At 71.9% G+C, this 57671-nt stretch carries 45 protein-coding genes (1 of these 45 cut by a window edge); 19 read left to right on the top strand and 26 right to left on the bottom strand.

What is annotated here, in order from left to right; all coding sequences use genetic code 11:
* The 4 genes from ACFO6V_RS24120 to ACFO6V_RS24105 form a co-directional block, all read right to left on the bottom strand.
* Nucleotides 1-176: part of a polysaccharide pyruvyl transferase family protein coding region (locus tag ACFO6V_RS24120; protein WP_377140496.1), annotated on the bottom strand (this coding region is incomplete at its 3' end). The annotated region extends 402 nt beyond the left edge of the window; the window shows 176 of its 578 annotated nt.
* Nucleotides 173-1066: a hypothetical protein gene (locus ACFO6V_RS24115; protein WP_377140494.1), complete on the bottom strand. Its 894-nt coding sequence runs from the start codon at nucleotides 1064-1066 to the stop codon at nucleotides 173-175. The genes ACFO6V_RS24115 and ACFO6V_RS24120, both read right to left, overlap by 4 nt.
* On the bottom strand, nucleotides 1066-2118 hold the full coding sequence (locus ACFO6V_RS24110; RefSeq protein WP_377140492.1) for a polysaccharide pyruvyl transferase family protein: 1053 nt from the start codon (nucleotides 2116-2118) through the stop codon (nucleotides 1066-1068). The genes ACFO6V_RS24115 and ACFO6V_RS24110 overlap by 1 nt, the downstream gene beginning before the upstream one ends.
* A 70-nt stretch (nucleotides 2119-2188) precedes the next feature.
* On the bottom strand, nucleotides 2189-4273 hold the full coding sequence (locus tag ACFO6V_RS24105; RefSeq protein WP_377140490.1) for an acyltransferase family protein: 2085 nt from the start codon (nucleotides 4271-4273) through the stop codon (nucleotides 2189-2191).
* A gap of 188 nt (nucleotides 4274-4461) precedes the next feature.
* Between ACFO6V_RS24105 and ACFO6V_RS24100 the strand changes: the two genes are divergently transcribed.
* Together ACFO6V_RS24100 and ACFO6V_RS24095 are read left to right on the top strand one after the other, a co-directional pair.
* On the top strand, nucleotides 4462-5418 hold the full coding sequence (locus ACFO6V_RS24100) for a sulfotransferase family protein (RefSeq protein WP_377140488.1): 957 nt from the start codon (nucleotides 4462-4464) through the stop codon (nucleotides 5416-5418).
* Nucleotides 5415-6383: a sulfotransferase family protein gene (locus tag ACFO6V_RS24095; RefSeq protein WP_377140486.1), complete on the top strand. Its 969-nt coding sequence runs from the start codon at nucleotides 5415-5417 to the stop codon at nucleotides 6381-6383. Before ACFO6V_RS24100 ends, ACFO6V_RS24095 begins: the two co-directional genes overlap by 4 nt.
* 38 nt (nucleotides 6384-6421) lie before the next feature.
* Here ACFO6V_RS24095 and ACFO6V_RS24090 read toward each other — a convergent pair whose 3' ends face one another.
* The 4 genes from ACFO6V_RS24090 to ACFO6V_RS24075 form a co-directional block, all read right to left on the bottom strand.
* Nucleotides 6422-9520: an AfsR/SARP family transcriptional regulator gene (locus ACFO6V_RS24090; protein ID WP_377140484.1), complete on the bottom strand. Its 3099-nt coding sequence runs from the start codon at nucleotides 9518-9520 to the stop codon at nucleotides 6422-6424.
* A 136-nt stretch (nucleotides 9521-9656) separates the two neighbouring features.
* Nucleotides 9657-12770 (bottom strand): AfsR/SARP family transcriptional regulator, encoded by a 3114-nt coding sequence (locus tag ACFO6V_RS24085; protein ID WP_377140482.1) that lies wholly within the window; start codon nucleotides 12768-12770, stop codon nucleotides 9657-9659.
* Nucleotides 12771-13069: 299 nt separating this feature from the next.
* On the bottom strand, nucleotides 13070-14209 hold the full coding sequence (locus tag ACFO6V_RS24080) for a hypothetical protein (RefSeq protein WP_377140479.1): 1140 nt from the start codon (nucleotides 14207-14209) through the stop codon (nucleotides 13070-13072).
* Nucleotides 14206-15150, bottom strand: coding sequence for a glycosyltransferase (locus ACFO6V_RS24075; RefSeq protein ID WP_377140476.1), 945 nt, complete (start codon nucleotides 15148-15150; stop codon nucleotides 14206-14208). The genes ACFO6V_RS24080 and ACFO6V_RS24075 overlap by 4 nt, the downstream gene beginning before the upstream one ends.
* 326 nt (nucleotides 15151-15476) lie before the next feature.
* On the opposite strand from ACFO6V_RS24075, the gene ACFO6V_RS24070 reads away from it, so the two are divergent.
* On the top strand, nucleotides 15477-17285 hold the full coding sequence (locus tag ACFO6V_RS24070) for a tyrosine-protein kinase domain-containing protein (protein WP_377140473.1): 1809 nt from the start codon (nucleotides 15477-15479) through the stop codon (nucleotides 17283-17285).
* Between the two features lie 185 nt (nucleotides 17286-17470).
* Here ACFO6V_RS24070 and ACFO6V_RS24065 read toward each other — a convergent pair whose 3' ends face one another.
* The 7 genes from ACFO6V_RS24065 to ACFO6V_RS24035 form a co-directional block, all read right to left on the bottom strand.
* Nucleotides 17471-18061 (bottom strand): serine O-acetyltransferase, encoded by a 591-nt coding sequence (locus ACFO6V_RS24065; protein ID WP_377140470.1) that lies wholly within the window; start codon nucleotides 18059-18061, stop codon nucleotides 17471-17473.
* Nucleotides 18058-19194, bottom strand: coding sequence for a glycosyltransferase family 4 protein (locus ACFO6V_RS24060; RefSeq protein ID WP_377140467.1), 1137 nt, complete (start codon nucleotides 19192-19194; stop codon nucleotides 18058-18060). The genes ACFO6V_RS24065 and ACFO6V_RS24060 overlap by 4 nt, the downstream gene beginning before the upstream one ends.
* 19 nt (nucleotides 19195-19213) lie before the next feature.
* The gene (locus ACFO6V_RS24055; RefSeq protein ID WP_377140464.1) at nucleotides 19214-20719 is read right to left on the bottom strand and encodes a lipopolysaccharide biosynthesis protein; all 1506 of its coding nucleotides are present in this window, start codon (nucleotides 20717-20719) and stop codon (nucleotides 19214-19216) included.
* Complete coding sequence (locus ACFO6V_RS24050; RefSeq protein ID WP_377140462.1) at nucleotides 20716-21786, bottom strand: glycosyltransferase; 1071 nt, start codon at nucleotides 21784-21786, stop codon at nucleotides 20716-20718. Before ACFO6V_RS24050 ends, ACFO6V_RS24055 begins: the two co-directional genes overlap by 4 nt.
* A 118-nt stretch (nucleotides 21787-21904) precedes the next feature.
* Nucleotides 21905-23440 carry a sugar transferase gene (locus ACFO6V_RS24045; RefSeq protein WP_377140460.1) on the bottom strand — a complete coding sequence of 512 codons (1536 nt, stop codon included), beginning with the start codon at nucleotides 23438-23440 and terminating at the stop codon, nucleotides 21905-21907.
* Nucleotides 23441-23568: 128 nt separating this feature from the next.
* Nucleotides 23569-23859 carry a hypothetical protein gene (locus ACFO6V_RS24040; protein ID WP_377140457.1) on the bottom strand — a complete coding sequence of 97 codons (291 nt, stop codon included), beginning with the start codon at nucleotides 23857-23859 and terminating at the stop codon, nucleotides 23569-23571.
* A 43-nt stretch (nucleotides 23860-23902) separates the two neighbouring features.
* Nucleotides 23903-25717, bottom strand: a complete 1815-nt coding sequence (locus ACFO6V_RS24035; RefSeq protein WP_377140455.1) for a DUF4012 domain-containing protein — start codon at nucleotides 25715-25717, stop codon at nucleotides 23903-23905.
* A gap of 392 nt (nucleotides 25718-26109) precedes the next feature.
* Here ACFO6V_RS24035 and ACFO6V_RS24030 point away from each other — a divergent pair, with 392 nt between their 5' ends.
* Both ACFO6V_RS24030 and ACFO6V_RS24025 read left to right on the top strand, forming a co-directional pair.
* Complete coding sequence (locus tag ACFO6V_RS24030) at nucleotides 26110-26661, top strand: arsenate reductase/protein-tyrosine-phosphatase family protein (RefSeq protein WP_377140453.1); 552 nt, start codon at nucleotides 26110-26112, stop codon at nucleotides 26659-26661.
* 73 nt (nucleotides 26662-26734) lie between these two features.
* Complete coding sequence (locus ACFO6V_RS24025) at nucleotides 26735-26971, top strand: DUF2530 domain-containing protein (protein WP_377140451.1); 237 nt, start codon at nucleotides 26735-26737, stop codon at nucleotides 26969-26971.
* 27 nt (nucleotides 26972-26998) lie between these two features.
* On the opposite strand, the gene ACFO6V_RS24020 is transcribed toward ACFO6V_RS24025, so the two are convergent.
* The 4 genes from ACFO6V_RS24020 to ACFO6V_RS24005 form a co-directional block, all read right to left on the bottom strand.
* Complete coding sequence (locus ACFO6V_RS24020) at nucleotides 26999-30397, bottom strand: sacsin N-terminal ATP-binding-like domain-containing protein (RefSeq protein WP_377140448.1); 3399 nt, start codon at nucleotides 30395-30397, stop codon at nucleotides 26999-27001.
* A complete protein-coding gene (locus tag ACFO6V_RS24015; protein ID WP_377140445.1) occupies nucleotides 30394-31251 on the bottom strand; it encodes a DUF3027 domain-containing protein in 858 nt (285 codons plus the stop codon). The genes ACFO6V_RS24020 and ACFO6V_RS24015 overlap by 4 nt, the downstream gene beginning before the upstream one ends.
* A gap of 23 nt (nucleotides 31252-31274) precedes the next feature.
* Entirely contained in the window at nucleotides 31275-31649 is a 375-nt protein-coding gene (locus ACFO6V_RS24010) for a cold-shock protein (RefSeq protein WP_116676985.1), read from the bottom strand.
* A gap of 206 nt (nucleotides 31650-31855) precedes the next feature.
* Nucleotides 31856-32593, bottom strand: a complete 738-nt coding sequence (locus ACFO6V_RS24005; protein ID WP_377140442.1) for a TetR/AcrR family transcriptional regulator — start codon at nucleotides 32591-32593, stop codon at nucleotides 31856-31858.
* A 127-nt stretch (nucleotides 32594-32720) separates the two neighbouring features.
* On the opposite strand from ACFO6V_RS24005, the gene ACFO6V_RS24000 reads away from it, so the two are divergent.
* From ACFO6V_RS24000 to ACFO6V_RS23980, 5 genes are all read left to right on the top strand, one after another.
* Nucleotides 32721-33641 carry an NAD-dependent epimerase/dehydratase family protein gene (locus ACFO6V_RS24000; protein ID WP_377140439.1) on the top strand — a complete coding sequence of 307 codons (921 nt, stop codon included), beginning with the start codon at nucleotides 32721-32723 and terminating at the stop codon, nucleotides 33639-33641.
* A gap of 61 nt (nucleotides 33642-33702) precedes the next feature.
* Entirely contained in the window at nucleotides 33703-36339 is a 2637-nt protein-coding gene (locus ACFO6V_RS23995) for a helicase-associated domain-containing protein (RefSeq protein ID WP_377140436.1), read from the top strand.
* A 17-nt stretch (nucleotides 36340-36356) separates the two neighbouring features.
* Nucleotides 36357-38054 (top strand): DNA repair helicase XPB, encoded by a 1698-nt coding sequence (locus ACFO6V_RS23990; protein WP_377140433.1) that lies wholly within the window; start codon nucleotides 36357-36359, stop codon nucleotides 38052-38054.
* 154 nt (nucleotides 38055-38208) lie between these two features.
* Nucleotides 38209-40434 (top strand): TPM domain-containing protein, encoded by a 2226-nt coding sequence (locus ACFO6V_RS23985; protein WP_377140430.1) that lies wholly within the window; start codon nucleotides 38209-38211, stop codon nucleotides 40432-40434.
* Nucleotides 40435-40547: 113 nt separating this feature from the next.
* Entirely contained in the window at nucleotides 40548-41357 is an 810-nt protein-coding gene (locus tag ACFO6V_RS23980; RefSeq protein ID WP_377140427.1) for a carbonic anhydrase, read from the top strand.
* A 106-nt stretch (nucleotides 41358-41463) separates the two neighbouring features.
* Here the strand turns inward: ACFO6V_RS23980 and ACFO6V_RS23975 are convergent, their stop codons facing one another.
* A complete protein-coding gene (locus ACFO6V_RS23975) occupies nucleotides 41464-42057 on the bottom strand; it encodes an NYN domain-containing protein (RefSeq protein WP_357452441.1) in 594 nt (197 codons plus the stop codon).
* 117 nt (nucleotides 42058-42174) lie between these two features.
* On the opposite strand from ACFO6V_RS23975, the gene ACFO6V_RS23970 reads away from it, so the two are divergent.
* The 4 genes from ACFO6V_RS23970 to ACFO6V_RS23955 all read left to right on the top strand — a co-directional run bounded on the left by ACFO6V_RS23970 (nucleotide 42175) and on the right by ACFO6V_RS23955 (nucleotide 45674).
* Nucleotides 42175-42900, top strand: coding sequence for a response regulator transcription factor (locus ACFO6V_RS23970; RefSeq protein WP_377140423.1), 726 nt, complete (start codon nucleotides 42175-42177; stop codon nucleotides 42898-42900).
* The gene (locus ACFO6V_RS23965) at nucleotides 42893-44410 is read left to right on the top strand and encodes a sensor histidine kinase (protein WP_377140420.1); all 1518 of its coding nucleotides are present in this window, start codon (nucleotides 42893-42895) and stop codon (nucleotides 44408-44410) included. The genes ACFO6V_RS23970 and ACFO6V_RS23965 overlap by 8 nt, the downstream gene beginning before the upstream one ends.
* Before the next feature lie 111 nt (nucleotides 44411-44521).
* Nucleotides 44522-45226, top strand: coding sequence for an HD domain-containing protein (locus ACFO6V_RS23960; RefSeq protein ID WP_377140417.1), 705 nt, complete (start codon nucleotides 44522-44524; stop codon nucleotides 45224-45226).
* Between the two features lie 163 nt (nucleotides 45227-45389).
* Nucleotides 45390-45674: a WXG100 family type VII secretion target gene (locus ACFO6V_RS23955; RefSeq protein ID WP_357452433.1), complete on the top strand. Its 285-nt coding sequence runs from the start codon at nucleotides 45390-45392 to the stop codon at nucleotides 45672-45674.
* Between the two features lie 107 nt (nucleotides 45675-45781).
* On the opposite strand, the gene groL is transcribed toward ACFO6V_RS23955, so the two are convergent.
* From groL to ACFO6V_RS23925, 6 genes are all read right to left on the bottom strand, one after another.
* Nucleotides 45782-47410, bottom strand: a complete 1629-nt coding sequence (groL, locus tag ACFO6V_RS23950; RefSeq protein ID WP_357504722.1) for a chaperonin GroEL — start codon at nucleotides 47408-47410, stop codon at nucleotides 45782-45784.
* Nucleotides 47411-47606: 196 nt separating this feature from the next.
* Entirely contained in the window at nucleotides 47607-49124 is a 1518-nt protein-coding gene (locus ACFO6V_RS23945; protein WP_377140412.1) for a phytoene desaturase family protein, read from the bottom strand.
* A 262-nt stretch (nucleotides 49125-49386) separates the two neighbouring features.
* Nucleotides 49387-49590, bottom strand: coding sequence for a cold-shock protein (locus tag ACFO6V_RS23940; protein ID WP_108493306.1), 204 nt, complete (start codon nucleotides 49588-49590; stop codon nucleotides 49387-49389).
* 289 nt (nucleotides 49591-49879) lie between these two features.
* Entirely contained in the window at nucleotides 49880-50515 is a 636-nt protein-coding gene (locus ACFO6V_RS23935) for a hypothetical protein (protein WP_377140408.1), read from the bottom strand.
* Nucleotides 50516-50557: 42 nt separating this feature from the next.
* Nucleotides 50558-50875, bottom strand: coding sequence for a DUF3263 domain-containing protein (locus ACFO6V_RS23930; protein ID WP_377140405.1), 318 nt, complete (start codon nucleotides 50873-50875; stop codon nucleotides 50558-50560).
* A 109-nt stretch (nucleotides 50876-50984) separates the two neighbouring features.
* A complete protein-coding gene (locus ACFO6V_RS23925; RefSeq protein WP_464720997.1) occupies nucleotides 50985-51701 on the bottom strand; it encodes a uracil-DNA glycosylase in 717 nt (238 codons plus the stop codon).
* A 100-nt stretch (nucleotides 51702-51801) separates the two neighbouring features.
* Here ACFO6V_RS23925 and ACFO6V_RS23920 point away from each other — a divergent pair, with 100 nt between their 5' ends.
* From ACFO6V_RS23920 to ACFO6V_RS23900, 5 genes are all read left to right on the top strand, one after another.
* Nucleotides 51802-52656 carry an SGNH/GDSL hydrolase family protein gene (locus ACFO6V_RS23920; protein ID WP_377140402.1) on the top strand — a complete coding sequence of 285 codons (855 nt, stop codon included), beginning with the start codon at nucleotides 51802-51804 and terminating at the stop codon, nucleotides 52654-52656.
* A 132-nt stretch (nucleotides 52657-52788) separates the two neighbouring features.
* Nucleotides 52789-54321, top strand: a complete 1533-nt coding sequence (locus ACFO6V_RS23915; protein WP_377140399.1) for an MFS transporter — start codon at nucleotides 52789-52791, stop codon at nucleotides 54319-54321.
* A gap of 25 nt (nucleotides 54322-54346) precedes the next feature.
* Complete coding sequence (locus tag ACFO6V_RS23910) at nucleotides 54347-54883, top strand: TetR/AcrR family transcriptional regulator (RefSeq protein ID WP_377140396.1); 537 nt, start codon at nucleotides 54347-54349, stop codon at nucleotides 54881-54883.
* 499 nt (nucleotides 54884-55382) lie between these two features.
* Nucleotides 55383-56384: an HNH endonuclease gene (locus tag ACFO6V_RS23905; RefSeq protein WP_377140393.1), complete on the top strand. Its 1002-nt coding sequence runs from the start codon at nucleotides 55383-55385 to the stop codon at nucleotides 56382-56384.
* A 318-nt stretch (nucleotides 56385-56702) separates the two neighbouring features.
* Nucleotides 56703-57563, top strand: coding sequence for a TRADD-N-associated membrane domain-containing protein (locus ACFO6V_RS23900; RefSeq protein ID WP_377140390.1), 861 nt, complete (start codon nucleotides 56703-56705; stop codon nucleotides 57561-57563).
* The last annotated feature ends 108 nt before the right edge of the window (nucleotides 57564-57671 follow it).

Here is a 57671-nt window from a genome sequence, read left to right as displayed (position 1 = left end):
CTGCGGGCGCTCCCCCGTGCCGGATCGATGCCGCGGGCAGCGAGGATGTGCTCGACGAGCGCCGGGCCGATCAGGTCGCCGAAGTTGTTGACCCGGCGCCGGACGGGAACGAGCCTGCCGAGCCTTCCTGGCACCACCGGCCGCCTGGGGTTCCAGTGGACCACCTCGACGGTCACGCGCGCCCGCTCGCCGTCAGCGCCCGGCGGACCACCGGTCCCAGCACCCGGCGGACCGTCGTCAGCGCCGTCTCGGCCGCCGCCCGGGGTCCGACGGCGGACCACAGCGCCGCGGTCGTCCGGCGGGCCGGCGGGAGGCCGAACCGTACGGCGAACTCCGGGTCGAGCGGCCTGGCGAGCCCGCGCAGCCGCTTGCCGGAGTGGTTCTCCCCCGTGTCCACGTGGTAGACGGCGCCGCGGAACGGCAGGGGTTCGAGCACCCTTCCCTGGTGGCGGGCGTACCACTCGAGCGCGTGCCGGTGCGCGCCCATGACGTTCTCGACCCGGTCGCCGAACCCCGCGAGGACCTCGTCCTGCGTGGCTGTCTCGTCGAGGTCGTCGGGTACCCCGTACGCCTCGAACGGGACGACGAAGCTGCTGCCGCACGTCCGGTGGAAGTCGGGCTGACGCCGGTAGACCGACCGGGCCCGCGAGTACACCCAGCCCCGGTCGACCACCCAGCCGGGGTGGTCCCGGTGCTGCGCGGTGAACTCCGCGAGGTCGCGGTTCACGAAGTCGTCGGCGTCGACGATCATCACGTGGTCGGGCCGGTACGGCCGCGCGGCCAGCAGCCCGACGCCGATCTTGCTGCCCTTGTCCCGGACGAACTGCGACCGGCCGGCGTGCGGTCCGTCCGCCGCCTCCGGTGCCGCGAAGCCGACGGGCACGAACCGCACACGCTCGGCGAGCCCGGGCTCGATCTCCGGCGCGCGGTTGCCGACCACGAACACCAGGTAGTCGTCGCTGGTCTGCGCCGTCAGCGACCTGAGCGTGAGCCGCAGCAGCTCCTCCACCCGGCCGTAGTCCGCGGAGTTGTGCGGGTGGCGCAGCGACGTCACGAACGCGAGCATCAGGTTCCCCAGAGCCGGGCGGCGAGCTCGCGCGCCTCGTCGAGGCCGGACACCTGGTGGGCGGTGCTGAACTTGCCCGTGTAGTCGTCGTAGATCGCGCGCAGCTTGCCGTAGCTGTTGTCCAGCAGGATGTGCTCGATGCCCAGCAGCGTGGCCATGACGTGCGCGTGCAGGCGGTCGACGACGGCGCCGCGGGCGGGCGCGAAGAGCAGCACGCCGCTGTCGATGTTCACCGTGTTGATCGCCGCGAGCGCCGCGGCGACCGGCTTGTTCGCGGCGCCGAGTGCCGGCAGCGGCATCCGGCGGCCGACCCGGGCGCGCTGGTGGCTGAGGGTCGCGACGAGCCGTGCCGCCCTGTGGCGCCAGTCGGCGGCGGCGTCGGGCCGCCAGTCGGTCCGGTCGGCGACCAGCCCGGGCGCCCAGTCCGGCGGGACGTCCTGGAGCCCCGAGGCGTTCTCCTTGTCGGCGCGGGCGAGCACGAGCATGCGCCGGGTGCTGTCGGCGAGCTGGTCGAAGAACGGCGGCTCCCAGCCCAGGGCCATGTCGTGGCAGTACACCGCGCGGACGCTGGGCAGCTGTTCGGCGGCCCGCGCCTGCGACGGGGTGTCCCGGACCAGGAGCGTGAAGTCGCGGTGGGCGCCGATGATGCGGTCGGCCTCGGCCGCTCGGCGCTCGGACCGGAACCAGACCGACTGGGGCAGCTGGACGATCTTGTGGCCGGGGAAGTCCTGCACTATGCGTTCCCGGTGCTCCTGGTGCCCGAGCCACAGGTCGCCGAAGTTGCCGCCGCCGTGGATCAGGATCGTGCCGGTGGGCATGGCCGCGCGGACGTCCGCCGCGAGGTAGCCGCGCAGGTCGCTCACGTGCCGGATCTCGATGCCCAGGCGCCTCAGGTACCCCAGCTCGCCGGCCCAGATGAGCGAGTCGCCGACGTTGCGCTGGTTGGGCGCGTCGAGGAGCGCTACCGGGCCCGGGCCGATGGTGTCGGCCAGCACGGTGGTGGTAGCGGAGCGCAGCCCTGCGAGGTACGCGCCGTCTTCCGGACGCATCATCGGGTGCCCCCCTGGCTCGCGGTCGTGACCATCATGCGGGCAGCGCTCCGATACCGCAGGTCGGGGCAGGTCACCCCCGCAGCGCCGCCTGGATCCGCTCGACCGCGTACGGTCCCAGCGTCCTGGCCCACGTCCCGGTGATGTGCCCGCCGGTGTCGCGGTAGACCACCACGTTGCCGATCACCGACGGGCACTCGCCCGCCGCGCAGTACAGGTCGGTCAGGTCGACCACGTGCGCGCCCGGCACGTCACGGGCCGCCGCGGCCAGCTGGTCGGGTGCGGCGAGCGCCCGGCCGGCCGGCGTCCCGCAGCCGTCGGCCACGGCGAAGGCCACCGCCGTCACGCAGCGCGTGGAGCCGGCGTCGGCGTCGGGGCTGTCCTCCAGCACGACCACCTCGGTGCCGCTCCGGGCGACGGGCGCCATGGCGGCGACGTAGTCCTCGCGCGCCACCTCGCCGTGCGCTCGGGAGGCCGTCGTCACGACGACGTCGTACCCGCCTCGCTCGAGCGCCTCCTGGATCTTCGGCAGCCCGGGGCACAGGGAGTCGCTCTCCACGAGGCGCCACCGGCAGCCGTTGCCGACGTAGGTGTCGACCCGCCAGCCGGCGGCTTCGAGCTGGGGCTGCAGCATCGGCACCAGCTGCGCGGCGTGGCTGTCGCCGACCACCGCGACCCGGGTCGCCGTCGGCCGGTCGCTGCCGAAGGTGCAGGTCTTCATGGGCTCGCCCTGGTACGAGTAGCAGGCGAAGGCCCCGCCGGTGTCGTACGAGGCGCCGGCCGGGTCGGGCGCCACGGCGGTCCCTGCGTTCAGCGTGCAGTCATGGCGCGGGTCGAGCGCGGCCGCGCCCACGCAGTCGGAGGGGTCGGCGGCGGTGCTGCCGGCCAGGACGACGCCGGGCATCGCGAGCCGGGCTGGGGCGGCTGCCCTGACCGCCGCGAAGCCCCCGGCCCCGAGCAGCACGACGACGACGCACGCCGCCGCGTACCGGTACCACCCCGCCCGCGGTACGAGCCGGGCGCGGGGGCCACGGCGCCGGAACCACGCGGCGCGCCGGGCGGGCGCCTCGAGCCAGCGGTACGACGCCGCCGACAACGCGAACGTGAGCCCGAGCGCGAGCACGAGGTAGGCCGCCGAACCCTGCGGCACGAAGGCGAGCAGCAGGATCGCCACCGGAAAGTGCCACAGGTACAGGCTGTAGGAGATCTCGCCGAGGTACTGGCCCGCGCGGTGCGTGAGCGGCCAGAGCGCCACCGGACCGCCCACGCCCGCCGCGATGACGAGCGCCGTGGACAGCACGGGCAGCAGCGCCCAGGGCACGGGGAAGCCCTCCCCCTCGGGCGTCACCAGGATCGCCGCGGCGATACCGGCGAGCCCCAGCCAGGCGAGCGCTGACCGCACGCGCTCCGAGCCGATGCTCAGCCGCGTCGACAGGACGGCGACGAGCGCGCCCGCGCCCAGCTCCCAGGCCCGCGACGAGGTGGTGAAGTACGCCCAGGTGGGCTGCGCTGTCGTCTCGGCCAGACCCCAAGCCAGGGAGGCCAGGCAGAGCACGCCGACCGCGACCCCCGCGACCGCGCGTGCGTGCCCGCGCCGCCAGCCCGGGTGCCGCGCGCCGACGATCAGCAACCCCAGCAGGAGCCATGGCCAGACCAGGTAGAACTGCTCCTCGACCCCCAGCGACCAGTAGTGCTGGAGCGGGGACGGCGGCAACGACTCCTGGAAGTAGTCGACGCCCTCGCGCGCGAAGTGCCAGTTGCCGACGAAGAGGAACGAGTAGAGCGCGTCACCCACGGCGCTCCGGAACCGTTCGGCGCCCAGCAGTGCGAACGACGCGCAGACCGTGACCAGCAGGACGAAGACCGCCGCCGGCAGGATCCGCTTGGCCCGGCGCACGTAGAAGGCGGAGAACGAGATGGTTCCCGTGCGCTCGTACTCCCGCAGCAGCAGTCCGGTGATGAGAAACCCGGAGATCACGAAGAACACGTCGACGCCGACGAACCCGCCCCGCGGCCAGCCGATCACGTGGTCGGCGACGACCGCGAGGACCGCTACCGCCCGGAGCCCCTGGACGTCCGCGCGGAATCCCGTAGGTCTCCGTTTCGGCGCCCCGGCCGATACCGGCTGAGCTGATGGAACAGGCCGAGCCGCACTCACTGCCATTTCCTTTTCCCCCGTGATATGCCCGTGTGGCGGTGCGGCACCATCCTGGGGTGACAGCCGCCGTCCTGCAGTTCGTAAATGGCGCGGCGACCGGACGATTCGGGTCGCACGCGGCACATTCCTCGCATATTTTTGCGGGGCACCAGCGATCCCCATTCCAGCCGACCAGCTTAGGTTTCCCGATGTCCGGTACGCGCACGAGCAGCACGCCCTGGTACGACCGTCGCATCACCTTTGTCGGTGGCCTTCATCGCAGCGGGACCGCCCTTCTCGCCCGGATAATCAGTGCGAGCCCAGACGCTTCCGGGCTGACCGGAACGGGCGCCGTGATGGACGAAGGTCAGCATATCCAGGACACATATGTCGGCGGTCTGGGTAATACGTCCGAATGGTCGTTTCACCCGCACGCGCACCTCACCGAAGAGGACGCGCGCCGCGTGCCCGACGCCGGAGCGCGGCTCTGGGCGAGCTGGTCGCCCTACTGGGACCTCGACGCCGCGGTGCTCGTCGAGAAGTCGCCGCCCAACCTGACGAAGATGCGCTACTTCCAGGAGATCTTCCCGAGGTCCCGCTTCATCGTCGTGACGCGGCACCCGATCGTGCAGGCGCTGGCCGTGCGCAAGTGGGCCACGAGCACCCGTGGGCGGTTCACCTACGGCTTCCCCAGGCTCGTCGAGCACTGGGTGCACGCGCACGACGTGTTCGCGGAGGACGCGCTGCACATCGAGAACCTGCTCGTGCTGCGGTACGAGCACCTGATGCGCGAACCCGAGCGCGAGCTCGGCCGGGTGGCCAAGTTCCTGGGCATCGAGGTCGACACCGCCGCGATCGGCGCCGTCGACGCCGGACGCAGCAACCGCTACGCCGAGCTGTGGCGGACCGGCGGGCGGGGGGAGCTGGCCGGACGTGTCCGGAGCCATGTCGGGAACCTCGGGTCGCGGCGCGGGACGCCCCGCGCCGACCTGCTCCGCGACGTCACCGACGCCGCGCTGCTCCCCCGCTACCGCAACGTCGTCAACGAGCACCTCGGGGACCGGATCCGCGCGCACGGGTACGACCTGAACGCGCTGGACGAGGCGACCGAGTGGGCCCCCGTGGTGCACGGCACGCCGGTGATCCTGGCGGCTGACCGCCGGTGAGCGCCCCTGTCCGTGTCGTCTACGTCACCGGCTCCGGTCGCAGCGGCACGAGCATGCTCACCGGGGTGCTGCGCGAGTTCGGACTGCACGTCCCGGGGCCGGAGGTCGTGTCGGACACCGCGGACCCGCACGGCTTCTCCGAGCCGCAGTGGGTAGTGGACTTCCACAACGGCATCCTGCGGGCGGCGGGTGTCCAGACGTCGGACGCGCGGCCCATCGCGTGGCACCTCGTCGACCGGGCGAGCGTCGAAGGGGACGCGCGCGGTCAGATCCAGGAGTGGCTCACCGCCCAGGTCCGGCAGCACGGGAACCTCGTCATCAAGGATCCGCGGCTGCTCTGGTTCTTCGAGCTCTGGCAGGAGGGCGCCGTGTCGGCGGGCACCGCGGCGTCGTGCATCACGATGCTGCGCCCGCCCGCGGAGGTGGCGGGCAGCAGGGCCGCCTTCTACAAGGGTGGCGGGCTGGTCGACCGGGTGTCGGGGTGGATCAACCTGATGCTCGGGACCGAGCTCACCACCCGGACGATGCCCCGGGCCTTCGTGCGCTACGGCGACCTGGTCCGCCGCTGGGACGAGCCGGTGTTCGCCGCGGCAGCGGCTCTCGGCCTGCCGATGATCGACCCGGACGACGCGGCGGCGGTGGCCCGGGCGGACGCCTTCATCGACCCTGCACTGCACCACGTCCCCGCCACCTGGCAGGACGTGCCCGTCCCCGCTCCGCTGCGCGCGCTGGCCGATGACACGTGGGCCGCGCTCGACGCCCTCCCCGGGCACGACGACGCCGGGACCCGCGCCGAGTTCGACCGGCTCCGCGCCCTCTACCCGTACGTCCACCGCAAGGTCGCCGCGTCGCCGGCGCGGCGGATCGCACGCATGATGCCGGCCGACGTGGTGCCGCCCGGCGTGCGGCAGAGCGTCGCGGGGATGCTCTGGGGTGCGTCGAACACCACTGGCCGACGCCACTGAGGTAGCCCCCTGGCGAGGTGGTCACCCTGCGGACGTGGTCACGCTGCCGGCGCCTCCGCCAGTGCGGTGCGCATCTCCTCGGCCTCGGGCATGCCCAGGTCGGTGTAGATCGCACAGGCTTGCCCGTAGTGGGTCCGGGCCAGGTCCGGGTTCCCCAGGGCACGGTGCGCGTGGCCGATCCCCGCGTGGGCGCGGGCCTGCTGATGCCGAGCGCCGTCCGCACCGGCGAGAGCGAGCGCCTCGGTGTGCCGTGCCACAGCGCCCGCGGCGTCGCCGGTGAACAGAGCGACCTCACCGAGCCCGTTGGTCGACCATGCCTGGGAAGATCGCTCGCCGCTCAGCACGAAGTGCGCCAGCGCCTGCTGGAAGCACTCGCGAGCCCGGTCCGGCTCGCCCAGCCGGAGATGGAGGGAGCCGAGCGTGTCGAGGGAGTTGGCGCGGCTGCGATCGCTGCCCATCTCCTCTGCGATCGAGATCGACCGCTGGAGCAGGTCGGCCGCCTCCGGGAGGCGCTCCCGACGCATCTCGACGCCGGCGATGTTGCCGAGCGTGACGGCCTCGCTGAACCGGGAGCCGAGCTCCTGGAAGATGGCGAGGGCCTGATGCTGCACCCCGACGGACTCGGCGAGATTGCCCAGTCGCGCCTCGCTCACCCCGAGATTGTTCAGCGCCATCGCCTGACCGTGCCGGTCCTTGGTCCGACGGAACACCGCCAGCGACGCACGGTGATAGCCGCGCGCGTCCCTGTAGTGGCCACGGATGTTCTCGGTGGAACCGAGGTTGGTCAGCGTGAGCGCCTCGCCGTCGAGGTCACCTACCTGGCGGAACTTCACCAGTGCTCGCCGCGCGTAATCGATGGACGCCTCGTACGCGCTGAGTCGTGTGTAGCCCGCGGCAAGCTGGCGGAGTGCCTGGGCCTGCCCGGCCAGGTCTCCAGCGCGTTCGGCGGCGCGCAGGGCATGGCCGTTGATCGTCAGCACGTCCGCGAAGTGAGTTTGGCCCGAGTACCCGTTCACTGTCTGGGCGAACCCGTGGATGAAGTCGGACGCCCCCACGTCGGCGGCGTGCTCGGCGATGGCCAGTACGCACAGCCACTCCGTCTCCAGCCAGCCGCGCGCCGCGTCCGGACCCGCCAGCTCCCGGATCTCGACTCCCGCGCTACCCGCCACCCGCCGGTGGTCCCCTTCGTTCGGGTAGAGGACATCCACGGCGACGATCGCCGCGGCCTGGTAGTAGGCGAACAGCCGCTGCTCCGCCTCTGCCCGTTCGCCGGCGGTGTCCTCGGTGGCGGCCAGACGGGCGGCGTAGGCCCGCAGGAGGTCGTGCATGCCGTAGCGGTAGGAGCTGGTCCGGTGCAGCAGGTGGGCGCTGACGAGCGTCTCCAGGACCCGGCGAGCCGCACTCGCAGCCAGGCCGGTCAGAGCGGCGGCCACGTACTGGTCCAGGTCTGGCCCGGGGTGCAGGCCCAGCCGCCGGAAGGTCCGTGCCGCCTGCTCGGGCAGCTGCTGGATCGACCACGAGAAGACCGCGTGGACCGCCGCATACGGGTCTCCGCCGGCGTCGAGCAGCTCGAGCCGCTCCTGCCGGTCGGCCAGCTCCGCCACGACGTCGGCCAGCGGCCGGTCCGGCTGCGAGGTCACCAGCACCGCCGCGACCCGGAGCGCCAGGGGAAGGCGGGCACACTGCTCGGCGAGCAGCTCAGCGGCAACCGGATCGGCGTCGACCCGGGGGCCGATCAGCCGCCGCAGCAGGTCGGCGGCGTCGGCGGCAGGGAGCAGGTCCAGGTCGATCCGCTGGGCGCCGTGCACCGCGACCAGGCCGGCCAGGCTGTCCCGGCTGGTGACCACGACCGTCGAGGCCCCGCTCCCGGGCAGCAGCGGCCGCACCTGGGCCACGCTGCCCGCGTTGTCCAGCACGATCAGCATCTGGCGTTCGGCGAGCTCACTGCGGTACCGGGCGGCCCGCTCGTCGTCGTCCAGGGGGATGTCCCGTTCGGGGACGCCGAGCGCCGCCAGGAACCGGGCAAGGGCATCGGTCGGTCGCATCGGCTGCTCCGGGTCGTAGCCACGCAGGTTCACGTAGAGCTGCCCGTCGGGGAAGTCGTGGGCGACCCGGTGCGCCCAGTGCACCGCGAGCGCGGTCTTGCCGACACCCGCGGTCCCCCGGATCGCGGTGATCACCACGGTCCGCCCCGCGCGGCCCTCGTCCGCGCCGGGCAGCAGCAGCTCGTCCAGGCGCCGCAGGTCGTCGGAGCGGCCGGTGAACCCCGTGACATCGAGGGGTAGCTGTGCGGGGCGGGGCAGCCTGCCTGCCGTGGCGTCGGACGCCGGGCGCGACGACGCGGCGGACGACGGGCCGGACGCCGGCGCGCTCCGGTCCGCATCCGATGTGCCATCCGGCGCAGCCGGCTCCGCGTCGTGCCGGAGGATGCGCTGGTGCAGCTCGCGCAGCTCAGGGCCGGGATCGCTGCCGAGCTCGTCGGCCAGCCGTTCCTGGAGCAGCCGGTAGTGGGCCAGTGCGTCGGACTGACGGCCGCACCGGTACAGGGCGAGCATCAGCTGCCCGGCCAGCCGTTCGTCGAGCGGATGTTTCTCCGCGGCGGCAGCCACGCCGGGCAGAACGCCTGCGTGCTCTCCGGACCGCAGCAGCAGGTCGTTGTGGTCGAGGACGGCCGCCAGCCGCTCCGCCTCGAGCCTGACCGCCGTCGACCGCAGCCAGTCGCTGTCCAGGTCGGCGAACGGCCGGCCCTGCCACAGACCCATCGCTTCCTGCCAGAGAGCGCCGGCGCGGTCGTCGTCGGCCTGCCTGGCCTGTGCGACGAGCACACGGAAGCGCTGCAGATCCACCGTGGCATCGTCCGCCTCCAGGACGTAGCCGCCGGAGCGGCGCTCCAGGAGCGGCCCGTCGTGGTCGTCGAGCACGCTCCGGAGCCGCGACACGTAGCTGTGCAGGGTCTGCCGGGCGCTGCGTGGCGGCGTCGTGCCCCACACCCGGTCGACGAGCTGATCCAGCGAGACGTGCGTGCCGGGTTCGACCAGCAGCGCCGCCAGGACGGCCCGTTGCCGGGCCGAGCCGAGCGGAACCTCACCGCCCTCGCCCCGGGCCGAGACGTGACCGAGCAGTTGAAACCAGATCATGTCCGCCCATACCTCCATATCGAGCCGCCAGAGGCAAGAGAGTAGGCGGTGCGCCGGGTGACACATGGGCTTGGTTCGGTCTCCAGGACGTCGGGCGGTGGCGGCTTGCGGAACGATCGATTCCCCGACCAGCCGCTCACGCGACCGCCACGTCGCCCATCAGCTCCAACATCTCCACGGCGTCGGGCATACCGAGCTCGGCGTAGATGAGGTGAGCCTGCTCGTAGTGGGCACGAGCCCAGCCCGCGCCACCCAGGGCGCGGTGCGCGTGGCCGATGCCGGCGTGGGCGCGGGCCTGCTGGTGCCGTGACCCACCGACTGTGGCCATGGCGAGCGCTTCGGTGTGGAAGCTCAGGGCGGCGGCCGGGTCGCCGGTGACCCGGGCGACCTCACCGAGGCCGTTCACCGGCCAGGCCTGCTCGCCCTGGTCACCGACCTGCCGGTAGTGGGTGAGCGCCTGCTGGAAGCACTCACGGGCCGGCTCCGGCTCATCCAGGCGCAGGTGCAGGACACCAAGCGTGTCCAGGGTGTGAGCCCTGTTCATCATGCTGCCCATCTCCTCGATGATCGCCAGGGACTGCTGCACGTGGTCGATGGCCTCCGGGTATCGCTCCAGCTCCAGCTCGGCGCTGGCAAGGTTGTTCAGGACGATCGCCTCGGAGTTCCGGGCGCCGATGTCCCGAAGGATCGCAAGAGCTTGCTGCTCGGTCTCCGCGGCCCCGGCGTAGTTGCCCATCCGTTCCTCGACCAGGCCGAGGTTGGTCATCGCGGACGCCTCACTGAAGCGGTCGCCGACTTGTCGGGCCAGGGCGATCGCCTCACGGTGATCATCGAGCGCGGCGTCGTAGCTGCCCAGCCGGCACTTGATGATTCCCAGTCCGATCAGCGCGAGCGCTTCACCCGTCTGGTCGCCGATCTGGCAGAACAGAGCCAGCGCCCGCCGGAGATGATCGGTGGCGGTCTCGTACTTGCTCACCCGGGTGTAGCCGACGCCGAGCCCACGGAGCGCGTAGGCCTGGTCGGCCCGGTCACCTCTACGTTCGGCGGCACGCAGGGCGTGTCCGTTGATGGCGATCAAGTGCGTGAGGTTGCTGTCGCCCAGGTAGCGGTGCAAGGTCCGGGCAAGTCCGACGACGTAGCCGGACCGCTGGTGGTCAGCGGCGTGCTCGGCGATCGCGACCACGCAGAACCGTTCGGCCTCGAGCCAGCCATGAGCACTGTCCGGCCTGGTCAGATCAGGGATCGGGACGCCGGACATGGTGACATCGGGTCGATGGAACGCCTCTCCCGGGTACAGGGTGTCCATCGCGGCGACCACTGCGGCCTGGTAGTAGCCGAGGAGCCGTTCCTCTGCTGCCTCCCGGTCCTCGTCGCTGTCCTCGGTGCCGGCCAGATGGGTGGCGTAGGCGCGCAGCAGGTCGTGCATGCCGTACCGGCCCGGACCGGTCCGGTGCAGCAGGTGCGCGTTGACGAGCGACTCCAGGACGCGGCGGGCCGCGTTCGACGTCAGGCCGGTCAGGGCGGCGGCCACGTACTGGTCCAGGTCGGGTCCCGGGTGCAGGCCCAGCCGCCGGAACGTGCGCGCGCCCTGCTCGGGCAGGTGCTGGATCGACCACGAGAGCACCGCATGCACGGCCGCGTACGGGTCGCCGCCGGCGTCGAGCAGCTCGAGCCGCTCCTGCCGGTCGGCCAGCTCGGCCACCACCTCGGCCAGGGGCAGGTCCGGCTGCGACGTGGCCCGCATGGCGGCGACCCGGAGCGCCAGCGGGAGCCGGGCGCACTGCTCGGCGAGCATCGCGGCCGCCTCCGGCTCCGCCACGACGCGTGGCCCGATCAGCCGGCGCAGCAGGTCCACGGCCTCGGCCGCGGGGAGCAGGTCGAGATCGACCTGGTGGGCGCCGTGTACCGCGACCAGGCCGGACAGGCTGTCCCGGCTGGTCACCACGACTGTCGACGAGCCGCTCCCAGGCAGCAGGGGCCGCACCTGGGCCACGCTGCCGGCGTTGTCCAGCACGATGAGCATCCGGCGCCCGGCCAGCTCGCTCCGGTACCGGGCAGCTCGCTCGTCGCCGTCCAGCGGGATGTCCCGTTCCGCAACACCCAGCGCGACCAGGAACCGGGCGAGCGCGTCCGTAGGCCGCATCGGCTGCTCCGGGTCGTAGCCGCGGAGGTTCACGTAGAGCTGCCCGTCGGGGAACCGGTCCGCGACCTGGTGCGCCCAGTGCACCGCGAGCGCCGTCTTGCCGACCCCGGCCGTACCGCGGACCGCGGTGATCACCACGGTCCGGGTCGCCGGGTCGTTCGCGACGTCGGGCAGCAGCGCGTCGAGGCGCCGCAGGTCGCCGTCGCGCCCGGTGAACCCGGCGACGTCGAGGGGTAGCTGTGCCGGCCGGTGCGACGGCCTGGCCCGGCCGGGAGGCTCGCTTGCCGAGGTGCTGTCCGCCGCGCCGTCGGTGTGTGAGCCGGTGGGGTTGCCGGGAGCGGCCATCGAGACGGTCGCCGAGACGGCCACCGGCACGGCCAGCTCCGGATCGTGCCGCAGGATCCGCTGATGCAGGTCGCGGAGCGCCGACCCGGGATCGCTGCCGAGCTCGTCGGCCAGCCGCTCCTGGACCAGCCGGAAGTGCGCCAGGGCGTCGGACTGCCGCCCACACCGGTACAGGGCGACCATGAGCTGCCCGGCCAGCCGTTCGTCGAGCGAGTGCGCCTCCGCGTCGGCGGTCACCTCGGGCAGGAGCCGCGCGTGTTCTCCGCGCCGCAGCAGCAGGTCGTAGTAGTCGAGGCGGGCAGCCTGCCGCTCGGCCGCAAGCGTCACGGCGAGGCAGTGGAGCCAGTCGCTGTCGAGGCCGGCGAACGGTGCGCCCCGCCAGAGGGCCATGGCGTCCTGCCACAGGGAGCCAGCGGTGTCGCCGTCGGCGGACCGGGCCTGCGTGACCAGAGCACGGAAACGGTGGAGATCCACCGCGGCGGCGTCGACGTCGAGCACGTAACCGCCGGACCTGCGGGTCGGCGCCGGGCCGCCCGCGTCGCCGAGCACGGACCGCAGCCGCGAGATGTAGCTGTGCAGGGTCTGCCGCGCGCTGCGCGGCGCCGTCGTGCCCCAGACCCGCTCGACAAGCTGGTCGGACGAGAGAGGTACACCCGGCTCGATCAGCAGCGCTGCCAGCACCGCTCGTTGACGCGCCGTGCCGAGCGGGACCGGACCGTGCTCGCTCCGGGCGGACACGTGACCTAGCAGCTGGAATCGCACCATCGTCTCCCTGCCTCGGCGTAGGGCACCTGGAGGCAGAGATTAGTCGGCGGTCGAGGAGACGTAATCGCAATTGCGGTGTCGTGCACAGGCTTGCCGTGGCCGGAACGCGGGTGGTAGCACCTGCACGTTCGCCCCAGGGGGCGGGGGCGAACGCCGGTGCTCACCGCCCGGGGGACGAGCGTGAGCTCGGCGTCATCGACGCCGTGACCCAACGTAGGGAGGGGTCCTTGCAGGAACCATGCAGATGCCTTGTAGCCTGTCGCGGCACGGGATCACCACCGCCTACGCGAGTGGCCTCAACGCGCTGCGGCCGGGACGTCGGCGTCGCCCGGGACCCGCACGGAAGCTTGCGCCGTCGGCGCCCCCGGCCCGCCGAACGCGCGCGGCCGCCACAGGATGACCGCCAGCATCAGCGGCAGCATCGGCGTCAGGTGCCGCACGTACGACCCGTAGTCGGGCTCGAACACGCTCTGCACGACGGTCAGGCTCAGGACCAGCGCCACCAGCCGTGCCCAGCGCGGGTCGGTCCGCGACTCGTCCGACGACAGGTGCACCGCCCGGGCGAACATGAACCACAGCACCAGCAGGAACACGGCGACGACCAGGTAGTACGGCGAGAGCCGCAGGAACAGCGGCAGCGGCACCGCGAACGTGACGAGCACCGTGGCCGAGTTGAGGAGGCTCCCGACCGGGCCCTCCAGGTCGAAGAAGGGCTCGATCAGGGTGCGCGTGTCCACGTCGCCGATCCGGACCTCGTTGACCTTCGTCCGGTAGAAGTCGAGCTCGACCCCCAGATAGTTCTGGAACACGACGGAGAGGACGACGAGCGCGGCGAGCGCTGTGCCGATCATCCTGCGCACCGAGAAGCCCCGCGCCATGACCACGCGGAACCCGATGTAGCCGCCGATGACGAGATACCAGTAGTCGCGGAACTCGTGGGCGTAGTACGCCATGGCGCCGACGAGGACGAGCTCCGGCCAGAGCCCACGGCGTCGCCACAGCGCGATCAGCGCGATCGGGAGCACGAACACGTCCTTGGAGTACGTGCCCACGTAGACGACGGCGAGAACGATCGCGCCCGCGATCAGCGCGAGCGACACGAGGCCGGCATTCCCGATCCGCCCGCGCAGGGAGAGGAGCAGGACGGCCACGAAGAGCACGTAGCCCAGCATCGCGGCCCACATCGGCTGGTCGGCGAGGCCCACCGCGCGGTAGATCGCGCCGACCGTGCTGAAGGACTTGTCGGAGTCGTAGCCCTGGTAGCCGCCCGCGATCGTCGCGATCTTCTTGCTGTCGTACAGGAACCGGGCAGGGATGAACGGGCTGCCCAGCAGCACGTAGCAGGCGCTCCCGACCAGGAGCAGGGCCACGAGCAGCTGCTTGATGGTGCGGTCGGGGTCGACCTCGCGCACATCCACGGCCCGACCGGCCGTCACGGCACCAGCGCCCCTCCGGTGGCCTTCGCATACGCCTCGACGACGCCGTCGTGCAGGGCCGACTCGTCCATCTCGCCGACGAGCCGGTCGCCGGACGCGATCATGCGGAGCCGCTGCTCGGTGTCCGCGACGGCGGCGTGGGCGGCGAAGGCGGCCTCGGCCGGGGTCCGGGCAGTGGTGAGGCCCGTGCCCTCGAACGCCGGGATCCGGCGGACGACGGTCGGCAGGCCCACCCGGGCGGCGTCGAGCACGCTGATCGGGAATCCCTCGTACGCGGCGCAGTGCAGGTAGACGTCGGAGGCCACCAGCTCGCGCATGACGTCGTCCGCGGTGAGCCAGCCGGTGACCTCGACCCCCGCGTCCCGCAGCTCGCGCACGAGCGCCTTGTCACCGTCGCCCAGCCAGCGGAAGGACAGCCCGAGGCCGGACCGGTAGGCGTACCGCGCCGTCTCCGCGAAGAAGCGCGGATCCTTCTGGGCGACCACGCGGCCGACCATCGTGACCGTGCTGCGGTCCCCGGCCGGCGCGCCGGAGCGGGCCCCGGCCTCGCGGACCGCGGCCGACGACGGCGCGTTGGGGATGCGTACGACGTCTCGCACGCCCATCGACAGGGCGAGGCTCTCCTCGCGGCGGCTCACGGCGGCGACCACCGAGCCGTTCGCCGCCAGGGCCCGCTCCAGGACCCGGACGGCGCTGCGCACCGGCGCGGAGAGGTCTGCCCGCTCGAAGTAGTAGCAGTGCGGCTGGTAGACGACGGGCACCGGAAGCCTCCGCAGCCGCGTGTACAGACCGGCCCAGCTCGAGTGCGCGTGCACGACGTCGGGCGCCACGTCGTCGATGACCTGGCGGACCGCCCGCACCCGGGCGGACATCCCGTCCGGAAGCTGGGCGGCGGTGCGGTAGACACCGCGTCCGTCAATGCTCTCGATACCGGTGGACAACAGATGATGTTCGGCCTCAGGAACCAGTTCCGTAATGCGGTCGATCGCACGGCCGACGCCGCCGGAATACCGGTCCGTGACATGCAGAATTCGCAACTGCGCCCCTCCGCTGCGTGCCATGATCCACCCCGAAAAGGACATATATCCCTGCGGGCGCGGTTCATCCGAACGTCCGTTAGATTACCAACGGAAGCGCAGGTAGGCGCGGGAACGAAACCCGATATGCAACTCTGCCCGACCCTGTAGGACGCAAATCGGCAGGACGCAAATCGGCGCGCTTCTCGGCCGACCGAAACCGAACGATCGTGCATCATCAGGGGAACGCGTTGAACGTTACCGAATACCTCCGGATCGCCCGTAAGCACTGGGCCCCTGTGGCCGCTGTCGCGCTCGCCGGAATCATGCTCGCCGGCCTGTTCGCGTTCACCAGGACGCCCGCGTACACGACTTCGTCGCAGGTATTCGTGTCGTTCCACGGGGCGGAGTCGACGTCCGAGCTGGCCACGGGCACGAGTTATGTCCAGCGCCGTGTCGTGTCGTACTCCAACCTGGTGCGGAGCCCTCAGGTACTCGACCCGGTGATCGTGGAGCTGGGCCTCGACACGACGGCCGGCGAGCTCGGCACGCGGGTCCAGGCGGCACCGGTGACCGACACGGTGCTGATCGACATCACCGCCACCGACGCCGACCCGACGGTTGCCGCACGGATCGCGAACACCGTCGCCGAGAGCCTCGCGGAGCGCGTCGACGAGCTGGAGACCCCGCAGCAGACCGTCGACTCCCCGGTCCAGCTGCAGATGGTCCGCGAGGCCGCCCCGCCCGGCTCCGCCAGCTACCCGAACATCCCCGTGATGATCTTCGTTGGCTTCCTCCTCGGCGCGGCCGTCGGGATCGCTCTCGCCGTCCTGCGGGAGATCGCCGACACCCGGGTGCGGTCCGAGCAGGACGTGCGTGCCGTCACCGACTCGGCGGTGATCGGCGCCATCACCATGGACGACGAGGCGGAGAAGAACCCGCTGGTCGTCCAGACGAGCCCGTACCACACACGGTCCGAGGCGTTCCGGAGGCTGCGGACGAACCTGCAGTTCCTCGATCTGGACGGCGGCCCGCAAGCCTTCGTCGTCACGTCGTCGGTGCCGGACGAGGGCAAGACGACGTCCGCGATCAACCTCGCCATCACGCTCGCCGACGCGGACTCGAGGGTCCTCCTGATCGACGCCGACCTGCGTCGTCCCTCGGTCGCCGGATACCTCGGCATGGAGGGGTCGGTGGGGCTCACGACCCTCCTCATCCAGCGGGCCACCATCGACGACGTCATCCAGCCCTGGGGCTCCGCGGGACTGTTCGTCATGCCGTCGGGCGTCGTGCCGCCGAACCCCGCAGAGCTCGTCGGCTCGAAGGCCATGGCCCGGCTGGTCCACGAGATGAGCGAACGGTTCGACTACGTGATCATCGACACCCCGCCGCTGCTGCCCGTCACCGACGCGGCACTGATCGCCCGGATGACCAGCGGCGTGCTCATGGTGGCCGGCGCCGGCCAGATCCGCCGTGAGCAGCTGCGGCAGTCGCTGGCGAACCTGTCGACCGTCAGCGCCCGGGTGCTCGGGATAGTCCTGAACAAGGTGGGCCGCAGCGCGGACACCTACGGCGCGAGCTACGGCTACGAGTACCAGCCGCGCACCGAGGACACCGGCGGCAAGTCCGGCAAGAAGGGCCGCGGCGCCGGCAGGAAGAAGCCGGCGCGGGTGGCACACGTGGCGCAGCCGGCACAGGTGATGCGACCCGCGCGACCGGCACCGGTCCAGGAGCCGACGGCGGACGCCCGGGCGGCCGACTCCGCACCTGCCAAGCGCATGGCGGAGCCGCTCTCGGTCGCCCAGCCGGCACAGCCCGCGGGGACCAGGCCGACCGACCGGCCCGCGGAGCGCCCCTCGGTCACCGCGGCCGACGCCGGACCGACCAACAGCGTCCCCCACCGCCGTTCCACCGTGCCGCGGATCCCGCGGATCGCACCCGTCTGGGCACCGGTCCGGAGCGACGACGCAGGCTCCGGCCTCGCCCCGACGAGCAAGCTGCAGACGGTCCAGGTCCCGGACGGCTCCCTGAGCACCCAGAACGGTCCGGGCAACCACTAGCTCCAGGGCGACGGCCCCGGGTGCCGTCAGATCGGTCCGTTGCACTCGTCGTGGTTCGAGATCGGTCACTTGCCTTGAGATCGGTCCGTTGATTGACCGATCTCAAAGCAAGTGACCGATCTCGTCTCGGGCCGCGTGCATCCGACCGATCTTGCGCGCCGGCCGCGCCCACGACCGATCTCTCGTCAGGCGATGATCCGAGCGGGGACCCCGACGGCGGACGCGTCGTCCGGGACGTCGATGAGCACCACCGCGTTGGCGCCGATCCGCGCCCGGTCGCCGACGCGTACCGGCCCGAGGACGCGAGCGCCGGCGCCGACATAGACGCCGTCGCCGAGCACCGGGTCGCCGTCCTTCCCGGTCCGTGACCGGGCGGCGCCCAGCGTGATGCCCTGCTGCACGCGGGCGTCGCGACCGACGACCACGCGGGGACCGATGACGACGCCGGTGGGGTGCCACAGCACGAGCCCCGGTCCGATGCGTGCGGACCAGGCGATGTCCGCGCCGGTGATCGCGTGGTTGAGCTGCTTGAGCACCGAGCCGAGCACGGGGACGGAGCTGCCGGCTCGTGCGGAGGCGCGGTACAGGAACGTCGCGAGGAAGCGCAGCGTGAGGACTGTCGGCAGCACGCCGGCGGTGCCCGGGCGACGCGGGTCGTCGCTCGTCCGGTTGGCCGCGAGGTCGGCGAGCAGGCCGAGGGGCCGCGCGCCGGCGGTGTCGCGCGCCGTGTCCTCCGTCGTCTCGTTCGTGATGTCCTTCGTCGTGTCATGCGTCATCGCGTTTCGACCAGGCCTTCCGTCATAGAGTCGGCGGGGCGCCCCAGGCCCCAGCGTGCGCGTCCGACGGCGCGTGCGGCGGCGCTCATCGCCGCGCCGAGCGGGTCGCTCCCCGCCGTCCAGTCGTAGGCCGCGACGCGTTCGACGGCGGACTGCCGCAGCCGGTCGCGGTAGCCGCCGTCCGCCATGAGCCGGGCCGCCGCCGCGGCGAGGGCTGCCGGGTCGCCGGGCGGCACCACCACGCCGTTGCCGAGGTCGCGCACCACCTCAGCCTGACCGGGTACGTCGGTCGCCACCACCGGGAGGCCCGCGGCCGCTGCCTCGATCACCTTGAACGGTGAGGTGCCCCGCGCGCTCGCCGTGACGGCGCCACGGGTGGCGAGTGCGAGCGTCGCCCCGCCCAGCATGTGTGCGACGTCCGCCCGGTCGAGCGTGCCTCGCCACTCGACGCCGTCGGCCCGGGCGGCCAGGACCCGCTCGCGTTCGACGCCGTCGCCGACCACGACGAGCCGCAGCCCGTCCGGCCAGGCCGGCTGCCGGACGGCGGCCACGAGGTCGCCGATCCCCTGCCACGGCGCGAGGTTTCCCACGAAGACGCAGTAGGGCGGCTGTTCGGGGGCCCGTCGCGCGGCGGCGAACAGGCCGACGTCGGCGCCGTTCTCCAGGACCGTCACCTCGTGGGCGGGCCGGCCCGTCACCTCGACCACCCAGCGCGCGATGCCCGCGGAGGGTGCGACCACCCGGTCCGCCACGAAGAGCGGGCGCAGCGCCACCCACCGCATGAGGCGGGAGCGGCCGATCCACGGGTGGACCGCCTCCACCTCGGCCAGGACCCCCTGGGCGCAGACGACACAGGCCCCGCCCCGCAGCCGTGCCGCGACCAGCGCCGGCAGCGCGAACGGGTGCCAGCGCACGACGACGAGCCCGTGCCGCGGCTGCCGCACGGAGTCGAGCAGCAGCCGGACGAGGCGTGCGAGCCGTCCGCCGGACCGCCCGCGCCGGGCGACCACGCGGTGGGGCGCTATGCCGAGTGCGGCGAGGCGCTTGAGCGTCCCGTCCAGGTGCACGCCGGCGGCTGCCGACTCCGCCGCACCCTCGAGCCACACCAGGGTCGTCCTGGGTCCTGCGTCCACGTGCTGCCTCCTGGAGGTCTCAGGTGCGGGACGGTTCACGGGCCGCCCCCTTCCGCGAGAGCAGGCGCGCGCCGCGCAGCAGCACGCCCAGGTCCGTCCGGAGCCTGCGCCACAGCAAGGCCTGCAGCGCGACGACGCCGGCCCAGGCGAGCAGGCCCACCGCGAGGGTCGGCCACGAGCCCAGGTCGGCCAGGCGGCTCGCGACCAGCCCGGCGGCCGCTGCGCCGGCGCCGTGGCACACGAAGGCCCGGACGCCGTTCCAGAACAGCTCCCGCGCGGGCGCCTCGGTGACCCGGCCGACCCACCACAGGCCCAGCGGCCACACCACCGCCGTCGACGCCGCGTAGCCGAGCGCGGCACCTGTCATGCCGAAGAAGCTGCCGCCGCCGATCGCGAGCAGCACCACCGGCCTGGTCACGAGCGTGAACCGCAGCAGCGCACCGGTCCGCCCCGCCGACTGGAACACCCAGCCCGGGGCGAAGCCCGCGGCCTCGAAGACGCCGCCGACCGCGAGGATCGCGAAGGCCGGGGCGGCCGACGACCACCGCTCGCCGAGCACCACGTCGACGACCGGTCCGGCCAGCGCCGCCGCCAGCATCAGTGCGGGGACGATCGTGTGCAGCAGGATCGTCTGACCGAACAGGAGGAACTCGCGGTAGCGCACCGGATCGTCGTGGACGCGGGAGAGCACGGGCAGCGCCACGCGGTTGGCCGGCCAGGTGGCCTGCCGGATGGGCAGGGCCATGAGCTGGTACACGCGGCTGTAGAGGCCCGCGACGCCCGCGCCGAACCGCACGCCGAGGATCGCGGTGTCGATGTTCCGGGTGGCGTAGCCGAGGAGCTGCGCGCCCAGCAGGTTCGAGCCGTACCGCACGAACGGGCGCACGGAGACGTCCCACCGCGGCAGGCCGGGGACCCACCGGCCGGCGGCGACCACCCCCACCGACATCACGAACGCGCCGACGAGCTGCTGCGCCACCAGAGCCCAGTAGCCGCCGCCCGCGACGGCGACCACTATCGCCACGCACAGCCCCGCGACCGGCCCGGCCACGTCCGCGACGGCGGCGGCGCCCAGGCGCATCCCGCGCACGAGGCTCGCCCGGTGCTGCGTCGCCACGGCGTTCAGCAGGAAGCTGAGCGACACCCAGCGGGTGACGTCCGCGAGCTCCGGCTGCCCGTAGAACGCCGCGACGAGCGGCGCACAGGCGATGCCAGCTCCCGTGAGCACCGCACCGATCAGGGTGTTCAGCCAGAAGAGGTTGTCGCGCTCCGCGTCGGAGAGGGTCTTCGCCTGGACGGCGGCGTTGGCCAGCCCGAAGTCCCGCACCGTCTCGGCGACACCGACCAGGGCGAGCACCATGGCCAGGTAGCCGAAGGCCTCCGGCGCCAGCAGCCGCGCCAGGACGACTATCGAGACCGCCTGGACGCCGACCTTGAGCAGCTGCCCGCCCATGGTGACGGCGCCGCCCCGAGCCGCCTGCCTGCCGAGCGGAGCCGGGTCCGTGCCCACGGGCGTACCGCTCACCGGCGCCCGCCGGCAAGATGCGGCACTACCTTGCGGTACGCCTCGGCATGACGCCGGCCGATCAGCTCCCAGTCGCGCTCGTCCAGGTGGGGCCGGGTCCCTCGCTCGCGGGTCATCCGCGCGACGGCCATCGCCCGCAGCAGGTCGGCCGGCTGCAGCACGCCGTCGTACATGATCACCCAGCCCTCGCCGACCTCGCGGGCGAGCCCGTCGGTCGCGTCGCTCCGCGGCACGAGCACCGGCCGGTCGAGGGACAGCGCGAGCAGTGCGGCCCCCGAGTTGTGCATCTCCTGATAGGGCAGCACCACGAGCTCCGCGCGGCGCACCTCGCGTGCCAGCAGGTCGTCGGGCACGAACTCCAGCCTGGCCTGGATCCGGTGGTCCGCCGCGGCGACCGCCCTGATGTGGTCCGCGAGGGCCGCGTCCTCGGGCCTGCCGACGATCGTCAGGCGCATCGCCGGGTCGTTGACCGCGCGGAACACGTCGAGCAGCCGTTCGATCCCCTTGTAACGGCGGATCAGGCCGAACTGGAACAGCCGCCCCGGCTCGGGCCGCGCGCCGGGGTCGGGCGGGAAGACAGACCGGTAGTGGCCGTGCGGGATGGTCGCGTTCCGCACCCCGGACGGCAGCGGCGTCGTCGGGTTGAGCCTGATCCACAGCACCGTCCGGCGGTCGAGCGCAGCCAGGAACGACCGCTCCAGGCGGCCGCCCGACTCGTGCGGCGCGACGTTGTGCGCGGTGCGCACCACCGGCGTCTCCGTCAGGTCGAGCCGCAGCAGGAGCAGGTGGGCGAGGATCGCCTTGACGAACCGGCCGACCGGCGTCCGCTGCCGCACGAGGAACTCCGGCCAGTGCACGTGCAGCACGTCGTACGCGCCGAGGATCGCGCGCGGCCACGAGAACGTGAGGATCTGGATCTCCGGCGGTGCGCCGCCGATCATGTGGTCGACGTACTGCGTGGTGCCGTTCGGGGCGGGCAGCACGTGGAGCACCCGGATCCGGACGTCGACGGCGGTCTCGACGTCCGCGTGGTCGTCACCCCTGCTCCTGCCGCTCTCTGAACGCACCATTCCCCTTTCCCGCTAAAACAAATGCCCACTTATCGCCCCGAGAAAATCGGCGAACCAACCGACCGGCAATAGTTTTAAATCGTATTGCCGTGCCTAATGCCGCGCATCCGGGCGATCAGTACGCACCGCTCGGCGCGAACACTTCGCGAGCGGTCCGCAGCATGATTCCGATGTCGCCCAGCAGGCTCCAGTTCTCCACGTAGTAGAGGTCCAGCCGCGTGCCCTGGTCGATGGTCAGGTCGTTGCGGCCGCTCACCTGCCACAGGCCCGTCAGCCCCGGCTTCACGAACAGGCGACGCCGCAGCGCGTCGTCGTACTGGGCCACCTCGAGCGCGACCTGGGGCCGGGGACCGACCAGGCTCATGTCGCCCTTGATGACGTTCAGCAGCTGCGGGAACTCATCGAGGGAGTACTTGCGCAGGAACCGGCCGAGCGAGGTGACGCGCGGGTCGTCCTTGCGCTTGTAGTAGACGCCCACCTCGCCGTCGAGCACGTCGGTGAGGCTCTCCTCGGCGCCCTGCCGCATCGACCGGAGCTTGTAGAGCGTGAACGGCTTGCCGTTCAGGCCGATCCGCTGCTGCCGGAACATGGCCGGCCCGGGGCTGGTGAACCGCACGCAGAGCGCGAGGAGCAGCATCGGGACGGCGACCACCGCCGCGATCAGCGTCGCGACGACCAGGTCGAACACGCGCTTCATCGCATGCTGGAGGCCGGTGTAACCGGGCGGCGAGACCTGCACCACCGGAACGCCGTCCACCGGCGTGATCAGCATCCGCGGGCCGGCGACGTCTGCGAGCGCCGGGACGACCACGAGCTCAGCGCCCGTGACCTCGAGGTCCCACGCGAGCTGCTTGAGCGCCGCGGGGGTCGCACTGTCGGACGCCGTCACGGCGACGACGTCGACGTCGATCGTGCGGGCGGCCTCGGCCGCGTCCTCGACGCGGCCGAGCACCGGGACGCCGTCGACCGGCGACGGGACACCGGCCCCGCCGGGTATGCAGATACCCACTACCAGGAAGCCCGCCTCGGGCGCGCGGTCCACGCGGCGGCAGAGGTCGAGCACCGCGTCCCGCCCGCCCACGATCAGCGTGCGGCGCTGGAAACGGCCGTGCGCACGCTCGGCGTGCAGCCGCGCCGCGAGGACACGCCGCCCGACGACGAGGAGCACCAGGCCGACGGGCAGGGTCACCGCCACGTACGAGCGGGCGAGGTCGAACTTGACGAGATAGCAGACGATCGCGGTGAGGCCGAAGAGCGCGAGGGAGCCCCTCGCGACCCGTACGTACTCCTCGCGTCCCGAGCCCAGGATGCGGGGGCTGCGCGCTCCGGCGAGGCCGATCGCGATCACCCACGCCTCGGCGAGCGCCACCGAGATGAGGACGTACTGGCCGCCGCGGGGCTCGAAGAGCTCGACGTGGACCTGCCGGTCGAAGCGCAGCACGTAGCCGAGGGTCACGGCGGCCATCACTGCCACGATGTCCACGAACAGCGCGCGGTCGGTGACGATCTCCTGCCACGGAGCGGCCGGACCCTTGCGCGGCGCCGGCGCGGTCATCGACGCGGCGAGCCGTGCCGCCTCGTCGTCCAGCTCCTTGAGCGCGGCTGCTTCGCGATCGACGTCGGCGGCCTTCGGATGGTTCTCGACGGTCAAGGCACACTCCCCCTGGACAGGTACATCGAGGCTGGTGCACTGAGTACGGCCGTGCGCTGCATCTCATCCAGGCGGTGAGGTGCGGAGCACGGCCGATCGGAAGGCCGCGTACGGATGGCCCTGGAGGATCAGTTCTGTCGGGTCCGGATCCGGCTGACGACGATCGCGGCCACGCCGGCGACGACCAGCCCGCCGGCGATCGCGAGGTACGGGAAGCTCGTCGGGCCGGTGGCGACGATGCTCATCCGGCTGTCCGCACCGCCCGTACCCGTACCGGCGCCCGGCCCGTCCGCACACTCGGCGCTGACGCACGGCTGCTCGCGGTGGTCCGCGCCTGCCTGGCCCGCATACGCGGCGCCGGCCGGCGCCAGCACGACCACGATGGCGATCAATAGAGCACTGATGAAGCGTCGAAGCATTGCCCTGTCCCCTGGATAGTGACTTTTGATCAGCCGGTCGGCGTCACTTTCCGACGGACACTTCAGCAGGTCGTGTACCCGGTGTCGTACGAAGAATGACATCGCCGTCCTGGTGCTTCCCAGTGATAATTGCATAGGTCACAGACACTGTCTCGCCAGGGTGAATTTCTATGTCGTCGAATGCCCTGGAGAGACCATCATGCTGCTGTGGCGAAATCCCGGTTTTCTCCGAGTTTTCGGACGCGTCGAGAACGGCACCGCCCGCGGGCGCATAGACGATCGAACGGAGCCGGATCAGGCCCGGCTCGCTCTCGTCCTGACCGGCCAGGTAGTCCGGCGGCGAGCCCGCGCCGGGCTCGCCGACGCGCGACGTGTAGGCGACGGTCACCTCGAGCTCCCGTGCCCCGTCGGGCCTGGCGCCCCGCTCGACGACGTCGACCGCGGTGTCGAGGTAATGGCCGACCTTCGCCGTCTGCAGGCCCTGGGTGAAGACGCCGACCACCGGCCTGGAGCCGTTCACCCCGCGCAGGCCGCCGTCGAGGACGGTGCCCTCGAGCAGGTGCGCCTCCCCCTGGTGCGCCGACCACACGAGCAGCCTGCCCTCGCGCGCGGCCTTCGCCAGGGCGTCGACCATCCCGCCGGCTTCACCGGAGCCCTCGGACAACGACTCGAACGCCGACTCCGCGAAGTCGGCGAAGATCAGGTCGGCGTCGTCCGCCGTCTCGGTGAGGTAGATGCCGTTGACGAGGTAGCTCACCAGCTCCTCGCCCAGCAGTCCCGCACCGGCGCCGGCCGGGGCGGACCCGTCCGCCTCCAGGAGACCGGCCAGCGCGGTGGGGTCGACGGACAGCACGCCGTCCACGAGCTGTCCCGTCTCGCCCTCCCACATCGCGCGGGCCATCTCCGCGGCCCGCGGGAAGTCCGGCGTCGACGTCACGTTCTGCATCCAGCCGCCGACCGCGTCGCCGAACATCGCCTCCTCGCCGTCCGTCAGCGTGCCGGGCGGCGGCACATAGGGCCCCACCTGGCTGGCGTGCATCTGGTCGGTGAGCTCGATCCTGCCGCCGTCGGCGTGCAGCACCAGCACGGTCCCGACGACCCCGCCCAGCGCCCGCGGTTCCGCGTTGTTCTGCACCAGGACGAGGTAGTCCCTCGGCTCGTCGGCGCCCAGCATCGGCGGGATGAGCTGCGCCGCGCGGGCCGCCGTCGCCGTCGACATGCGCAGGTCACCGAGCTGCCCTTCCAGGTCGGAGACGGCGGCGGACACCTGCGGCAGCATCGGCGACCGGTCGATGTCCTCGACGCGCTGCTGCGCGTACCCGACGGACTGGTCGGCGCGCCGCACGTCCGGCGCCACCCCCTCCAGGGGTGTGAGGTCCACGCGGCCACCGTGCGGCGCGAAGGTCGCCGGGTCGGCCACCTCGACGACCGAGGCGAGCTGCGGGAGCGGCCCCTGCGCGAGGCGGTCGACCACCGCGGCCATGGTCGCCACCGCTTCCACCGTCGGCCCGACGCCGGGCAGCCGGCTCGCCAGCGTCCAGTGCGGGCCCGCCGTCGCCGCCTGGGCGTCGGAGGCATGGCTCTGCAGCTCGGCCACGGTCGCGTCCAGGTTCTTGGTGCGGCCGGCGACGGCATCGGCCTGCAGCGTGGAGACGCCGCTGGCCGCCTGGGCCAGCGAGTCGCGGACCCGCACGGCGTCGAGTGCCACCCACGCCATGAGGACCGCGAGGGCGACCAGCAGCCCCGTGACGCTCAGCACGACGATCTTCAGGCTCCGGCGCCGCTGGCGCGTCCAGTACACCCGCCTGGGCAGCGGCGGCTTCTTCCACGGCGCCGGTGCGGGAGGTGCGGGACGCACTCTCGTGACCGTGGCGAGGCCCCCGGACCCCGGCGCGGGAAGGTCGCTCGTCCGGGGCTTTCTGAGGGGCAGAACCTTGGCGCCCTCGTCGACGTCATTGCCTGCCTGCGTACTTTGAGAAGGGCTGCTCGCGGGCGGGGACACCGGTGCGTCCGCCCACTTGTCGCCCCATCCAGGATGTGTCACCAGACCCCCCGATGGCTATGTCCGCACGGTTCGCGTCACGTTACCTGCGAGCCGTCAAGAGGGCACGGCAGAATTCACCCTCACGTTTTCAGGGGTGCATTAAGGGGTGATTTAACTTGTCAAGCGCCGACAAACCGGTCAAGACAAAGTAATGCATGCTTAGAATGGCGCCCGACTTAACAGACTTTTCGAGAGGGGCATCCCTTATGTCGCTTACCGTGCTCGCCGTGTGCACGGGCAACATCTGCCGCTCCCCCGCCGTCGAGACCCTGCTGCGCAGCGTTCTCGACTCGTCCGTCGACGTCAGCAGCGCCGGGACCCACGCGCTGGTCGGCCACCCGATCTCCGAGCCCATGGCAGAGCTCCTCACCGCCGGCGGTTTCCCGCCCGCCGAGTTCGCCGCGCGGCAGCTGACCAGGGAGCTCGTCGAACAGGCAGACCTGATTCTCGCCCTGACGCCCGACCACCGCACCCGGGTGGTCGAGGCGGTACCGTCCGCCGTGCACCGCACCGTCACCGTCGCCGAGCTGGGGCGACTGTCCAGCACCCTGCCCCCGGGCAGCGTCTTCGGGCAGGACGACGCCGCCCGGCTCGCCACCCTCGTACCCGCCGCGCTCCTCGAACGGCCCCACCACGTCGGCCGGCACCACGACGACGAGGTGATCGACCCCTACCGGCGCTCCGCCGACACCTATCGGCGCAGCTACGACCAGATCCTCGACGCGCTGACCCCCATGATGGCGGCGCTGCGCGCCTGACCGGCACAGTTCACCCGCGATGACGCGGGAGGCGTCGACGGGCCTGACGGGCCCTTGTCCGTAGACTGGCAGGGTGCCAACGATCCGCTCCCTGCTGGCCCATCCTGAGGAGCGCCGGCCCAGCCCGCCGGCTCCGCGCGCCGATCTCTTCCGCGTCTTCGGCGCGGGCATCGTGCTGTTCGCCATCGGGTTGATCGTGACGCTGATCCTGCACCTCACGGGGCGGGGCGGCCTGGAACCCGTGTGGATCTGCGGTACGGGCATGGCGCTCGGCGGGCTGGGCCTGCTCTGGGCCCGCCGCCACCGCTAGGGGTCCGGGTGGCGCTGAAGCCGCCGATCACTCCCAGACGCGCTCGGCGCTGAGCTCCTCCGCGCGTGCCGGGTCGCGCAGCGCGGCTTCCAGGAGGAGCGGGTCCACGCCCGTGAGCTCGGCCAACGCTCGGGCCAGGCCTTCGGATGATGCGGCGTGCGCGACCGCATCGGCCGCAACCCACCACGCGACGCGCTTTCCCTCGACTGTCAGCACGTCGTGGCGCCGCCAGGTCGCCGGCGCGTCCGGCGCGAGCGCCCGCACCCGCGGGTCGAGCTCGACCGCCTCGCCGGGCTCGTCGGGGGCGACGCCGGTATCGCTCTCGAACGGGAGGTCCAGCAGCTCGGCGAGCGCCTCTGCGACGTCGGCCGGGGCGGGGACGACCGGACCGAGCTGAGCCCAGCGCGCCGAGGCGGCGACCGCGAGGTCGTCGACGCGTTCCACGGTGACGCCGGACGGCCCCAGCGCGGGCAGCCGGGCCGGCGTGATGGCGCGGGCGTCGTCGGCGCGGGCGAGCGCGGCCAGGCCGGCCCAGACGGCGCGCGCGACGTCGGCGGATACGGTCCGGCGTTCGTCCGCCTGTGACTCGGGCAACCGCTCCAGGACGGCCGGCCAGTCGTGTCCGGGCAGGTCAGCCAGGTTGTGGAACCCGCCGAGCGCGGCCAGGACGTCGTCGTCGAGCCCGGTGGTCGCGGGCGGAGCGGGCGGCAGCAGCGGGGTGTCGTCGAGCGCGAACGGCGCACCGACCCGACGTCGCAGGAACCACGCCGTGTACGACACGGCCTGCCGGCCGGGAGCGTCCGGGGAACGTACGGGAGTCAGGAGCGCGCGGCGCAGGCCGGGGTCGGCCGACACCCTGCCGAGCGCCGCGGCGAGCGGGCCAGGTCCGGCGTCCGTCGCGTCACGCAGCGCGTCGAGGTCCGAGACCGCCTCGACGTCCCCGATCCACGCGCCCGGGCCGAGCTCGTCCGCGAGGTGCTCGAGGTACTCGTCCCAGTCGGAGAGCCATCCGGCGGGGTCGTCGGGCCCGTAGTCGGCGTCGTCGCCGTCGGCGGTCACGACGTCGGCGACCCGGTACACGACCAGCTCGGCGCGGGCGCCGGCGGCGGCGAGGGCGGCCCTCCCCCAGCGTTCGGCGACGTCGTCCCGCACCAGCGCGAGGTCCACGTGCTCGGCCGCCCACGTACCGGGCAGGGCCGCCTCACGCAGCGGCACCACGTTGCCGTCCGCCACGACCGGCAGCTCGCCCAGCCAGAACGGGAGGTCGGCCGAACCGGACTCGGCCGCCAGCCGGACCAGCTCGAGCACGGCCACGACCACCTCGGCGGACGTCGGGTCGTCGAGCGCGCCTGGGTCCCATCCGCCCGGATCCGGCACGGTGTCGGACGACGAATCGCCCGCCGTTGACGGCGCCGACAGGACTGCCCCGAGGTGCTCGGCGTCGCCGTCGTCCAGCACGTCCTCCGCGGCGGCGAGCGCCGTGGACCGGACCGCCGGGTCCGCGAGGAGCCCGTGCGGGGTGGTGGAGGCGGCGCCGGCCTGTTCGAGCAGCGGGTGTGCCACGTCCGGGTGCACCACGCGGACGCCGAGGGCGCGGGCGATCCCGGCGAGGTGCGGTGCGTCGAGCAGCACGGTGCCGCGAGCGCCGCGGGTCACGCGGCCGTCGGCGAGCGGGAGCGGCGCCCCGGCGACCGCCTCGAGCACCGTGGGCTCGCCGGCGTGCGGGGCGATGGCGTCGAGGGCCGCGCGGATCACGCCAGGTTCGGGCGGCAGCGCCTCGACCACGTCCGCGAGGTCGGCGGACTCGGCACCCAGCGAGCGAGCGAGCGTCTGGTACCGCACCGGCACGGCGACCAGGGCCGCGGAGGTACCGGCGGCGAGCGCGGAGGCGAGGGCCGGGTCCTCGCCGAGCGGCCCGGCGAGGAAGGCCGCACCCCGCGGCGCGATGCGCAGTGGGGCACCGGGCATGCCGTCGGCGCCTGCCGCCTCGGTGCGGCCCGGAGCGGGCGCGCTCAGCCGGAGGAGCGGGGTGTCGCGCAGGGCCGCGTCGGCCGACGCGCGGATCGCGGCGTCGACGTCGCCGGCGGGCAGCCCGGTCGGCACGAGGCCGAGGACCTCGCGCTCAGCGCCGAGCTCGCCCAGGAACGCGGCGAAGGCGCGGCCGGCCTCGGCGGCCACCCGGTCCGACATCGGGCCGGGGAGCACACCTCGCCGCCCGGGGTCGACGGGGAACGACGCGATGAGCAGGGCCGGGAACGTGAGCCGGACGTCGGTGGGGGTCGGCGCGTGCAGCGCCGCGCTCTCCGCCGCGCGTCCGCCCGTGGTGGGCAGCGCCCAGAGCACCGACCAGTCAGGGCGGCGCGCCTCGGACGGCAGGCTGTCGTCGGGCCCGAGCGCGCCGGACGCGCGGTGCACGCGCCACCGCGAACCGACGTCGCGCAGTACGCGCCGGCCCGGCGTCGGCGTCGCACTGTGCGGTTCAGAACCCGGCTGACCTGCGAAGTCGTCCTCGATGACCACCTCGTCGAGCGCGGGAAGGGCGAGCAGGAGCGCGTCGTCGAGCGCTGCGAGCTGAGCGCGGACGGCGGCCACGGCGTCGGCGTCGCGCAGCACGAGCTCGACCACGGTGTCCGGCTCGTCCGGCGTCGTCGCGGGTGCGGGGAACGGGAGACGCAGCACGGGCAGCGCGTCGCCGCGGGACCGGGCTTCCTGAGCGAGCTCTGCAGGTTGCCGAGCGAGTGGCGCGAGTTCGGTCGGTTGCAGGAGACCCGAGCCGAGATCGGTCGCTTGCTCTGAGATCGGTCCATCGATTGACCGATCTGGAGGCAACGGACCGAAGTCGCTGCGAGCTTCGATCGACGGACCGAACTCGGCATCGCCACTCTCGTGCCACGGATCGCGCTCGGCGTCCGGCTCTGTCAGACCCAGCTCGGTGCGCGTCGCGGCGAGCGAGAAGCGCACGCCGCCGGTGCGCGAGCGGACGACCACGTCGTCGGACACCGAACGGACGGCGGCGAACCCGACCCCGAACCGCCCCACGGCACGCATCGCCTCGCCGGAGCCCTCGTCGGCATCGGCCGAGACCTTCGCGGAGGCGCGGAGGGACGCCAGCGACGCGACGCCGTCGGCGTCGAGGGGCGCACCGGTGTTGGCCGCGACGAGCCGCCAGCACGCGGCGCCGTCACCCGGCCCACCTGCGCCAGACACGTCCTGCTCCAGCCGGAACGTCAGCCGGCCGGGGATCCCGGCGCGCGCGGCGGCGTCGGCGGCGTTCTGCGCGAGCTCGACCACGACCCGGTCGCGGTAGTACCCGCGGGCGTGGTCCTCCTCGGAGTTCGCGTCCTCGCGAAAACGCGTGGGCGACGCACGCCACGCCTCGGTCACCGCGCGCCGCAGCGCACCGGTGCCGAAGGGGTCGCGGGTCACGCGGGGGATTCGTCCTCGGCGGGGGTCTCGACAGGCTCGACCGACGACGTGCGCTCGACCCGCGAGACGGGCTCGACCTCGTGCTCGTCGATCAGCGGCGCGGGCGCGGGCCAGTCGGTCGGGTGCTCCTCGACGTCGGTCTCCGAGTGCGCGCCGCAGCCGTGGTCGAGCGAGACGACCTTGCCGTCGTCGGGCGACCACTCGTTGGCGCACACCCCGAAGAGCTGCCCCATCGAACCGGACAGCGGGATGAGGAACGCGCAGGTCATGCACTCGGCGGCCGCCGCGACGGCGCCCGCGGTGGTGGGTCCGCGCGTGCCGCGGTACCAGCGCTCGGCGGCCTCGGCCCTGCCCTGCGGGGACAGCACGCGGGTGCGGGCGAGCGCCAGCTCGTCGATCGCCACCTCGTCCACCTCGGGGTCACCCGTCGGGGTGTACCCGGGCTCGAGCCGCGGGTCGTCGGCGCGGAACGGCAGCACGTCACCCGGGCCGACGTCGCCCGGGCGCAGCCGCTCGGACCACGGCAGCCAGGCCGGGGCAAGGATGGCCTCGTCGCCGGGCAGCAGCTCGACCTCGCTGATCGTGGCGGCCCGGCCACGCGGCACGCGTGTCACGGTGACCGTCCAGTGCCAGCCGCGGTACCCCCGCATGGTCGCGTCGAAGCGGTGGGAGACCACCCGCTCGTCCTCGAAGAAGGTGCCGAGGTGCTCCCCGACGTCCTCCGGTCGCTCGGCGACTTCCTGTGCGGCGGCGCGCGCGAGCTCTGCGGCACCGTTCAGCACGGCGTCTCGGCTCGAGCGTGCGGCGATCCGCCTGGTGAATGTTCGTATGGCGGGCGCGATGGTCGTGACCATGTTCCTCGGGACCTCGTGTGGTTTCAGGCGTCGAAGTCGTCTGCGACCTTGCGCAGCATCTTGGCGAGCAGCTCCGGGTTCTTCGGATAATGCCCCTTGCGCAGGTCGTTGGCCACGCGGTCCAGCATCTGCGTGAGATCGCCGACGATCACAGCCATGTCGTCGGCGGGCTTCCGCTTCGCCTTTGCGACCGACGGCGCGGCGTCCAGCACCTTGACCGCGAGCGCCTGGGGACCGCGGCGGCCGTCGGCCACCCCGAAGTCCACCCGTGCGCCCGGCTTGGGGACGACGCCGTCGGGCAGCGCGGAGGCGTGCAGAAATACCTCGCCTCCGTCCTCGTTGGCGATGAAACCGAAGCCTTTGTCGGTGTCGAACCACTTGACCTTGCCGGTGGGCACTGCGACCTTCTTCTGTGCTTGTCGGAACTGCTCGGGAACTGCTCGGGGATCTGCCCGGACCGGCCCTGGCTGCTGCGAGCTGAGCGCGCCACCTGGACCGGAAGTACCAGGTTACCGGGCAGAACCGTGCCGCGTCGCATGCATTGACCACTCTTCGCCCGCACGACCTGCCGGCGGCCTGGTCCAGGAGGGCCGTTTGCCGGTTTTCAGGCGCGCATACCCAGGTCCGCGGCGAGGCGTAGCGCCACCTCGTCCAGCCAGGCCTCGGGGTCCGCGATCGAGCCCACCTGGTGCCCGAACAGCTCGAACGAGATCACCCCGAACAGCTCGGTCCATGCCATGACGGCGCGCCGGACGGTCTCCGGCAGCTCCTCGTCCGCCGGACCGGCCCCCTCGATGAGCCCGTGCTGCGTGACGAAGGCGAGCGCCGGCGCGACGGTCCCCGGGTCCGCCGCAGCACCCGGGGCGGCCGGCACCACCGGTGGGCGCGCCCCGGCCGCGTAGCCGTCCCCCACTATGCGGATGAGCACGCGCACCACCCGTGTCGCGGGGTCGACGGTGTCGCGCGGTGCGGCGTAGCCGGGCACCGGCGTGCCGTAGAGCAGCCCGAACTCTCCCGGGTGCGTGACGCACCAGGTCCGGACGGCGCGGAAGGTGGCGAGCCAGCGCGCGGTGACGTCCGAACGGTCGGCGACACCGGCGTCCGCGGCCTCCGCGGCGGTGCCGAGCTCGTCGTACGCCTCGATGAGCAGGGCGGTGAGCAGCGCGTCGCGGCTCGGGAAGTACCGGTAGACGGCCGAGGAGACCATCTCGACATCGCGGGCGACGGCGCGCAGCGACAACCCGGCGGCGCCGTCGGTCGTCAGCCGCGCGCGGGCGGAGTCGAGGATCTCTCGGGTGATCGTCTCGCGGGCGAGGGCACGCGCGGTTCGGGCCGGGCTCATGTGCTCCAGGGTGCCACTGATGGATCACCGCACACAAACGCGAGCACTGCTCTTGCCAAGGTGCACCCGCTCGTGCCACGCTGACGGCACGGAACGAGAGCACCGCTCTCAGAATGGAGCAATGATCATGACTGACCGCCACCTCATCGTCGGAGCGGGCCCCATCGGCACCCACGTCGCGGCCCTGCTGGCCGAGCGCGGCTCGCGTGTCACCGTCGCGAGCCGTTCGGGCCGCAGCACCGGGATCGACGGCGTCGAGCACCTCGCCCTGGACGCCTCGGACGCGGACGCGCTGGCCCGTGCCGCCGAGGGCACCGACTACCTCTACAACTGCGCCAACCCCGGGGACTACACGCAGTGGGAGCGCGTCTGGCCCTCGCTCGCCGCCTCGCTCCTGTCGGCAGCAGAGCGTTCCGGCGCCGTCTACGCGATCACGGGCACGCTCTACCCGTACGGCCCCGTCGACGTCCCGCTCTCCGAGGACCTGCCCGACGCCGCGACCGACCACAAGGGACGCCTCCGCGCCCGGATGTGGGCGGAGGCCAAGGCCGGGCACGACGCCGGGCGACTGCGCGCCGTCGAGATCCGCGGCTCCGACTACATGGGGCGCGGCGTCGGCGGCAACGGCCACATCTCGCGCCAGGTCCCCACCGCGCTGCAGGGCAAGCGCGCCGTGATGATGGGCCGCACCGACCTGCCGCACACCTTCACCGACGTCGCGGACGCGGCCCGCACCCTGGTCGCCGCCGCCGAGGACCCCGGCGCCCACGGCAGGGTCTGGCACGTGCCGAGCAACGCGCCGCGAACCCAGGCACAGGCCCTCACCGACGTCCTGGCGAGCGTCGGCAAGCCGCCGGTGAAGATCTCCTCCCTGCGCGGCGCGGCTCTCGGCGCCACCGCCCTGGTCTCCCCGTTCATGCGGGAGATGCGCGAGATCATCTATCAGTGGGAGCGCCCGTACGTCCTGGACGACACTGCCGCACGCACCCGCTTCGGCATCACTGAGACGCCGTGGGAGGAGGTCTGCCGTCGCACGGCGCAGCTCTGAGGCGGCCCCGGGCGTGGACCGGCCGAACTCCGGCCCCGGAAACCCGCGTAGCATCGTCAGGATGGCCTCCTCGCTCCCCGCAGCGCCGGCGGCGGCCACGCGGCACTTCGCCGACGACCTCCGGCAGCGCTCGGACACCGCGCTCGCCGCGCTCCTGCGCGCCCGTCCCGATCTAGCCGCGCCCTCCCCCTCCACGCTGCGTTCGCTCGCGGCCCGTGCCTCCAGCCGTACCTCTCTCGAGCGCGCCCTCGCCCGCTCCGACGCCCTGACCCTGCAGGTGCTGGAGGCGGTGCTCGCCCTCGAACCCGTCTTCCGCCTGCCGTCCGAACCCCCGGAAGAGAGCCCCGGCGGGTCGCCGCTCGCCGGGCCGCTCAGCGCCGAGGTCGTCACCTGGGCGCTCGGCGGGTCGGCGGAGGACGGACCCCGTGTCGACGCCGCCGTTCGCCGCGCCGTCGAGCAGGCACTGCTCTGGGACGCGGGCGGCGAGTACGGCACCACGCTCGACCTGCGCACGGTGCCGGGCCTCGACGAGCTGCTCGGGCCGAACCCCGCGGGACTGGGGCCGCACCTCGACCCCGTCCCGGCAGGGCTGACCGAGGCGGTGGGCCACGCCTTCGGGTCGGCCACCGGCCGGACCGGGACCGCTGCGGCGCTGGGCGCGCTCCTCACGGGAGCGCCACCCGGTGCCCGCGCGATCCTCGACGCGCTCGCCTGGGGTCCACCGGTCGGCGTCGTGCCGCCTGCGGGCACCCGCCCGCGGGACGCCGTGAACTGGCTGGTCACCGAGCATCTGCTGGTCCGGTCGGACGCCAGGCACGTCGTGCTGCCGCGCCTGGTCGGGCTGGCGCTCCGCGACGGGCGCACCCACCGCGAGCCGCGCACCCTGCCGCCCGAGCCGCGGGGCCGGGCGGTAGCCACCGCAACTGCCGACGCCGAGGCGGCGAGCGCAGCGCTCGAGCTCGTCCGGCGCGTGCGGCTGCTCCGGCAGTCGTGGGACGAGAGCCCGCCGTCGGTCCTCCGTACGGGTGGCCTGGGCGTGCGCGAGCTGCGCCGGGTCGCCGCCCAGCTGGAGACCGACGAGCGGGCGACGGCGTTCGTTGTCGAGGTCGCCGCGCTGGCCGGCCTCGTCCGGGACGACGGCGAGGCGCCGCCGTCGTACGTGCCGACCGTCACCGACTGGGATGACCTGGACGACGCCGCTCGCTGGGCGCGGCTCGTCGAGGCCTGGCTGGCCTCCCGGCGGGCACCGTGGCTCGTGGGCTCCCGTGACGACAAGGGGGCGCTCCGGGCGCCGCTGTCACCGGACCTGCAGCGGCCGTGGGTGCCCCGGCTGCGCAACGGCGTGCTGGGCGTGCTCGCGGCGGAGCCGACCGGTGACACCGTCCTCGCGCCCGCACCCGAGGACGTGGTCGAGGTGCTGACCTGGCACACGCCGCGCTCCGTGCCGCCCGCGACCGCCGTCGAGGGCCTGCTCATCGAGGCCGAGTGGCTGGGCGTGACGGGGGCCGGCGCGCTCTCGACTCCGGGCCGGGCGCTGCTCACGGAGGGGGACGATCCCGCGGAGGCGCTGCGCGCCGTCCTGCCCCACGAGGTGGACGAGATCCTGCTGCAGGGCGACCTGACGGGGATAGTCCCCGGCCGGCCGTCGCGCGGGCTCGCGCGGCTGCTGGAGCGGTCGACGGACATCGAGTCGCGGGGCGCCGCGACCACCGTGCGGTTCAGCCCGGCGTCCGTCACGCGGGCGCTCGACCAGGGCGAGACCGCTGACGGCATGCTCGACGAGCTCGCCCACCGCTCCCCCGTACCGGTCCCGCAGCCCCTGGAGTACCTGGTCCGGGACACCGCGCGCCGGCACGGCGCCGTGCGGGTGGGTACCGCGTCGTCCTACCTGCGGGCCGCCGACGCGACGGTGCTCGCCGGCCTCGAGCACGACCCGACGCTCGTGGGCCTCGGCCTGGTGCGGCTCGCGCCGACAGTGCTCGCGGCGTCCGTCCCCGCGGCGGCCCTGCACGAGGCGCTGCGGAAGCGTGGCCTGGTCTCGGCACTCGAAGGACCGGACGGGCGCGTGCTCGTCGCCCGCCGGGGCGTGACGGGCCGGGCGATGCCCGCTCCCAGGTCTGCGGCCGCCATCCGGATGGGCGCGGGCACGCCCTCCGAGGTCGTCGACCGCACCCCCGACCCGGAGGCGCTGGTCGCCGACCTGCGCGCCGTGGAGGAAGCGGCGCGCGCAGGCGCCCGGGCCCGGGCCGACGCCGCGGAGGTCGCGCGGTCGGTCTCGACGTCCGGCGGCGGCATCCCGCTGCGCGGGTACCGCGTCGTGAGCGCCGTGCCACCTCGGCCGGAGCCGTCGGCGGATCAGCCGCGGCCGGGTGCGCTGGAGCCGCTCGCGGCCGCCGACGCGCCGTCCCTGGACCGCCCGGTGACGACGGCCGCGGCCGTCGACGCGAGCGCCCTGGACGAGGACCCGGGAACACAGCACCCCGCTGACGGGTTGGCACTGCTGCGCGACGCGCTCCGCGACGGCACCACCGTGATCGTCGAGGTGGCCGGCCACACCGGCCGGCTGGAGCGCCGCGAGCTGAAGCCCCTGAACCTCGACGGCGGCCGGCTCCGTGCTCTCGACCCGGATCGAGAGGCCGAGCTGACGATCGCCGTCCACCGCATCGCGTCGGTCCTGCCGACGTCGTCCACGCCGTAGAACTGAGGGAGACCCCCATGCCCGACGGCCCGTTGATCGTGCAGAGCGACAAGACGCTCCTGCTGGAGGTCGACCACCCGGACGCCGAGAGGGCGCGACGCTCGATCGCGCCGTTCGCCGAGCTGGAGCGCGCGCCCGAGCACGTGCACACCTACCGCCTGACGGCGCTGGGCCTGTGGAACGCGCGCGCGGCCGGCCACGACGCGGAGCAGGTGGTGAGCACGCTCCTCGAGTTCAGCCGCTACCCGGTGCCGCACGCGCTGCTGGTCGACGTCGCCGAGACGATGGCCCGCTACGGGCGCCTCGTGCTGTCGCAGGACCCGGCCCACGGCCTCGTGCTGCGCACCACTGACCGGGCGGTCCTCGCGGAGGTGCTGAAGTCACGGCGCACGGCGGGCCTGGTCGGTGAGCGGCTGGACGAGTCGACGGTCCTGGTGCACCCCTCCGAGCGCGGCCACCTCAAGCAGGTGCTGCTCAAGCTCGGCTGGCCGGCCGAGGACCTCGCGGGCTACGTCGACGGCGAGAAGCACCCGATCGAGCTCAGCCCGGTCACCAAGCCGCGGACGGAGCACGAGAAGGCCAAGCCGTGGGAGATGCGGCCTTATCAGGCGCAGGCCGTCGACGGGTTCTGGCACGGCGGCTCCGGCGTCGTGGTGCTGCCCTGCGGCGCTGGCAAGACGATCGTCGGCGCGGGCGCCATGGCGAAGTCCGGGACGACGACGCTGATCCTGGTGACCAACACCGTGAGCGCGCGCCAGTGGCGCGACGAGCTGGTGCGGCGCACGAGCCTCACCGAGGACGAGATCGGCGAGTACTCCGGCGCCCGCAAGGAGATCAAGCCGGTCACCATCGCCACCTACCAGGTGCTGACCACCAAGCGGAAGGGCGTCTACACGCACCTCGAGCTGCTCGACGCCCGCGACTGGGGACTGGTCCTGTACGACGAGGTCCACCTGCTGCCGGCCCCGGTCTTCCGGATGACGGCGGACCTCCAGGCCCGGCGCCGCCTCGGCCTCACCGCCACCCTGGTGCGCGAGGACGGCCGCGAGGACGAGGTGTTCAGCCTGATCGGGCCCAAGCGGTTCGACGCGCCGTGGAAGGACATCGAGGCGCAGGGCTACATCGCGCCCGCCGACTGCGTGGAGGTGCGGCTCACGCTCCCGGAGAGCGAGCGCATGACGTACGCGACCGCCGAGATGGAGGACAAGTACCGGCTCGCCGCGTCGGCGTCGGGCAAGAAGAAGGTGGTGGAGCAGATAGTGGCGCGCCACCCCGACGACCAGGTGCTCATCATCGGGCAGTACATCGACCAGCTCGAGGAGCTGGCCGAGCACCTCGACGCGCCCATCATCACCGGGGCGACCACCAACAAGGAGCGGCAGCGGCTCTTCGGGGCGTTCCGCGAGGGCGAGATCTCACGCCTCGTCGTGAGCAAGGTCGCCAACTACTCGGTGGACCTGCCGGAGGCCTCGGTGGCGATCCAGGTGTCGGGTTCCTTCGGGTCGCGGCAGGAGGAGGCGCAGCGTCTCGGGCGCATCATGCGGCCCAAGGCGGACGGCCGCACGGCGCACTTCTACGCAGTGGTCGCGCGGGACACCGTCGACCAGGACTTCGCGGCGCACCGGCAGCGGTTCCTGGCCGAGCAGGGTTACGCCTACCGCATAGTCGACGCCGAGGACCTGGACGGGTCACCGGCGGATTCCGCGGCTTCCTGATGTCGGGGCGTGGGCTGGGCCCGCTGCTCAGCAGGGCCCTGACCAGGCTGTGAAAATGCGCTTCACGCTGGGCCTTTACCTGGGGATTCGTTGCAGATCTGCAACGTCACGCTCTCCGATTGCGTGGTCTTGAACCCGGGGTGACTATCAGGACGTGATCGAGTCCCCAGCAAGGCACGAGCATCAGCACGAACCCAGTACCCGGGCAGCCGGGGGCTGGGCGATCGTGGCCTTCGCAGGCCTTGTCGGTGTCGTGCTGGCGGCCACCTCCCAGGCCGCCAACGCCACGGTCACCATGCCGTCCGAGCCGATGCCGTCCGTCTCGCCGCGGCTGTCCGCGGCGACCCAGGCGCAGCTGATGTCGGACGTGCTCCCGGCGTCGCCGCCGATCACCCTCACCGACCAGGTGACGGACGGCGCCGACGTGCTCAGCGACGCCGAGCGCCAGGACGTCGACTCCGCCCTCGACCGGCTCGCCGACGAGTCGGACCTGCGCATGTTCGTCGTGTACATCGAGAGCTTCGACGGCACGGAGCCCGTGGACTGGGCCAACGCGAGCGCCAACCAGTCGGGCCTCGGCCCGGACGACCTCCTGCTGGCCGTCGCCACCGTCGACCACGAGTTCGGGCTGTCCGCCGACACCAACGTCCCCCTCACCACGGCGCAGCTGCGCTCCATCGACAACTCGGTGGCATCAGCGGTCGAGGACGAGCGCTGGGCACCTGCCGCGACGGACGCCGCCGACGCCGTCCGGCGGGCCGGCACCGCCGCGGCCGACCCGCTCCTCGTCGCCGGTATCGCGGTGGCCGGGGCGCTTGTGCTCGCCGCCCTCGGGTACGTCCTGTGGCGCTTCGTCCTCCCCCGGCTCCTGCCGCGCCTGACCCGGCTCACCGACCGCTCCACGGCGGCCGGCGGCCCGGCGCCGGACGAGCTCGCCGACCTGCCCGTCCCCGAGCTCGACCAGCGCGCGTCGGGCTCCCTGGTTCGCATCGACGACGCGCTCAAGACCTGCGAGCAGGAGCTCGGCTTCGCCCGCGCGGAGCTGGGCGCCGACGCGACGCGGGACTTCGAGCTGATCCTGGCGCGCGCCGCCGCCGACGTCCGGCAGGCCTTCGCGATCCGGCAGGAGCTGGACGTCGCCGCGCAGGCGGAGGACACGCAGGCAGACGGCGCCCCGGGGGCGGACCACCACGAGGCCGACGAGTACCGCCCGGTGCTCGGGGACGCCGAGCGGCGCGCGCGCCTGACCCGGGTCATCGCGCTGTGCGAGAGCGCCGCCGACACGCTCGACGCCCGCACCCGGGCATTCGACGACCTGCGCCGCCTGCAGCAGCGCACGCCCGAGCTGCTGGCCGACGTCGTCGCCAGGGAGCCGGAGGTCACCGACCGGGTGGCCGCGACGCGCGCGACCCTCGAGCGGCTCGCCGGACGGTACCCGGCGGACACGCTGGCGATGGTCTCGGGCAACCCCGAGCAGGCCGAGCTGCTGCTGGTCAATGCCAAGGCGGCGGTGTCCGCCGGGCGCTCCGCCCTGGAGGGCGGGCAGAAGGCGGTCGCCGTCGCGCACGCGAGGGGCGCGCAGAACGCGCTCGGCCAGGCGGTCATGCTGCTCGACGCCGTCGACGCCACCGCAGCGCACCTCGACCGGGCGGCAGGGCGGCTCGACAAGGCGATAGCGTCGCTGACCCAGGACGTGGTCGCCGCCCGGTCCGTCGAGGGCGACTTCCGGGTGACCCTCGCACGCACCGCCGCGCAGGCCTCGCTCAAGCACGTCGAGGTCACGCGGGAGGGCGGCGACCCGCTCGCCGGGCTGCAGCGCATCGCGGCCGCGGAGGCCGCGCTGGACGCCGCCCTCGCCGGGACCCGGGACTTCACGGAGGTCGCGGCCCGGGCGTCCGCTCTGCTGCGGGACACCCTCGGCCGGGTCGACGAGCAGCTCCGGCAGACCGCCGACTTCGTCGCCACGCGCCGCGGCGCCGTCGGCTCGCCCGCACGGACGCGGCTCGCAGAGGCGAGAAGGCTGACCGACGCCGCCCGCTCGCTCCAGCCGATCGACCCCGCCGCGGCACTCGGGGAGGCGCAGCGCGCGAGCAAGCTCGTGCAGGAGGCCGCGCGGCTCGCCCGCGAGGACGCGGACGCCGTCATGATCGCAGCCGAGGCGAAGCACGACGCGAACGGCTCGGACGAGAACGGCCCCATCACGGGCGGCATGATGCTCGGCGGCATCCTGCTCGACCCCAAGGTCGTGCGGTCACGCAGGCACGCCGCTACCGCACGGATCGGCGGCGGGTTCGGCGGCGGTGGTTTCGGCGGCGGGCGACCCGCGACGCTCCGGAAGCTCGGCACGGTCCGCGCCTGGTGGCCAACGCCGGTGAAGTAAAGCGTCACACGTCACATTTCGGGCGGGCATCAGGCCAGGACTTCGGGAGTACTTTTTGACCTGCCGGTCTCCTGGCCCCGGGTGATCGGATGATCCCCACGAGAGGTACCTCCATGAAGAAGCTCGCCCTGCCCGCCCTCCTGCTCCTCGCCCCGCTGCTCGCGTCCTGCGCGGCGGGCGGTTCCCCCGGTGCGGCCGCGTCGTCAGCCCCGCCGCCGGCCGAGCACGCCGCCGGTGAGGTGCACTGGTCGTACGACGGCGAGGAGGGCCCGGCCGAGTGGGGCCACCTCGCCAAGGACTTCGCGGAGTGCGAGGCCGGCGACGCGCAGTCGCCCATCGACCTGCCCGACCACGCCGAGACGAAGCTGTCGGAGCACCCGAAGATCTCGTCGTCGCCCACCGTCGGTGAGTCGGTCGACACCGGCCACACGATCCAGCTCGTGCCCGACGGCGACGCGTCCGAGATCGAGTGGAAGGACAACGAGTTCGACCTGGCCCAGGTGCACTTCCACATGCCGTCGGAGCACACCGTCGAGGGCAAGGCGCTGGACGCCGAGTTCCACTTCGTCCACACCACCGAGGACGGGCAGGTGCTCGTCCTCGGCGTCCTCGCCCAGCAGGGCGACGAGAACGACGCCTGGCAGCCGTTCATCGACGGCGCGGCCGAGCCGGGCTCTGACGAGCTGCCGATCGACGTCACCGCGATGCTGCCGACGGACCCGACGTTCGAGGAGTACGCGGGCAGCCTGACGACGCCGCCGTGCACCGAGGGCGTCGACTGGGTCGTCTACCACGAGCCCATAGAACTCTCGGCGGAGCAGATAGCCGTCCTCAAGCAGACCTACGACAACAACGCCCGCCCGATCCAGCCGCAGGGCGACCGCGAGGCCTACGAGGGCACGATCACGGTGAGCCAGGACTGACTGATGCGGGATATGTCGAAGTAGAGCGCTCGTCCGAGTCTCCCGGCATGTGCCAGGGAGACTCGGACGAGCGCTCTACTTCGACATATCCCGCATCCGGACCCCGCTACAGATAGCGGAGCGGGTCGAACTCTTCGATCGGGATGATCCGGACGCGCGGCAGCATCGTCGTGAAGGCGTCGGCATCGGCTTCCAGGTCGTACATGACCAGGCCGCGCTGCTCCAGCTCCGTGAACCGGGCGTTGACGAACTCGCGGAAGCCGAGCAGGCCCACCCGCCGGTCGTCGTCGTCGAGCAGCGCCTCGATCTGCGGCAGGAAGTCGCCGTCGTGGCTCGCGAGCAGCACGTCGCCGGGACGGTCCATCAGCGCGTCGAGCGTGCGCTGGATACCGACGTCGACGACCTTCTCGGAACCCTGCGCCGCAAGCGGGATGGGCTTGTAGCCCATCGCGAGCAGCGCCTGCACGAACGGCATGGGCATCTGGCCGGACGTCGCGTTCAGGAAGAAGAGCGGCACGACCTCCTGCGACCACACCTTCTCCGCGAAGGCGGAGATGCGGTCCCAGCGGGGACGCTCCTCGGGTGCGGGACGGCGGTTCAGCACGTTCATGCCGAGCGTGGCGTCGATGTTCTCACCGTCGACGATGAGATACGTGCGCCGGGGCGTCTGCCCTGGAACCTGCGGGAACGGTGCTGACATGCCCCCCAGCCTAGCGGCGTGGCAGGTGGCGGGCCCTACGTGTCACCCCTCCGGTGCCCGGGCGATTTCCCGGGCGAATCTCAGGCATCGTCCAGGAACCAGCCGCACACTGGAAGCATGGCTACTCCTGAAGCGCGTCTCGTCGTGGTCGACGACGAACCGAACATTCGCGAGCTCCTGTCCACCTCCCTGCGCTTCGCGGGCTTCGAGGTGCATGCGGCAGCGGACGGCAACGGCGCACTTCAGCTCGTCCGCGACGTCGAGCCCGATCTCGTGGTGCTCGACGTCATGCTCCCCGACATGGACGGCTTCACCGTGACCCGCCGCATGCGGGCGACCGGCAGGCACACCCCCGTCGTCTTCCTGACGGCGAAGGACGACACGCAGGACAAGGTGCAGGGCCTCACCGTCGGCGGCGACGACTACGTGACCAAGCCCTTCAGCCTCGAAGAGGTGGTGGCCCGGATCCGCGCGGTGCTGCGCCGCACCGGTGTGCCCGCCCCCGAGGAGGAGGCGGTGCTGCACGTCGGGGACCTGGAGATGGACGAGGACTCGCACGAGGTGCGCCGCGCCGGCGTCGAGGTGGAGCTGTCCCCCACCGAGTTCAAGCTGCTGCGCTACCTCATGCTCAACTCCGGCCGCGTCCTGTCCAAGGCGCAGATCCTGGACCACGTGTGGCAGTACGACTGGGGCGGCGACGCGAACATCGTCGAGTCCTACATCTCCTACCTGCGGCGCAAGATCGACACCCTGGAGATCGACGGCGAGACGCTGCCGCCACTGATCCACACGAAGCGCGGAGTGGGGTATCTGCTCCGCGCTCCGCAGCCCGCCCGTGCTTGAGCGCGTCAAGGAGCGCCTGTCCGGCATCCCGCTGCGCGCCCGGCTGGTCGCGATCATCTCGCTGCTGCTCGCGGCGGGGCTGGGTATCGCGGCAGTCGCGACGACGACGGTGGTGTCCAACTTTCTCGTCCAGCAGGTCGACCTCGAGCTCCGCACCGCGTCGGTCGACCTGAACCCGATCCTTGAGACACTCCAGTCGGACATCCCCCAAGCACTGCCCAGCGACTACTACGTACAGATCACCTACGAGAACGGCCACGTCAAGGGACTCGGCACCGAGGCGGCGAGACGTTTCGGTAAACCCGACCTGCCCACCATGACGTTGGAGGAGGCCAAGCAGAGCAACCGCAACCCCTTCACCGTGCGCGCCGTGACAGACGCCGCGGGGAGCGAGAGCTGGCGTGTGGTCGCTCTCCCCGTGACGCTGTTGGCGACCGGCGAGCCGGCCGTCGTCCAGGTGTCACTGCCCCTGGTCGGCATGGACAAGACCGTCTCGATCCTGACCCGCACCCTGATCCTGTCCGGCCTGGGCATCGTGCTGCTCGGCGGCCTCACCGCCTGGGTGCTCGTGGAGCGGTCGCTCCGGTCGCTCCGGTCCGTCGAGCACACCGCTGCCCAGATCGCGGCGGGTGACCTCTCGCAGCGCGTCCCCGAGGCCCCCGCCGGCACGGAGATGGGCTCCCTCGCGGCGTCGCTCAACGCGATGCTGACGCAGATCGAGCGGGCCTTCGCCGCGCAGGAGGCCTCCGAGGTGCGGATGCGCCAGTTCGTCTCGGACGCGTCCCACGAGCTGCGCACTCCGGTCGCGACCATCCGCGGGTACGGCGAGCTGTACCGGATGGGCGCCCTGGACAGCACGGAGAAGGTCGACGACACGATGCTCCGCATCGAGGACGCCGCGCGCCGCATGGGCACGCTGGTGAACGACCTGCTGGTGCTCGCCCGGCTCGACGAGGGCCGACCGATAGCCCGGGCCGACGTCGACCTGGTCGCCCTCGCACGCGACTCCGTCCAGGACCTGCACGCCCTCGACCCGACGCGAGAGGTGTCCCTGGTACCGCTCGACGCGGCCGCCGCCCCGGACGACCCGGCAGGCAAGATGCCCGACACCCTGGTCGTGGAGGGCGACAGCGACCGCCTGCGGCAGGTGGTCACCAACCTCATCGGCAACGTCGCGCGGCACACGCCCGCGGGTACGCCCGCGGAGATCGCGCTCGGCGTGCGGAAGGACGACGGCGTGGCGGTGCTCGAGGTGCGCGACCACGGCCCCGGCCTCAGCGAGGAGCAGGGCCGCAGGATCTTCGAGCGGTTCTACCGCGCGGACTCGTCCCGCACCCGCGAGTCCGGCGGCTCGGGGCTCGGCATGGCGATCGTCGCGGCGATCGTGGGCACGCACGGTGGGCACGTCGAGGTCGTGCCGACCGACGGCGGCGGCCTCACCGTCCAGGTCGCCCTCCCGACCGGAGACACCCCCGAAGTGTCAGACACCCAGGTCACCCCGGTGCCCTGAGCTTCTGACAGGTGCCGTGACCAGCATCCAAGACGGTAGTAGCCGCCACTGACCCAATCGGTAATAGGCTGGCGGTGCAGTGACCGACATCGACCGTTAGGCAGAACTCACATGGGCGTGCTCACGTCTGACGCGCCGCAGTGGTTGCTCACGTCTTTCGTCCGCAGTGCGCTGGGCGCGGGGGCCACGGCGGGGACCGAGGCAATCGAGGAAGTCGGTCAGGCCCTCCTCGGCCGCTGGGCTGACGAGCACCGGGCCTTTCACAACCTGCGCCACCTCGCCGCCGTCCTGCACCGGGTGGACCAGCTCGCCGAGGAGACGCACGAGCCCGACCTGGTGCGCCTCGCCGCCTGGTACCACGGCGCGGTGTTCAACGCCGAGAAGAAGGTGGCCGAGGCCTCGCAGGGCGGCGAGCAGACCACCGCCTCCGCGATCCTGGCCCACGACGAGCTGACCGGCCTCGGGGTGCCCGAGCGCGCGGGGGCCCGGGTCGCCGACCTGGTCAACGCCATAGTCCGGCACGCGCCGAACCCCACCGACTTCGACGCCGCGGTGCTGAACGACGCCGACCTCGCGATGCTCGCCGCCGAGCCCCAGCGCTACAAGGAGTACAAGGCGGCGGTGCGTGCGGAGTACGCGCACATCCCGATCGAGGACTACCTCAGGGCGCGGATCCGGGTCATCGAGCGGCTGCTCGCCCGCAAGTCGCTGTTCCTGAGCCCGATGGGTGCCGCGTGGGAGGAGCCCGCGCGGCAGAACCTCGACATGGAGCTGCACCGGCTGCGCAAGGAGCAGTCGAAGCTCGACACCGTCTGAGCCGGACCCTCCCGACGGCCGCGCAGCGGTCCGAGCACGACCACACCTCCGGCTGGGGCACGCCTATGCACAGCCGGCCCCGGACACGCCCCGCCGTCGGGCCGCACGTACCTACCGTCGGACGGACGACGCCGGACGGACCGGCGCGCGGGAGGGGAACACCATGCGGTTCGAGGTCGACAGCGACCAGGTGGAACAGGCGGGCGCGGCAGTGGCGGGCTCGGTGGCGGCCGTGCGGACGGAGGTGGGGGCGCTGATGCGTAATCTCGACGCCCTGCAGGCGACCTGGCACGGTCCGGCGGCCGCCGCGTTCGGCGGCACCGTAGCGCAGTGGCGCGGCGCCCAGGCGCAGGTGGAGGGCGCCCTGGACGCGATCCAGGCGGCCCTGGCGGCCGCTGCGCGCACCTATGCGGAGGCGGAGGCGGCAGCCGTTCGCATGTTCTCCTGACACCTTCTCGAAATGGCCGACGCCGGCCGGTCGCCCTCCGTGGGGAGGGTGACCGACCGGCGTCGGACAGGGTGCCCGGGCCGGGGCCCGGGCGGGTCAGGCAGGACTCAGAAGTCCATTCCGCCCATGCCACCGGTCGGGTCGCCGCCCTGGGCGCCCGCGGGCTCCGGCTTGTCGGCGACGACTGCCTCGGTGGTGAGGAACAGCGCGGCGATCGAGGCCGCGTTCTGCAGAGCAGAACGGGTCACCTTGACCGGGTCGTTCACGCCCGCGGCGAGCAGGTCCTCGTACACACCGGTCGCGGCGTTGAGGCCCTGACCGGCGGGGAGGTTGCGCACCTTCTCCGCGACGACGCCACCCTCGAGGCCGGCGTTGATGGCGATCTGCTTGAGCGGCGCGTCGATGGCGGCACGAACGATCGAGGCACCGATCGCCTCGTCGCCCTCGAGCTCCAGCTTGGCGAACGCGACGGCACCGGCCTGGATGAGGGCCACGCCACCACCGGCGACGATGCCCTCCTCGACGGCAGCCTTCGCGTTGCGGACGGCATCCTCGATGCGGTGCTTGCGCTCCTTGAGCTCGACCTCGGTGGCCGCGCCGGCCTTGATGACGGCGACGCCACCGGCCAGCTTGGCGAGGCGCTCCTGCAGCTTCTCGCGGTCGTAGTCCGAGTCGGACTTGTCGATCTCGCTGCGGATCTGGTTCACGCGACCGGCGATGAGGTCGGCCTCGCCGGCACCCTCGACGATCGTGGTCTCGTCCTTGGTGACGACGACCTTGCGCGCCTGGCCGAGCTCCTCGAGCGTCGCGTTCTCCAGCTTGAGGCCCACCGTCTCGGTGATGACCTGGCCGCCGGTGAGGATCGCGATGTCCTGCAGCATGGCCTTGCGGCGGTCGCCGAAGCCCGGAGCCTTGACGGCGACGGACTTGAAGGTGCCACGGATCTTGTTCAGCACCAGGGTCGCGAGGGCCTCGCCCTCGACGTCCTCGGCGATGATGAGGAGCGACTTGCCCGACTTCATGACCTGGTCGAGCAGCGGCAGCATGTCCTTGACGTTCGAGATCTTCGACTCGACGATCAGGACGTACGGGTCCTCGAGCACGGCCTCCTGGCGCTCGGGGTCCGTCTCGAAGTAGCGCGCGAGGAAGCCCTTGTCGAAGCGCATACCCTCGGTGAGCTCGAGCTCGAGGCCGAAGGTGTTCGACTCCTCGACGGTGATGACGCCTTCCTTGCCCACCTTGTCGAGGGCCTCGGCGATGAGCTCGCCGATCGCCGGGTCACCGGCCGAGATCGCGGCCGTGGCGGCGATCTCTTCCTTGGTCTCGATGTCCTTGGCGGCGTTCAGCAGCTGCTCGGTGACGGCCTCGACGGCCTTCTCGATGCCCCGCTTGATGGCGATCGGGTTGGCGCCGGCGGCAACGACACGCAGGCCCTCCTTCACGAGCGCCTGGGCGAGCACGGTGGCGGTGGTGGTGCCGTCACCCGCGACGTCGTCAGTCTTCTTGGCGACCTCCTTGACGAGCTCGGCGCCGATCCGCTCGAACGGGTCCTCGAGCTCGATCTCCTTGGCGATGGAGACACCGTCGTTCGTGATCGTGGGGGCGCCCCACTTCTTGTCAAGAACAACGTTGCGGCCCTTCGGGCCGAGCGTGACCTTCACCGTGTCGGCGAGCTGGTTGAGCCCGCGCTCCATGCTTCGACGAGCGACCTCGTCGAACGCGATGATCTTGGCCATGGGGATGAATCCTCCGCTGGTGGCTTGTCCAGGCCGGCCGGTGCCCGCGACGGACGGCCTGCCGTCCCGGCGATCATGTCTCGCCGTGACCGGAGGCCTCACCATTCGACCCTTGCTGTCACTCTCGAACGGAGAGTGCTAAGACATTATTGGCACTCGGACCATGAGAGTGCAAGGCGCGTCCGGGTCAGGTGGGTCACGGGCGGAGGTCCGGCAGCGAGCGGACGTCGAACTCCCGCAGCAGCGCCCGGCGGGCGGCGTGCCAGCCGCCCATCCCGTGCACGCCCGGCCCCGGCGGGGTCGAGGCGGAGCACAGGTACAGCCCCTCGGCGACCTGGTAGGGATCGGGCGCGAGCGTGGGGCGCGCGACCATCTGCCACATCGTGGCCGCCCCCGCGGAGATGTCGCCACCCGGGTAGTTCTGGTTGTGGTGCTCCATCTGCGCGGCGGGTATGCACCGCGAGCCGACGACGACGTCGCGGAAGCCGGGCGCGAACCGCTCGATCTGCCTGGTCACCGCCTCCGTGACGTCCTGCGTGGACCCAGCGGGCACGTGCGCGTACGTCCACAGGGGCCGGGCGGGACCGCGCGGCCGGCTCGGGTCGGCGACGCTCGGGTCGCTGACCAGGACCACCGGGTGGTCGGCGTGCAGCCCGTGCGCGACGCTGTCCTCCGCGGCCACCAGCTCGGCCCGCGTCCCGCCGACATGCACGGTGGAGGCGCGCCCGACGTCGGGCACCCGCCAGGGGACCGGGCCGTCGAGGACGAAGTCGACCTTGGCCGCCGCGTTCCCGTACCGGAACCGCCGCAGGGCCGCGCGGCGCCCCGGCCGGACCCGGTCCCCCGCGATCCGGAGCAGGGTGCTGGGCGTGGTGTCGAAGAAGACGGCGCGCGCGGGCGGCAGGTCTGACCAGCTCGTGACCCGGCGGCCGGTCTCGACGGTTCCTCCGTGCGCCTCCAGGTCGCGGACCATCGCGTTCACTATCGCCTGGGAGCCCCCGACCGGGATCGCCCAGCCGCCGTCGGCGTGTGCGAGCGCCGCGAGAAGCAGGGCCGTCCCCGCGCCCCCGAGCGACGGGAGCGGGGTGATGTTGTGCGCCGCGACGCCGGTGAGCAGCGCCTTGGCCTCGTCCGTGAGGAACCTGCGGTCCCAGCGGGGCCCGCCCTGCTCGAGGAGCGCGGTGCCGAACCGCAGACCGGGCCGGACCATCGAGGCGAGGGCCCGCACGGGCGGCGTGTGCCCGCCGGAACCCGGCACGCCCTCCGCCATGCCGTGCACCGTCCGCTTGTCGCCCAGGGCGAGCGCCGTGACCTGCCGCCAGTGGGCGGCGAGCGGGCCCAGCAGGTCGCTCCAGGCGTCGCCGTCGGGCCCGAGCCGGTCAGCCGTTCGGGCCAGGTCGCGGAAGGCGATGCCCGCGCGGTCGCCGTCGAGCGGATGCGCGTAGGCGACCTCAGGTGCGACGAGCTCGACGCCACGTGCGGAGAGATCGAAGGACCGGAAGAACGGCGACGCCCAGGCCATGGGGTGCACGGCGGAGCAGAGGTCGAACAACATGCCGTCCGCGAGCTCGGGGATCGCGACGGTACGGGCGCCACCGCCGATCGTCGGCTGGGCCTCGAGGACCCGGACGCCTAGCCCCGCGCGGGCGAGCGTCACCGCGGCCGCCAGGCCGTTGGGTCCTGAACCCACTACAACCGCGTCGAGCAGGGTCATTCCCCCATCGAATCACGGTATCGGGCCGGACGGCCGATGGCGGGGCAGTCCTACCGGTCGAGGCTCGCCTGGCGGGGACCAGGTGCCAGAACGAGCAGCCGCGGTACGGGCGGCTGCTCGGCGGCGTCGGGCATCATCGTCCGGCTGCGCAGTAACGACGGTCGTCTTCGACCGTCCAGATCGGACGCCGGGGTCTGGGTCCCGGCGGTCCTGGGGGGCGGCGGGCGACGGGCGGGCCCTTCCCGCCCGTCGTCCCATCGAATCAGAGTGGACGAACCTGCTCTGCCTGCGGGCCCTTCTGTCCCTGCCCCACCTCGAATTCCACTTCCTGCCCCTCGTCGAGGGACCGGTAGCCATCGGACTGGATCGCGCTGTAGTGAACAAAAAGGTCCTGGCCGCCGGCAGTCGGGGTAATAAAGCCATACCCCTTCTCGGCGTTGAACCACTTGACGGTGCCCTGGGCCATGCGTAGTTCTCCTTGTACCTCTGCACGGGACACTCGGTCGACCCGTGGTGGTTCGAGCCTAGTGGTCCGGCTCACACCAGGGAACCCTCTATGTCCCGTATGAGGTATTAAGCGGATGGCGAACGGGCAGGTCAGAGCCTTGAGGCGCCGCCCGGGCAGGCGGATATCAATCTCGTGGTACGAGCCGGACGGAGAATCGGCCACACTCCGGCCCTTCCCGGGAGCCGACCAGTGGTTGACCGAAAGCCGACGACAACGCTGCCATCGGCACGCTCACCTGGCGGCGCCGTCAGCCTGCCGGTGCCGTGAACAGGAACACCCAGACGGCCTGGGGGGAGCTCGTCACGGCGTCGTTCATGACGACGTTGGCCTCCGGGATGCCCAGGATCGCGGCGGCCGCCTTGGCCTCCTTGTCGCGCCCCTCGCCGTACCAGACGGCGTTGGTGCCGGCCGCTGTGACGGCCGAGAGGTCTGCCTCCGGGGGCGTCGCGGTGGCTTCCGACCCACCGAGACCGCCGGCGACGAGACTGTCGCTGGAAGCGCCTGCGAGGCCCTGGACGGTCCCGAGGTTGTACACCATGTACTTCGCGGCAGGATCGGCCGCAGCGACCAGATCTGCCACGTTCGGCTCTGACGCCTCTGCCGACGGCGACGCGCTCGGCGAAGCGCTCGGCGCCGAGGCCGAGGGGGAACCGGACGCCGACACCGAAGGCGACGCGCCACCCTGCGCCTCTGCAGGGTCGTCACCTCCGGACAGCAGCGTGATGCCGCCCCACGCCACGGCGGCGCACACTACAGCGACCAGCAGGAACGGCCAGGCCGAGCTCCAACCGCTTCGCGGTGCACGGTGCACACCCACAGGTGCGCCCCCGGGGACAGCGACGTCGAACTCGTCGGGCGGGTAGGGGTAGCCACTCTTCGTCACGGCAGAGAGAGTAGCGGGTCGTTGTGTCGGATCGGTGCCCGCTCAGTGGTTCTCATCGGCCAACCGTCGTGCAGAGCGTCCTCGCTGGCGGGTCGATCGGACCCTGCGCAGGCGTTTGACCAGCATCGGGTCGTGCTCGAGGGCGGCTGGAGTGTCGATCAGCGCGTTCAAAACCTGGTAGTAGCGCGTAGCCGTCAGATCGAAGAGTTCCCGTGCCGCCTCCTCTTTGGCGCCCGCATACTTCCACCAGCGGCGCTCGAACGCGAGAATCTCCCGGTCGCGGTCCGAGAGCTTGTTCTCGGCACCGTTGACCCGCTCGACATCAGGGCTGCCGGCCTCGGGAGCCAGCACCTCGCTCATCGGCTCACCGCGTACCCGAAGGACGTGACTGTTCTTCACTCTTCCCCTTTCACAGTGTCAACACGCCGGCCCGCCCCTCGACGCCGAACCGGGACCTCCCTGGCCGCCCCTACGGGAGGCGCCAGTCGACCGGCTGCGCACCCTGCTGCTCGAGCAGCGCGTTGGCCCGCGAGAACGGCTTCGACCCGAAGAATCCGTTGCGCGCCGACAGCGGCGACGGGTGCGCGCTCTCGACGATCGGCACGTCCCCGAGCCACGGCTTCAGGTTGCGCGCCTTCGCGCCCCACAGGATCGCCACGAGCGGTCCGCCCCGCGCCACGAGCGCACGGATCGCCGCCTCCGTGATCTCCTCCCAGCCCTTGCCCGCGTGGGAGTCGGAGGCGCCGGGCCTGCAGGTGAGGGTCCTGTTCAGCAGCATGACCCCCTGATCGGCCCACGGCCGCAGGTCGCCGTTCGACGGGAGCGGGACGCCGAGGTCGTCCTGCATCTCCTTGTAGATGTTCACCAGCGACCGCGGCACGGGCCGCACCTCCGGCTGCACCGAGAACGACAGCCCCATGGCGTGGCCCGGCGTCGGATACGGGTCCTGCCCCACGATGAGCACGCGCACGTCCGCGAGCGGCCGCTTGAACGCCGCGAGGACGTTCTCTCCTGCGGGCACGTAGGTGCGCCCCTGGGCGACCTCGGCGCGCAGGAAGTCACCCATCGCGTGGATACGCGGTTCGACGTCTGCCAGTGCCTCCGCCCAGTCCGGTGCAACTACCTGCGACAACGGGGGCGGGCCCGAGGCGGCAGCGGCGTCGACAGGGGGCGTCGGGTTCACGATGGTCTCCACGTCCAGGAGGTTACCGGCACCCTCCGACACTGCCAGTTTGTGCTGCCCGTCACACCCCCGGGCCAGCGAGTTCCCCGGTCCAAGCGGAAGAATGGGCGCTGTGAGCGCCACGACGACCCCAGACCCGGAAGGCCAGTCCCCCGACCTCCCTACCGCCGCACCCGTCCGCTGGGCGCGGTACGTCGCCATGGGCGACTCCTTCTCGGAGGGCCTGTGGGACCCGTACCCCGACGCCCCGGACATCCAGCGCGGCTGGGCCGACAACCTCGCCGCCATCCTCTCGGCACGCCGGATCGCCGCGGGTGAGGCGCCGCTCGAGTACGCGAACCTCGCGATCCGTGGCCGCAAGCTGCGCCCGATCATCGCCGAGCAGCTGGACGTCACCATCGAGGCCCAGCCGGACCTCGTATCCCTGGTGGGTGGCGGCAACGACATCCTGCGCGCCTCGGCCGACATCGACGCGATCTCGAGCGCCCTGGAGGACGCCGTCGTCGCGCTCCGGGCGACCGGTGCCGACGTCCTGATGGGAACGGGGTTCAAGGCCGGCGCCGCCCTGAGCTGGACCAACGGCCGCGTGGGCGCCTTCAATGCGAACGTCTGGTCCATCGCCCGCCGGACCGGCGCGCACGTCCTGGACCTGTGGGGCATGCGGGCGCTGGGCGACCTGCGCCTCTGGTCCGACGACCGCATCCACCTCACCCCGGAGGGCCACCAGCGGGTGGCGAACGCGGCGCTGGACGCGCTCGGCCTCGAGCCGGACGACGCCGCCTACGACACCCCGCTTGACGCCGCCCCGCCCGCAGCCTTCCGCGAGACGGCGAGCGCCAACGCGGCATGGATGCGCCAGCACGTGGGTCCGTGGATCAGGCGCCGCCTGACGGGCACCTCCAGCGGCGACGGCCGCACCGCGAAATGGCCGACGCCGCAGCAGTGGCCGCGGGCGTAATCGCACGTCTGGCCGTATGATCGGCGGGTGAATCTCTGAGGCTCTCCGGTGTTCGCACCGGGGAGCCTCCGCCGTTCCGGACGACGTCCGTTCGGTGAGTAACTTAACATTCTAGATAGTACAGTTGTAGCCATGACGATGAGCCCGCCGGTCGACGCTCCCGTGTCGCTGCTCGGCCCCCGACGGCGTTGGACGCTCCTGGTGACGGTAGGCGCAGGCCTGCTGCTGATCACCCTGGACAACTCGATCCTGTACACGGCGCTGCCGACCCTCACCCGGGAGCTCGACGCGAGCTGGACCGAGAGCCTCTGGATCATCAACGCGTACCCGCTGGTGATGACCGGCCTTCTGCTGGGCACGGGAACGCTTGGCGACCGGTTCGGCCACCGGCTCATGTTCCTGGCAGGCCTCGCCGTGTTCGGGCTCGCCTCCTTCCTGGCGGCCACGGCACCCACCCCTGAGGTCCTGATCGCCGCGCGCGGCCTGCTGGCCGTCGGCGCGGCGGCGATGATGCCTGCCACGCTCGCCCTGATCCGGGTGGCCTTCGTCAACGAGCGTGAGCGCAACATCGCGATCAGCGTGTGGGGCAGCCTCTCGGTGGTGGGCGGCGCGCTCGGACCGATCGTCGGCGGCGCGCTGCTCGAGCACTTCACCTGGGGCTCGATCTTCCTGATCAACGTGCCGGTAGTCCTCGTCGCCCTCGTCCTCGGAGTCGCCGTCGCCCCGCAGGACGAGCCGCACCCCGGCACGAAGTGGGACTTCATCTCCTCGGTGCAGGCCCTGGTCACGCTGATCGGCCTCGTGGTGCTGATCAAGGAGGTGGTCAAGATCGACCGCTCGGACACGGTGCTGCTCAGCGCGGCGCTGGCGACGGTCGTCGGCTGGTGGCTCTTCGTCCGCCGGCAGCGGCGTCTGCCGTTCCCGCTGCTGGACCTGTCGATCTTCCGCAACGCCGCGTTCGCCTCGGGCGTGCTGGCCGCGGCGTTCGCCATGTTCGCCATGGGCGGCCTGCAGCTGGCCACCACCCAGCGGTTCCAGCTCGTGGCGGGTTTCTCGCCCCTGGAGTCGGGACTGCTCGTGGCCGCCGTCGCGATCGGCTCCCTGCCGTCGTCGATCCTCGGTGGTGCCTTCCTGCACGTCGTCGGCCTGCGGTTCCTGATCGGCGGCGGCCTCGGCGTGGGCGCCGTCGGTGTGACCTGGACCCTGGTCGCCGTCCCCCACGGGACGGGGTGGCTGCTCGGCGGCCTGCTCGTCACGGGCGTCGGGCTGGGTGCGGCGATGTCCGTGGCCTCGACGGCGATCATCGGGAACGTGCCCGCCCGGCGGGCAGGCATGGCCTCCTCGGTGGAAGAGGTCTCCTACGAGTTCGGCAGCCTCGCCGCGGTCGCGCTGCTCGGCTCGCTGCTGACCACCATCTACACCCTGACCGTCCGTCTGCCGGTCGGCGCCCCGACCGAGGCCCGCCGGTCCCTGACCGACGCCCTGGCCGCACCGGGCAGCGGGCCCGAGGTCCTCGACGCCGCGTTCCGCGCGTTCGGCAACAGCTACTCGACGGTCATGGTGGTCTGCGCGGGGGTCCTCACGGTCGGCGCGATCATCACGACCGCGCTGCTCCGCGCCTACGGGCCCGGATCGGCGTCCTCCGCCTACGGCTCCGGCCACTGACGCCCCGAGCATCCCGGAGACCCCCGTGCGACCGAGCAACCGCGACCGCATCCTCGACGCCGCCGTCCGCGTCATCCAGCGTGAGGGCGTCACCGCCGTCACCTTCGACTCCGTGGCGGCCGAGGCAGACCTGACGCGCGGCGGGATCATGTACCACTTCCCGTCCCGCGACAACCTGCTCGTCGCCATCCACCAGCACCTCGCTGACAGCTGGGAGGCGTCCCTCCTGGCCGAAGCAGGCAGACCCGTCGACGAGCTCACCGCCGACGAGCGCCTGTCCGCCTATATCCGCGTGAACGCCCGGTCCTCGACCCGCGCCGAGCTGCAGCTCATGCTGGAGTCGGCCACGCACCCCGAGTGGGTAGCACCGTGGAACGGCGTCCTGGAGCGCTGGGCGCCCGTTCCCACCGACGTCGGGACCGACGCCGCGGCCATGGCCCGGCTCGTCACCAGGCTCGCTGCTGACGGGCTGTGGCTGTTCGAGGCGCTCGCCTACCGCGAGCTGCCGGAGGCGCAGCGCCGCGCGGTGGCGGAGCATCTGGTGCGAACGCTCGCCGGCTGACTGGCGCACGACCGAGGTCTCCTGAGTTCGGTCGCTTGCTTCCCGCGCGAAGCGAGATCGGTCCCTTGATGCGAGATCGGTCGGTTGAATGACCGATCTCGTACCAACGGACCGAAGTCGCTGAATTCGGTCAATTGCAGTCGTGAGACTCAGCGTGGTCGGCGTGCGTAGTCAGGCACTTTGTCAGGCCAAGCCTGGTTCGCTGGTCCGGGAACGACAGCAGGCCAGCACCGGAACGGCACTGACCTGCTGTGTTGCGTGGAGCCGCCTGTCGGGTTCGAACCGACGACCTTCCGCTTACCGGACGGTCGTTCCCGTCGGATAACCGCCGGGTCTCGACCGTTGCCAATCAGTGCAGCGCCTAGGCCAACGCCAGTGCTGTAGAGATACGTACATGCCCGTTGGTTGCCGCTCATTCCGCCGGGTTACCGCCGGGAACCTTGCCAAGGCAGCGGCGAAGGCCTCGGCCCATGTCACACACCGCGGATACGTTCGGCGCATGAGCCTCGCAGACCTGACGGACCCGGAAGCCGTGAACAACGCGATCACTGAGTTCGACGCCCTCGGACGAGACGCGTTCCTCGCCAAGTACGGCTTCAAGCCGGCCAAGAACTACTTCATCGTGGTCGACGGCAAGCGGTACGACTCGAAGGCCATCACAGGAGTAGCCCACCAGTACCAGACCGGTGCTCTCATGACACCTGACATGTTCTCAGGCGGAGAGAGCACGGTGGCGAACCGCCTCAACAAGCTCGGCTTCGAGGTCACCCGTCCCACGATGCCTCCGAACTGGTCCATCGATGAGTTGATGCTGGCACTCGACCTCTACCTACTTGTCCGTGAACAGGGCCGCGGCGGCTTCGCTGCGAAGGTCGCGGCACTCAGCGAGGAACTGCGCTCGCTCCGCGTCTTTCCGGAGGCTGTCAGGTCGAACCCCGCGTTCCGCAACACTTCGAGCGTGGCGCTCAAGCTCGACAACTTCTCGTCGATCGACCCGGCACACGAAGGCCGGGGTATGGAGCACGGAGGGGCAGAGGACACCAGGGTGTGGAAGGCGTGGGCGCACCGGCCTGACGAGCTCGCACAGGCCGTCGCCCTGATCCGCGCCCGCGGCGAGTCCGACGACGCGCCCGAGGAGACCGGCGAGGACGAGGAGTACGGGGCACTAGAGGGCCGGATCCTGTTCCGCGAGCACCGTCGCCGCGAACGTGACCGAACACTTGTCGCGAAGAAGAAGCAGAGCGTCTTTAAGAAGACAGGTCGCCTCGCCTGCGAGGTCTGCGACTTCGAGTCCTCCGAGGCGTACGGGGTAGAGGGCGTCATCGACGTTCACCACGTCGTTCCCCTGCACCAAATTGGAGAGAGCGTCACCACCTTGAAGGACCTCGTGCTGGTCTGCCCTACCTGCCATCGGGTCCTCCACAAGCACCAACCCATCATCACTCCTGCCGTGCTCCGGCGGAAGCACGCCACGACTGCCCTGGAGCAATCGGGCGCGTGATAGCAGTCGGGCAATCCCGTCGATCTGTACGGAGTCGCATGGATCACCACGCAGTCGCCCTGACCCGCATCGATGCAGGATGCGGTTCGCGTCCGCTTGGAGCAACCTAGGCCAGCTGTGAGGCAATAGATGGGGATGATCCGGGGGACGCTCCCGCCGCCGCCACTACGTGGTCGGCAGCCCGCGCCCCGATAGTGTGCGCTGCGCGTCACACGTGGCCCCGGGCTGTCCCAGCGATGGCAGCACCGCGCGAGGGTAGGGGCTTCGCTTGCGTAGGCGCCACCACTGGTGAGACCACTCACGCGCTATCGTGCATGCATGAATAGCAGAAACCGCCCTGACGGATTAACTAAGCCAGAGAGTCGCAAGCGCGAAAATACAAAGCATGATGAAACTGTGCCGGAGCCGATCTTGGAGCGCTTGACCGCTGCCGCAGAGTGGCGCAGGAGCACAGAACGGCGACGAGTGCTCAGATTCGCCATAAAGATGAGTGCTCTGGCGGGTATTGTCGGCGCCATCGTCGGGGCGGTATTGGGCTACTGGGGAATTCTCGCAGACCATGCCGTCTCCAGTTCTGCCGAGTATCAGTGGTCCTGGGCCGATATTTACAGTGTCCTTAATCCACTGGCTTACGGCCTTGGAGCCGGACTATATATCTCGATCTTCCTCTCATACTCGTATGTCACCAGGACTCGAAGGTCGTTTCGAGATCAAGTCATGATCAGCGCCTATAGTGACCTGCGCGAAGCGGAAGACGAATCCGACTCGAATGATTTCGGCTCCTTATGGTCTGTAAACAGCCACCGGCTTGATCTATACCACAATATCGCGACAGAACAGGCGGAGAAGAGTTTTCGTGCGGCACAGACTGCAGCTTGGACCGGGTTCGGTGTTGTGGCGCTCTCGGTTGTCGTTGCGATATTCGCTCAGAGTACGGCGGCCGCTGTGGCGGCTTCGGCTCTCGGAGTGGTCAGCGGCGGACTGGCGGCATATGTGAATCACACTTTCATGAGAGCGCAAGAGACGGCTGCAAAGCATTTGCACGCATTCTTTGCTCAGCCGCTTGAATTCTCACGACACCTGACAGCTGAGCGAATCGCGACCAGCCTCCCTGCCGGGGAATCTCGCGATCGGGCGCTCGAAGCTATAGCGGTCCAGATAGCAAAACCTACGGAGTGACGAGCGCACACCAGCAACCTGCCGCATAGTGCCTTGAGGTCGCGCGGCGTAAGGGGTATGCGGAGAAGAAAAGAGCCAACTTCAAAGGCGACGACCCCAGCCGTAGGA

The sequence above is a fragment of the Promicromonospora alba genome (genome assembly GCF_042654905.1).
GTDB lineage: Bacteria > Actinomycetota > Actinomycetes > Actinomycetales > Cellulomonadaceae > Promicromonospora > Promicromonospora alba.
This window is presented reverse-complemented; position numbering and strand designations above follow the sequence as displayed.

Bases quoted from the DNA above. Each gene is read 5' to 3' on its own strand.
- ACFO6V_RS24115 (WP_377140494.1), bottom strand. From the start codon at position 1,066: ATGCTCGCGTTCGTGACGTCGCTGCGCCACCCGCACAACTCCGCGGAC.
- ACFO6V_RS24110 (WP_377140492.1), bottom strand. From the start codon at position 2,118: ATGATGCGTCCGGAAGACGGCGCGTACCTCGCAGGGCTGCGCTCCGCT.
- ACFO6V_RS24100 (WP_377140488.1), top strand. From the start codon at position 4,462: ATGTCCGGTACGCGCACGAGCAGCACGCCCTGGTACGACCGTCGCATC.
- ACFO6V_RS24090 (WP_377140484.1), bottom strand. From the start codon at position 9,520: ATGATCTGGTTTCAACTGCTCGGTCACGTCTCGGCCCGGGGCGAGGGC.
- ACFO6V_RS24065 (WP_377140470.1), bottom strand. From the start codon at position 18,061: ATGACGCATGACACGACGAAGGACATCACGAACGAGACGACGGAGGAC.
- ACFO6V_RS24040 (WP_377140457.1), bottom strand. From the start codon at position 23,859: ATGCTTCGACGCTTCATCAGTGCTCTATTGATCGCCATCGTGGTCGTG.
- ACFO6V_RS24030 (WP_377140453.1), top strand. From the start codon at position 26,110: ATGTCGCTTACCGTGCTCGCCGTGTGCACGGGCAACATCTGCCGCTCC.
- ACFO6V_RS24015 (WP_377140445.1), bottom strand. From the start codon at position 31,251: ATGGTCACGACCATCGCGCCCGCCATACGAACATTCACCAGGCGGATC.
- ACFO6V_RS24005 (WP_377140442.1), bottom strand. From the start codon at position 32,593: ATGAGCCCGGCCCGAACCGCGCGTGCCCTCGCCCGCGAGACGATCACC.
- ACFO6V_RS24000 (WP_377140439.1), top strand. From the start codon at position 32,721: ATGACTGACCGCCACCTCATCGTCGGAGCGGGCCCCATCGGCACCCAC.
- ACFO6V_RS23995 (WP_377140436.1), top strand. From the start codon at position 33,703: ATGGCCTCCTCGCTCCCCGCAGCGCCGGCGGCGGCCACGCGGCACTTC.
- ACFO6V_RS23990 (WP_377140433.1), top strand. From the start codon at position 36,357: ATGCCCGACGGCCCGTTGATCGTGCAGAGCGACAAGACGCTCCTGCTG.
- ACFO6V_RS23980 (WP_377140427.1), top strand. From the start codon at position 40,548: ATGAAGAAGCTCGCCCTGCCCGCCCTCCTGCTCCTCGCCCCGCTGCTC.
- ACFO6V_RS23975 (WP_357452441.1), bottom strand. From the start codon at position 42,057: ATGTCAGCACCGTTCCCGCAGGTTCCAGGGCAGACGCCCCGGCGCACG.
- ACFO6V_RS23970 (WP_377140423.1), top strand. From the start codon at position 42,175: ATGGCTACTCCTGAAGCGCGTCTCGTCGTGGTCGACGACGAACCGAAC.
- ACFO6V_RS23960 (WP_377140417.1), top strand. From the start codon at position 44,522: ATGGGCGTGCTCACGTCTGACGCGCCGCAGTGGTTGCTCACGTCTTTC.
- ACFO6V_RS23955 (WP_357452433.1), top strand. From the start codon at position 45,390: ATGCGGTTCGAGGTCGACAGCGACCAGGTGGAACAGGCGGGCGCGGCA.
- groL (WP_357504722.1), bottom strand. From the start codon at position 47,410: ATGGCCAAGATCATCGCGTTCGACGAGGTCGCTCGTCGAAGCATGGAG.
- ACFO6V_RS23945 (WP_377140412.1), bottom strand. From the start codon at position 49,124: ATGACCCTGCTCGACGCGGTTGTAGTGGGTTCAGGACCCAACGGCCTG.
- ACFO6V_RS23940 (WP_108493306.1), bottom strand. From the start codon at position 49,590: ATGGCCCAGGGCACCGTCAAGTGGTTCAACGCCGAGAAGGGGTATGGC.
- ACFO6V_RS23930 (WP_377140405.1), bottom strand. From the start codon at position 50,875: ATGAGCGAGGTGCTGGCTCCCGAGGCCGGCAGCCCTGATGTCGAGCGG.
- ACFO6V_RS23920 (WP_377140402.1), top strand. From the start codon at position 51,802: ATGGGCGCTGTGAGCGCCACGACGACCCCAGACCCGGAAGGCCAGTCC.
- ACFO6V_RS23915 (WP_377140399.1), top strand. From the start codon at position 52,789: ATGACGATGAGCCCGCCGGTCGACGCTCCCGTGTCGCTGCTCGGCCCC.
- ACFO6V_RS23905 (WP_377140393.1), top strand. From the start codon at position 55,383: ATGAGCCTCGCAGACCTGACGGACCCGGAAGCCGTGAACAACGCGATC.
- ACFO6V_RS23900 (WP_377140390.1), top strand. From the start codon at position 56,703: ATGAATAGCAGAAACCGCCCTGACGGATTAACTAAGCCAGAGAGTCGC.